Annotated in this window: 54 protein-coding genes and 1 pseudogene (1 of these 55 running past the window's edge); 3 read left to right on the plus strand and 52 right to left on the minus strand. The window is 43.4% G+C overall.

Going from position 1 to position 57,671, the window contains the following annotated elements:
* Window positions 1-196: 196 nt before the first annotated feature.
* From L1D21_RS09115 to rfaH, 14 genes and pseudogenes are all read right to left on the minus strand, one after another.
* Window positions 197-753: pseudogene (locus L1D21_RS09115) on the minus strand (ISAs1 family transposase); the annotation flags it as partial.
* A gap of 141 nt (window positions 754-894) precedes the next feature.
* The gene (locus tag L1D21_RS09120) at window positions 895-2,109 is read right to left on the minus strand and encodes an O-antigen polymerase (RefSeq protein ID WP_239844947.1); all 1,215 of its coding nucleotides are present in this window, start codon (window positions 2,107-2,109) and stop codon (window positions 895-897) included.
* A gap of 151 nt (window positions 2,110-2,260) precedes the next feature.
* Window positions 2,261-3,481: a hypothetical protein gene (locus L1D21_RS09125; RefSeq protein WP_239844948.1), complete on the minus strand. Its 1,221-nt coding sequence runs from the start codon at window positions 3,479-3,481 to the stop codon at window positions 2,261-2,263.
* Entirely contained in the window at window positions 3,481-4,584 is a 1,104-nt protein-coding gene (locus tag L1D21_RS09130; protein WP_239844949.1) for a DegT/DnrJ/EryC1/StrS family aminotransferase, read from the minus strand. Before L1D21_RS09130 ends, L1D21_RS09125 begins: the two co-directional genes overlap by 1 nt.
* A 6-nt stretch (window positions 4,585-4,590) precedes the next feature.
* Window positions 4,591-5,052, minus strand: a complete 462-nt coding sequence (locus L1D21_RS09135) for an acyltransferase (RefSeq protein ID WP_239844950.1) — start codon at window positions 5,050-5,052, stop codon at window positions 4,591-4,593.
* Window positions 5,052-5,450 (minus strand): FdtA/QdtA family cupin domain-containing protein, encoded by a 399-nt coding sequence (locus tag L1D21_RS09140; protein ID WP_239844951.1) that lies wholly within the window; start codon window positions 5,448-5,450, stop codon window positions 5,052-5,054. The genes L1D21_RS09135 and L1D21_RS09140 overlap by 1 nt, the downstream gene beginning before the upstream one ends.
* Entirely contained in the window at window positions 5,447-6,319 is an 873-nt protein-coding gene (gene rfbA / locus L1D21_RS09145; RefSeq protein ID WP_239844952.1) for a glucose-1-phosphate thymidylyltransferase RfbA, read from the minus strand. The genes L1D21_RS09140 and rfbA overlap by 4 nt, the downstream gene beginning before the upstream one ends.
* Window positions 6,319-7,407 carry a dTDP-glucose 4,6-dehydratase gene (gene rfbB / locus L1D21_RS09150; protein ID WP_239844953.1) on the minus strand — a complete coding sequence of 363 codons (1,089 nt, stop codon included), beginning with the start codon at window positions 7,405-7,407 and terminating at the stop codon, window positions 6,319-6,321. The genes rfbA and rfbB overlap by 1 nt, the downstream gene beginning before the upstream one ends.
* Window positions 7,408-7,416: 9 nt before the next feature.
* Window positions 7,417-8,661 carry an O-antigen translocase gene (locus tag L1D21_RS09155; RefSeq protein ID WP_239844954.1) on the minus strand — a complete coding sequence of 415 codons (1,245 nt, stop codon included), beginning with the start codon at window positions 8,659-8,661 and terminating at the stop codon, window positions 7,417-7,419.
* 98 nt (window positions 8,662-8,759) lie between these two features.
* Window positions 8,760-10,025, minus strand: coding sequence for a UDP-N-acetyl-D-mannosamine dehydrogenase (wecC, locus tag L1D21_RS09160; RefSeq protein WP_239844955.1), 1,266 nt, complete (start codon window positions 10,023-10,025; stop codon window positions 8,760-8,762).
* A gap of 16 nt (window positions 10,026-10,041) precedes the next feature.
* Window positions 10,042-11,166 carry a UDP-N-acetylglucosamine 2-epimerase (non-hydrolyzing) gene (gene wecB / locus L1D21_RS09165; protein ID WP_239844956.1) on the minus strand — a complete coding sequence of 375 codons (1,125 nt, stop codon included), beginning with the start codon at window positions 11,164-11,166 and terminating at the stop codon, window positions 10,042-10,044.
* A 220-nt stretch (window positions 11,167-11,386) separates the two neighbouring features.
* The gene (locus L1D21_RS09170) at window positions 11,387-12,349 is read right to left on the minus strand and encodes a Wzz/FepE/Etk N-terminal domain-containing protein (protein ID WP_239844957.1); all 963 of its coding nucleotides are present in this window, start codon (window positions 12,347-12,349) and stop codon (window positions 11,387-11,389) included.
* Window positions 12,350-12,425: 76 nt separating this feature from the next.
* The gene (locus tag L1D21_RS09175) at window positions 12,426-15,185 is read right to left on the minus strand and encodes an SLBB domain-containing protein (RefSeq protein WP_239844958.1); all 2,760 of its coding nucleotides are present in this window, start codon (window positions 15,183-15,185) and stop codon (window positions 12,426-12,428) included.
* Between the two features lie 818 nt (window positions 15,186-16,003).
* Complete coding sequence (gene rfaH, locus L1D21_RS09180; RefSeq protein ID WP_239844959.1) at window positions 16,004-16,534, minus strand: transcription/translation regulatory transformer protein RfaH; 531 nt, start codon at window positions 16,532-16,534, stop codon at window positions 16,004-16,006.
* A gap of 568 nt (window positions 16,535-17,102) precedes the next feature.
* On the opposite strand from rfaH, the gene L1D21_RS09185 reads away from it, so the two are divergent.
* The gene (locus tag L1D21_RS09185; RefSeq protein WP_239844960.1) at window positions 17,103-18,572 is read left to right on the plus strand and encodes a peptide MFS transporter; all 1,470 of its coding nucleotides are present in this window, start codon (window positions 17,103-17,105) and stop codon (window positions 18,570-18,572) included.
* 168 nt (window positions 18,573-18,740) lie between these two features.
* Here the strand turns inward: L1D21_RS09185 and L1D21_RS09190 are convergent, their stop codons facing one another.
* A complete protein-coding gene (locus tag L1D21_RS09190; protein ID WP_239844961.1) occupies window positions 18,741-19,844 on the minus strand; it encodes a response regulator in 1,104 nt (367 codons plus the stop codon).
* Window positions 19,845-19,971: 127 nt separating this feature from the next.
* Window positions 19,972-20,769: a VacJ family lipoprotein gene (locus tag L1D21_RS09195; RefSeq protein WP_239844962.1), complete on the minus strand. Its 798-nt coding sequence runs from the start codon at window positions 20,767-20,769 to the stop codon at window positions 19,972-19,974.
* 281 nt (window positions 20,770-21,050) lie between these two features.
* Between L1D21_RS09195 and L1D21_RS09200 the strand changes: the two genes are divergently transcribed.
* Together L1D21_RS09200 and L1D21_RS09205 are read left to right on the plus strand one after the other, a co-directional pair.
* Window positions 21,051-22,958, plus strand: coding sequence for a hypothetical protein (locus tag L1D21_RS09200; protein WP_239844963.1), 1,908 nt, complete (start codon window positions 21,051-21,053; stop codon window positions 22,956-22,958).
* A 13-nt stretch (window positions 22,959-22,971) separates the two neighbouring features.
* A complete protein-coding gene (locus L1D21_RS09205; RefSeq protein WP_239844964.1) occupies window positions 22,972-23,370 on the plus strand; it encodes an EscU/YscU/HrcU family type III secretion system export apparatus switch protein in 399 nt (132 codons plus the stop codon).
* 52 nt (window positions 23,371-23,422) lie between these two features.
* Here the strand turns inward: L1D21_RS09205 and L1D21_RS09210 are convergent, their stop codons facing one another.
* The 36 genes from L1D21_RS09210 to L1D21_RS09385 form a co-directional block, all read right to left on the minus strand.
* On the minus strand, window positions 23,423-23,824 hold the full coding sequence (locus tag L1D21_RS09210; protein WP_239845283.1) for a DUF2802 domain-containing protein: 402 nt from the start codon (window positions 23,822-23,824) through the stop codon (window positions 23,423-23,425).
* A gap of 137 nt (window positions 23,825-23,961) precedes the next feature.
* A complete protein-coding gene (locus L1D21_RS09215; RefSeq protein ID WP_239844965.1) occupies window positions 23,962-24,453 on the minus strand; it encodes a chemotaxis protein CheW in 492 nt (163 codons plus the stop codon).
* 7 nt (window positions 24,454-24,460) lie between these two features.
* Window positions 24,461-25,426, minus strand: a complete 966-nt coding sequence (locus tag L1D21_RS09220) for a chemotaxis protein CheW (protein WP_239844966.1) — start codon at window positions 25,424-25,426, stop codon at window positions 24,461-24,463.
* A complete protein-coding gene (locus L1D21_RS09225) occupies window positions 25,410-26,201 on the minus strand; it encodes a ParA family protein (RefSeq protein WP_239844967.1) in 792 nt (263 codons plus the stop codon). The genes L1D21_RS09220 and L1D21_RS09225 overlap by 17 nt, the downstream gene beginning before the upstream one ends.
* Before the next feature lie 29 nt (window positions 26,202-26,230).
* Entirely contained in the window at window positions 26,231-26,743 is a 513-nt protein-coding gene (locus L1D21_RS09230; protein WP_239844968.1) for a membrane anchored protein in chemotaxis locus, read from the minus strand.
* Complete coding sequence (locus L1D21_RS09235) at window positions 26,736-27,827, minus strand: chemotaxis response regulator protein-glutamate methylesterase (RefSeq protein WP_239844969.1); 1,092 nt, start codon at window positions 27,825-27,827, stop codon at window positions 26,736-26,738. The genes L1D21_RS09230 and L1D21_RS09235 overlap by 8 nt, the downstream gene beginning before the upstream one ends.
* Before the next feature lie 84 nt (window positions 27,828-27,911).
* The gene (locus L1D21_RS09240; protein WP_239844970.1) at window positions 27,912-30,170 is read right to left on the minus strand and encodes a chemotaxis protein CheA; all 2,259 of its coding nucleotides are present in this window, start codon (window positions 30,168-30,170) and stop codon (window positions 27,912-27,914) included.
* Between the two features lie 15 nt (window positions 30,171-30,185).
* Window positions 30,186-30,923 (minus strand): protein phosphatase CheZ, encoded by a 738-nt coding sequence (locus L1D21_RS09245; protein WP_239844971.1) that lies wholly within the window; start codon window positions 30,921-30,923, stop codon window positions 30,186-30,188.
* A gap of 15 nt (window positions 30,924-30,938) precedes the next feature.
* The gene (gene cheY, locus L1D21_RS09250; protein ID WP_239844972.1) at window positions 30,939-31,322 is read right to left on the minus strand and encodes a chemotaxis response regulator CheY; all 384 of its coding nucleotides are present in this window, start codon (window positions 31,320-31,322) and stop codon (window positions 30,939-30,941) included.
* Window positions 31,323-31,364: 42 nt separating this feature from the next.
* On the minus strand, window positions 31,365-32,084 hold the full coding sequence (locus L1D21_RS09255) for an RNA polymerase sigma factor FliA (RefSeq protein WP_239844973.1): 720 nt from the start codon (window positions 32,082-32,084) through the stop codon (window positions 31,365-31,367).
* Window positions 32,077-32,958: a MinD/ParA family protein gene (locus L1D21_RS09260; RefSeq protein WP_275658973.1), complete on the minus strand. Its 882-nt coding sequence runs from the start codon at window positions 32,956-32,958 to the stop codon at window positions 32,077-32,079. The genes L1D21_RS09255 and L1D21_RS09260 overlap by 8 nt, the downstream gene beginning before the upstream one ends.
* 4 nt (window positions 32,959-32,962) lie before the next feature.
* The gene (gene flhF, locus L1D21_RS09265; protein ID WP_239844974.1) at window positions 32,963-34,342 is read right to left on the minus strand and encodes a flagellar biosynthesis protein FlhF; all 1,380 of its coding nucleotides are present in this window, start codon (window positions 34,340-34,342) and stop codon (window positions 32,963-32,965) included.
* A gap of 11 nt (window positions 34,343-34,353) precedes the next feature.
* Window positions 34,354-36,459, minus strand: a complete 2,106-nt coding sequence (flhA, locus tag L1D21_RS09270) for a flagellar biosynthesis protein FlhA (protein ID WP_239844975.1) — start codon at window positions 36,457-36,459, stop codon at window positions 34,354-34,356.
* A 94-nt stretch (window positions 36,460-36,553) separates the two neighbouring features.
* Window positions 36,554-37,687 (minus strand): flagellar biosynthesis protein FlhB, encoded by a 1,134-nt coding sequence (gene flhB / locus L1D21_RS09275; protein ID WP_239844976.1) that lies wholly within the window; start codon window positions 37,685-37,687, stop codon window positions 36,554-36,556.
* Window positions 37,687-38,484 (minus strand): flagellar biosynthetic protein FliR, encoded by a 798-nt coding sequence (fliR, locus tag L1D21_RS09280; RefSeq protein WP_239844977.1) that lies wholly within the window; start codon window positions 38,482-38,484, stop codon window positions 37,687-37,689. The genes flhB and fliR overlap by 1 nt, the downstream gene beginning before the upstream one ends.
* Window positions 38,485-38,569: 85 nt before the next feature.
* Complete coding sequence (gene fliQ / locus L1D21_RS09285; protein WP_239844978.1) at window positions 38,570-38,839, minus strand: flagellar biosynthesis protein FliQ; 270 nt, start codon at window positions 38,837-38,839, stop codon at window positions 38,570-38,572.
* A gap of 5 nt (window positions 38,840-38,844) precedes the next feature.
* Window positions 38,845-39,591 carry a flagellar type III secretion system pore protein FliP gene (gene fliP / locus L1D21_RS09290; RefSeq protein WP_239844979.1) on the minus strand — a complete coding sequence of 249 codons (747 nt, stop codon included), beginning with the start codon at window positions 39,589-39,591 and terminating at the stop codon, window positions 38,845-38,847.
* Window positions 39,588-39,989: a flagellar biosynthetic protein FliO gene (gene fliO / locus L1D21_RS09295; protein WP_239845285.1), complete on the minus strand. Its 402-nt coding sequence runs from the start codon at window positions 39,987-39,989 to the stop codon at window positions 39,588-39,590. Before fliO ends, fliP begins: the two co-directional genes overlap by 4 nt.
* Before the next feature lie 37 nt (window positions 39,990-40,026).
* On the minus strand, window positions 40,027-40,410 hold the full coding sequence (gene fliN, locus L1D21_RS09300) for a flagellar motor switch protein FliN (protein WP_239844980.1): 384 nt from the start codon (window positions 40,408-40,410) through the stop codon (window positions 40,027-40,029).
* A gap of 26 nt (window positions 40,411-40,436) precedes the next feature.
* Window positions 40,437-41,465, minus strand: a complete 1,029-nt coding sequence (gene fliM, locus L1D21_RS09305) for a flagellar motor switch protein FliM (protein ID WP_239844981.1) — start codon at window positions 41,463-41,465, stop codon at window positions 40,437-40,439.
* Window positions 41,466-41,504: 39 nt separating this feature from the next.
* Complete coding sequence (fliL, locus tag L1D21_RS09310) at window positions 41,505-42,029, minus strand: flagellar basal body-associated protein FliL (RefSeq protein ID WP_239844982.1); 525 nt, start codon at window positions 42,027-42,029, stop codon at window positions 41,505-41,507.
* A gap of 127 nt (window positions 42,030-42,156) precedes the next feature.
* On the minus strand, window positions 42,157-43,941 hold the full coding sequence (locus L1D21_RS09315) for a flagellar hook-length control protein FliK (RefSeq protein WP_239844983.1): 1,785 nt from the start codon (window positions 43,939-43,941) through the stop codon (window positions 42,157-42,159).
* Between the two features lie 249 nt (window positions 43,942-44,190).
* Entirely contained in the window at window positions 44,191-44,631 is a 441-nt protein-coding gene (gene fliJ, locus L1D21_RS09320; RefSeq protein WP_239844984.1) for a flagellar export protein FliJ, read from the minus strand.
* A gap of 80 nt (window positions 44,632-44,711) precedes the next feature.
* A complete protein-coding gene (gene fliI / locus L1D21_RS09325) occupies window positions 44,712-46,052 on the minus strand; it encodes a flagellar protein export ATPase FliI (RefSeq protein WP_239844985.1) in 1,341 nt (446 codons plus the stop codon).
* Entirely contained in the window at window positions 46,021-47,043 is a 1,023-nt protein-coding gene (fliH, locus tag L1D21_RS09330) for a flagellar assembly protein FliH (protein WP_239844986.1), read from the minus strand. The genes fliI and fliH overlap by 32 nt, the downstream gene beginning before the upstream one ends.
* Window positions 47,043-48,092 (minus strand): flagellar motor switch protein FliG, encoded by a 1,050-nt coding sequence (gene fliG / locus L1D21_RS09335; RefSeq protein ID WP_239844987.1) that lies wholly within the window; start codon window positions 48,090-48,092, stop codon window positions 47,043-47,045. The genes fliH and fliG overlap by 1 nt, the downstream gene beginning before the upstream one ends.
* Window positions 48,085-49,779 carry a flagellar basal-body MS-ring/collar protein FliF gene (gene fliF / locus L1D21_RS09340; RefSeq protein ID WP_239845286.1) on the minus strand — a complete coding sequence of 565 codons (1,695 nt, stop codon included), beginning with the start codon at window positions 49,777-49,779 and terminating at the stop codon, window positions 48,085-48,087. The genes fliG and fliF overlap by 8 nt, the downstream gene beginning before the upstream one ends.
* A gap of 61 nt (window positions 49,780-49,840) precedes the next feature.
* Window positions 49,841-50,173 carry a flagellar hook-basal body complex protein FliE gene (gene fliE, locus L1D21_RS09345; protein WP_239844988.1) on the minus strand — a complete coding sequence of 111 codons (333 nt, stop codon included), beginning with the start codon at window positions 50,171-50,173 and terminating at the stop codon, window positions 49,841-49,843.
* Window positions 50,174-50,404: 231 nt separating this feature from the next.
* A complete protein-coding gene (locus L1D21_RS09350) occupies window positions 50,405-51,748 on the minus strand; it encodes a sigma-54 dependent transcriptional regulator (protein ID WP_239844989.1) in 1,344 nt (447 codons plus the stop codon).
* A complete protein-coding gene (locus L1D21_RS09355) occupies window positions 51,741-52,817 on the minus strand; it encodes an ATP-binding protein (protein WP_239844990.1) in 1,077 nt (358 codons plus the stop codon). Before L1D21_RS09355 ends, L1D21_RS09350 begins: the two co-directional genes overlap by 8 nt.
* 240 nt (window positions 52,818-53,057) lie before the next feature.
* Window positions 53,058-54,491, minus strand: a complete 1,434-nt coding sequence (locus L1D21_RS09360) for a sigma-54-dependent Fis family transcriptional regulator (protein WP_275658974.1) — start codon at window positions 54,489-54,491, stop codon at window positions 53,058-53,060.
* Between the two features lie 269 nt (window positions 54,492-54,760).
* Window positions 54,761-55,171: a flagellar export chaperone FliS gene (gene fliS / locus L1D21_RS09365; RefSeq protein WP_239844991.1), complete on the minus strand. Its 411-nt coding sequence runs from the start codon at window positions 55,169-55,171 to the stop codon at window positions 54,761-54,763.
* Between the two features lie 8 nt (window positions 55,172-55,179).
* Complete coding sequence (locus L1D21_RS09370; protein ID WP_239844992.1) at window positions 55,180-55,512, minus strand: flagella biosynthesis chaperone for FliD, FliT; 333 nt, start codon at window positions 55,510-55,512, stop codon at window positions 55,180-55,182.
* 76 nt (window positions 55,513-55,588) lie between these two features.
* A complete protein-coding gene (gene fliD, locus L1D21_RS09375) occupies window positions 55,589-56,953 on the minus strand; it encodes a flagellar filament capping protein FliD (RefSeq protein ID WP_239844993.1) in 1,365 nt (454 codons plus the stop codon).
* Between the two features lie 52 nt (window positions 56,954-57,005).
* The gene (locus L1D21_RS09380) at window positions 57,006-57,401 is read right to left on the minus strand and encodes a flagellar protein FlaG (RefSeq protein WP_239844994.1); all 396 of its coding nucleotides are present in this window, start codon (window positions 57,399-57,401) and stop codon (window positions 57,006-57,008) included.
* Between the two features lie 213 nt (window positions 57,402-57,614).
* On the minus strand, window positions 57,615-57,671 hold the final stretch of the coding sequence (locus tag L1D21_RS09385) for a flagellin (protein WP_239844995.1). It continues 1,107 nt past the right edge of the window; 57 of the gene's 1,164 nt are visible here — the last part of the coding sequence; the start codon falls outside the window, past its right edge — the gene reads right to left on this strand; it ends in the stop codon at window positions 57,615-57,617.

Raw genomic sequence — 57,671 nt, forward strand, 5'->3', positions numbered from 1 at the left:
ATCAGTGATTTTATAACCACGTTCCGTGACTTGTTTGACATCAGTGATTTTATAACCACGTTCCGTGACTTGTTTGACAGCTTCAATTTTGAACTCATCTGGATAACGTTTTCCGCGCATGTAACACCTCATATTTTTGGTTCATTATAACTCTATGAAGTGTCTACTGTTCTAGGGGCTTACCAATACTCATATCGAAATAGTTATCGAAGGCTTGTTCCAATCGACCTTGATTTCCTTTGACAGCAAGCAAGTAACCAGCATTCTTATCTAGTATTTTTTGAGCAATTTTCTTCTAACAACCCATCGCATCAATAGTGACTAAACAACCCGATATTTCAAGTAGTTCCAGTAACCCAGGAATAGCAGTGACCCCATTAGACTTCTCATACACTTTACGCTGGCCGAGACTCAAGCCGTCGCAAAAGCATTTACCATATGAATGGCACCTAACCCTCGAGAGTCATCATACGAGCCTCTAACGGTTTTACCATCAATAGCAATAACCTCACCTTGCGTAAGCTCACAGCAATCTTTCATCCATTCAATAAAGCATTTTTACAGCCGCCGAGTCGGTTTAAGAAATCCAACCGAGCTTCACCGTACAAATGGATCGCTTTCCAATCATCTTGACCAGAAAGCACTGCACAAATCGTTAACAAAATGATATCAGTTAGCTTGTGCTCAACTTTACCTTTGTTGTAGGTAATCTGGGATGATATCGAGATGCATAAATGGGAGCTGGTTACTCATTGTTTGAACTCCAACTTATCTATGGAGGTATTTAAAAACACTGAAAATAATCTACAAATTGATAATCCGATTAATGATTATTCTGCGACTGGGCTATCTAATTACAGTCAAAGATTAAGAACCCGCTACACCAAAACCCTCTTAAATCCGGGCATGCTTATGAGTTTTTCCTGCTATGGTTTTGTTAAAAAATACTTTTCTATCTATTTTCAACTTAAGCATAGAAAAACCCACAGATAGGAAAATCCAAAAAGTAGGTTCTATTAAAAAAGTACTGCTAAATGATAATTTGGTAAAAGAAAAAGAGAAAAAACATAAAAACAATAACTTTTTGTATTTATTTTTACAGAAAGTTATAAATGTAAAAAACATGATTGAAATTAAAAATATAATCCCTACCCCAAAAATACCGAACATTAATAAAATGTCAAGAAAAATATTATGAGAATAAAAAAACTCACCTTTTGATACCGTATAAACATAGTCAATACCATATAGTTTTATTCCGCCATTTAATATATCATTATATATCATATTATAAATAACATCTCTCCCAGATGAAGATGACGATATAGTCTCATCACCTAAAATAACATTTGTTATTTTTATTATACTATATGAGTAATATCCTAAGTCGGTCATCAAAGACTTTATTAGCAAAGCGATCTCTTCAATGTGAAAATAAAAAATGACAAAAATAGACATAAGAAAGAGCAGGCTTAAATATTTTTTAAAAGTAAAAGCATCATTAAACAACAAACAAATAATAAACATCGAAAAAACAACCAAAAGGCTTCCTCTATTCCCGAAAATCAATATTAAGACAAAGGCCACAACCAATAACGTAAGGTTGAATATTATATTCCTTCCTAGAAAGATGTATATAGTAAAGAACAAAGAGGAAAGAGCCATATAATTCCCAAAGGTCATATAATTAAACTCACCCTGCTCCCTCCCAACACCAAAAAAACAAAGAGAAAATAGGATAGCTAAAAAAGCAATCAAAGAAAGTTTGTACCCATAATTAATTATTTTTTCATCGTCAGAATCTAAATATAAAAAATAGGATAAAAGGCCAAATCGAATATAGTCAATCAATATACTAAGAGAAAAATCTTGATATGAAGATAAAACAGATAGAAATAATAGATAGCAGCTAAAAAGGATTGGAATAACTACACTGAATGTATTTACTTTTCTAGTTGATAAAATACTAAAAATAACAACGACATTTATTATCTGTACCGGGAGTCCGTTACCAAAGTATAACTTATAAGGAAGAAATATAGCACCAGAAAAAAGTAGCAATACAAATAAAAAACTTTTGTTCAATATTACTCTTTCATGAACAATCACACGTACCTCCGCCAAAGTACGACAAAAATAAAATTAATGGAATATTTCTTCCAATACAACATTACTACTATATCCAAATAATAGTTAAGCAAAGGCATGAGTCTTATAATTCTCTACTGTTAATGGCTTATATATTAATCCTTCAGTACTTTCAAAAAAAGGACTTATTTTTGAACATCCAATCTTTTAAATTCAACAACTTGATAGAAGTTAAACCTTCCAAAAATTGAAAATAATGTTGTGAGTTTAATGACGTGTGATTTGAATAATAAATCAATGAATCAACTATAGAATCTACTGAATGATGTTTTTCTGCATATTTTTTGGACATATATATGATCTTACTTCTAGTTACGGTATCCACTGAATCCTTATACACTTCACTGATTTTTTTTCCCTTGTCCCTATAAATAAAGTCATTCGTATAATTCAAAGTTTGGCATATACTACCCTCAATACCACATTCAAAAAGATAACGATACTGATAATCACTAGGAAACTTATCTAAAGAGCAATCTAAATTTACAGTAAAAAAGCCTTGGAATGCAAACTCAATAGCAACACTAGCCATACCAAAATGTATTAAATCATTTTTTGAAAGCTCATATATATCTTCCATAATATAATTCTCATAATATCTTATATTATTCTTATAATGCTGATATAGACGTTCGTCCAGAAGTTTTTTCAAACCTGACTCAAAAGCGATTCGGTCGTCTGTATAAATATTAAATGATAATAGAACATCATTGTAATACATGTCTTCCATTACTTTTGCTATCGGTGTGACTTTCCAAAATGTAGCTCTGCCCACATAAGTAACCGCATTTCTAATTATGGAATCATCAAGATTTATAGGATTTGGTTTTGTGATCGGCAACGGGATAAGTGGAATACTTTCATTACAATTATTTCTTATCCACTTCTTCCCTTCAGTATCTAACGTGATTAGTGCATTAGATTCGCAAAGCCTTTTGAATAAGGTAGCACGATCTTTATGCGATATATAAGGGATATCTCCTAATCTAGTAGAAAACAATCCTCGCATACTTGAATGCAATAAATCCCAAAAAAGTAACTTGCAATTAATACCATTATAATACCTTATTTTCTCATACATTGTATTAAATACGATTAATGTATCGTTAATAGATAATTTATGTAGTAATTTCTTAAGTTCAGCTTCTGTTGAATAGTTTAAAAATTCTACATTCTCAAGATCACTAATAAATGAACTACAATATCCAGTACGGTGGTCTATTATTTTTATATCAATATTTCTATCATTAAAACACTTTGCCAAGGTTATTATTAACCTTTGAGCTCCTCCTAGCTTTTTATTTATAGTTGGATAAAAGAATACAATAGCCATCAGTCACTCCATAAATTAAGCATATCGATGACCGACTGAACATCATAATTTAATAAGTTAGGGCTCATAGGTATACTCAAAACTTGTTGATGGATTATTTCACTAATTGGATAAGAATGAATACACCACTCGTTATAAGCTTCTTGCATATGCGGTGGCGTTGGATAATGAATTAAAGTTTGAATATCATTATCCTTAAGGTATTGTTGTAAATCTTTTCTATGTTCAGTTCTAACTACAAATAAATGCCAAACATGTTCTTCTTCATTTCCTACGCTTGGTAATTGAATTTTTCTATTGCTTATCCCCGAAAGATAAGCATTTGCTACTTTCCGACGCGCTTCAATTTCCTTATCTAAATAACTTAGTTTAACACGCAGCATTGCTGCCTGGATCTCATCAAGACGGCTATTTATCCCTTTATACTTATTTTTATATTTCTCATGAGAACCGTAATTTCTAAGGGCTAAAATAACGTCTTTCAATTTATCATCATTAGTAGTAACAGCTCCAGCATCACCCAATGCACCTAAGTTTTTACCTGGATAAAAACTAAATGCACCAGCATCCCCCCAAGACCCCGATTTTTTTCCATCGATAGATGCGCCATGAGCTTGAGCGCAATCTTCTAAAACTAGTAAGTCATATTTTTTTGCCAAAATCATAATATCTTTCATTGGACAAATTTTACCATACAAATGAACTGGTAAAATAACTCTAGTTTTATCATTTAATTTTGATTCTATTGAGTTAGCTGTTAAATTAAATGTATCAATATCGGGCTCAACAAGAACAGGAGTTAAGTTATTTTCAGAAATACAAAGAATTGATGCTATATAAGTGTTAGAGGGGACAATTACTTCATCTCCGTCTTTCAACTTACCCATTTCTTTCCAAGCTCTTAATACAAGTGATAATGCATCTAGACCGTTTGCCACGCCTATAGAGTGGTTAGAGCCGCAATATTCAGCAAATTCTCGTTCAAAAGCTTCAACTTCGCTACCTAAAATATACCACCCAGAATCAATAACTCGGGCGCAAGCACTTTTCAGTTCTTTTGCATATTGTTGATTAATTTCTCTTAAATCTAAAAATGGGATCATTAGTACTTACTCAATATATCTGATAATTCGGGCAGGGTTGCCAAACACTACAGCATTAGCAGGAACATCTTTGGTTACAACCGCTCCGGCACCGACCATGCAGTGCTCACCTAATATAATGCCTGGCAAAATGGTTGCATTGGCCCCAATAGATGCGCCTGACTTTATAACTGTTCTTAAAAATTGCTCAGGGTATACTTTAGAGCGCGGCATTTTATCATTAGTAAACGCGACGCACGGACCAATAAATACATTATCCTCAATGGTTATTCCGTCCCATAGATAGACACCTGATTTAATGGTCACATTACTCCCTATCACAACATCATTTTCGACCAATGTATGTGCACAGATATTACAGCCATCACCGATCACTGCGCCTTTAAGAACGACAGAAAATTGCCAAACCCGCGAACCTTTGCCAATGGTTAGGCTTTGAACATCACTAAGAGGGTGAATAAAAGGCATTATTTTACACTCTCTAAAAAAGTAGAATAATCTCGAATATAATCTGCTTCGTCGTACACGTCATTGGCTAAGACTAGTAGCACACAGTCATGGCTAAAGTCATACATTTCATGCCATTGCATAACATCGATTAGCAAGCCTTGCGAAGGATTATCAAGAATGACTTCTTGTTTCTCTCTGCCATTATCCATCACCATTTTGCAACTCCCAGATATGCATACTGCGACTTGCTTCAGTGCTTTATGCGCATGAAATCCACGAGCGACACCTTCTTTCGTACCAAATATGTAATATACACGCTTAATATCAAATGGGACCTGATTTTTTCCCTCTAATGCGACGAGTGAACCACGAGAGTCTCCCAATTGCGGAAAATCTATTAACTTAATCAAGCTCACTTTTCATTCCTCAGCAACGTTTTTAAATACTGACCATAGCTATTTTTAGACAGTTGTTCGGCAACATTTAATACTTGTTCATTGCTCATCCAGTCATTACGCCAAGAGATCTCTTCCAAACACGCAATTTTATACCCCTGCCGCTTTTCAATTGTCTCGACAAACATAGCAGCTTCAAGCAAACTCTCATGAGTTCCCGTATCTAGCCACGCAAAACCCCGGCCAAGCAACTCAACATTCAGTTCACCCAGCTCTAAGTAGGCTTGGTTAATGCTCGTGATCTCTAACTCACCGCGTTCTGACGGCTCGACTTTTTTAGCGATTTCTACCACACGGTTATCATAAAAATAGAGTCCCGTTACCGCAAAGTTGGACTTCGGCTCAGTTGGTTTTTCTTCAATACTTACCGCTTTTTGATTCTCTTCAAATGCGACCACGCCGAAACGTTCTGGATCTTTCACTTGGTAACCAAATACGGTAGCACCTGAAGTACGCTGAGCGGCTCGTTTTAGAATGGGTGAGAATCCTTGTCCCCAGAAGATATTATCCCCTAACGCAAGGCACACGCTGCTATCACCGATAAACTCTTCAGCGATTAGGAATGCCTGCGCCAAACCATCTGGACTTTCTTGAACCGCATATTGAAGTGAAATACCAAACTCATTACCGTCACCGAGCAATCGCTGAAATGACGACTGATCTTCTGGGGTAGTTATGATTAAAATGTCTCGAATACCCGCTAGCATTAGCACAGAAATCGGGTAGTAGATCATAGGTTTGTCATACACAGGCAGAAGCTGCTTGGACACACCTTTGGTAATAGGATAAAGGCGAGTACCCGAACCACCGGCAAGAACGATCCCTTTCATTATTGGTTTCCCTCTGCTGCTTCAATCGTACCTAAACGCTCGCGTTGATATGAGCCATCTTGTACGCGCTGGCACCACGCTTGATTATCAAGATACCATTGCACTGTTTTTCGCAGGCCAGTTTCAAATGTCTCTTCTGGCTGCCAATCAAGCTCTGCACTCATTTTGGTGGCGTCAATGGCATAGCGGCGGTCGTGGCCTGGACGATCTTGCACGTAAGTGATTTGCTCAGCATAGGAGCTCGCTTTCGGCACTAACTCATCCAAAATTGAACAAATAGTTTGTACTACTTCAAGGTTTTGCTTCTCGTTGTGGCCACCAATGTTGTAGGTCTCACCCACTTTACCTTCGGTCACGACTTTGTAGAGCGCACGAGCGTGATCCTCGACAAACAACCAATCGCGAATTTGGTCGCCTTTGCCATAAATTGGCAGTGGCTTCCCTTCCAGTGCATTGAGAATAACGAGAGGAATCAGTTTTTCAGGGAAGTGGAATGTGCCGTAGTTGTTAGAGCAGTTAGTCACGATTGTTGGAAAACCATAGGTGCGTAGCCAAGCTCGCACTAAATGATCACTTGATGCTTTCGATGCAGAGTAAGGGCTACTCGGTGCATAAGGCGTAGTTTCGGTAAACAGAGGTAAATCGCCAGCTTGCTCATCAGGATGAGGTAAATCGCCATAGACTTCATCAGTTGAAATGTGGTGGAAGCGAAACGCTGATTTCTCAGCGTCTTCTAACTGATTCCAGTAATGACGTGCAGCTTCAAGGAGGGTATAAGTGCCAACAATATTAGTTTGAATAAATTCATCAGAACCGGTAATTGAACGATCAACGTGTGATTCAGCTGCTAGGTGCATAACGGCATCGGGCTGGTATTGGGCAAAAATGCGATCTAACTCTGTACGATCACAGATATCCGCCTGCTCAAAAGCATAACGCTCACTCTGATCTACAGAAGCTAAAGATTCAAGGTTACCAGCATAGGTCAACTTATCTAAATTTACCACACTATCATTGGTGTTGTTAATAATATAGCGAATAACAGCCGAACCGATAAAGCCAGCACCGCCAGTAACTAAAATTTCCATACAAATCCATTAATATAATTTCTTCTTCATGATACACATCATTACTATAAGATATATCATGTAATTAAGTGCAAAGGCATAACTCAAACCAACAAAGCCATACAGATAGACAAATACAAATGAAAATAAGACAAGAGTTGTCGCAAAAAATATCTCGGTTATAACAAAAACTTTAGTCATCGCTTTGGCTAACATTAGATAAGCTAACAACCAAGAGGAAATTTTAAGAACATCTCCAACTAACTGCCATTTAAACAATAAAAGCATTGGCTTGAACTCTTCAGTGAATAATATTATCAAAATAAAATCTTTTAAAAAAAACATTAACAATGATAACATTGATACTAAAGGTAAAATTATTCGATAACCATTTATAAGTTCTTCCCTTAGTTCATTCTTGTCATTAATTTCTGACAACCTAGGGAGATAATATGTCGATAAAGCTGTAGTTATAACCATTAAGTACATATTTGATATATATACCATCGCTTGCCAGTACCCAGCGTAATCCCAGCCCAATGATTCAGAAACAAAATTTCGTATCAATATCTGGGAGATTGGAACAACAGAGGCTGAAACCAATGCCATAAGTGAATACTTAAACAATCTCTTAGACATTTGTATGTCTAGTGAAGCTATAAACCTCTCAAAGAAAATTTCTTTGTGATTTCTCAATTTCCACAAGATAACAATAAAAATAACAGACTGATTAGTAACTAACGCAATTAATGCCCCATCGAGTTGATATAAGTATATAAGCAAAGTTGTAAATATAAGACTATAAACACTTTGAATCATTTGAGATGAGATATATGTTTTTATATCTTTCAATCCATTAAGAATAGAAAGAAGCAGTTGATTTATAGAAAACAATATAGAAGTACAACCAAAAAGAACAAAAACATACGAATACTCTTGTGTCTTGAATATATAACTAGACCAATAAGAAGCAAAAATAGTCAACCCAAGCCCAACTAACACTGAAGAAAAAGCAGTTATTTTTAACGATGTACTCCATAATCTAGTACAATATTCAGATGAATTACGGTATTCCGATGTATACTTCACCACACCAGTATTTATAGCTCCCTGAGACAATTTGCTAATTAGTGTAGTTGAATTACGAAATTGTCCAATAAGTGCTAATCCGGAAGGTCCAATGAACAATGATATTGCTTTATTAATTACCAAACCAGCAATTAGTTTAATAGCTGTTGCTAAAAAGCTAAGTAATGATGTTTTTACTAAGTTCAAGAATCACCTAATTATATTCTAAGCCACATATGTAAAAATGAGCTCCCAATATAAATAGGTTGCTCATTTTATTTAAAAAACAATGTGTCTTTTAAAAATCACCAAATACCTTTTGTGTCAATAGCGATACCTGTCAACTCTTGTTTTACTCTAAACTCTTTATGATCAACCAGCATAACATGTATATCTGCAGCTTCATTTGCCTTTGCTAACTCCACCAAGTCAACTCTATTTAGTGAGCTAGGGAGTGATATAATATTTGGTTCTACGACTAAAGTTTTTCCTACATGCATTTCAGATATATTCTTAGCAATAGCCAAAGCAGGACTTTCACGTAAGTCATCAATGTCCGGCTTAAAAGCCAAGCCATAACATGCGATAGTCACTTCACTCGCGGTCTTAGTTGGGTTTGCTTGTAAAAAGTCCGTAATGGCTAACTTAACTTTATTAATTACCCATTCAGGTTTAGAGTCATTAACCTTCCTTGCTGTATGAATAAGTCGAGCTTCTTCTGGTGTTTTCGAAACAATAAACCATGGGTCAACAGCAATACAATGACCACCAACACCAGGTCCAGGTTGCAAAATATTGATACGTGGATGACGATTAGCTAATGCAATCAGCTCCCATACGTCAATATCTAATTTATCGCAAATAACCGATAGCTCATTAGCAAATGCAATCTGTACATCACGACAACTATTTTCAGTTAGCTTAGCCATTTCTGCTGTGCGGGCATTAGTTATAACACATTCGCCCTGAACAAATGTTTTATAGAGCTCAACGGAACGCTCAGAACAACGTGCTGACATACCACCAATAACGCGATCGTTTTCAACAAGTTCACGGACCACATGACCAGGCAAAACACGTTCAGGGCAATGAGCCACATTTACATCAGCTTCAGTACCAGCTTTTTGTGGGAAAGATAAATCAGGACGAGCATTAGCCAACCACTCTGAAACTTGCTCTGTCGCACCTACTGGGGATGTAGATTCTAAAATCACTAAATCGCCTTTTTTCAATACTGGTGCAATTCCATTACAAGCAGATTGTATATAGCTTAAGTCGGGCTCAGGGATCTGGCCTTCTTCACATGGTAGAAATGGTGTAGGCACTGCAATAAGGAATGCATCCGCTGGTTCAGCAGTCGTTACGGCCTTTAAATAGCCTTCAGTTACAGCTGAATGTACAATCATATCTAAATCAGGTTCTACAATATGAATTTTACCTTGATTGATTGTATCTACCGCGTGTTGATTAACATCAACACCAATTACCTTGTTTTTGCGAGATGCAAACATTGCAGCAGTAGGTAAACCGATATAACCAAGCCCAATGACTGAAATCGTTTCAAATGACATTTTTATTCCTAATTACTTATTTAACTAATTCTTCTAAAATTCTTTGGCATGCTTTACCATCACCATAAGGGTTGTGCGCATAACTCATCTTTTGATATGCATCAGTATCACTCAGTAGGTCATTCAAGTTAAACACTATTTGTTTAACATCAGTACCAACCAACTTAACAGTCCCTGCCTCAACGGCTTCTGGACGCTCTGTAGTGTCCCGCATAACTAAAACTGGCTTACCCAAAGAAGGGGCTTCTTCCTGAATTCCGCCAGAATCCGTAAGAATAATATGCGCCCTGTCCATGAGGTAAATGAAAGGAAGATATTGCTGAGGCTCGATCAACAAAATATTGTCTATATCACCTAAGATACGATTTACTGGCTCTCTTACGTTAGGGTTCAAATGCATTGGATATAGGATTTGTACGTCAGAGTGGATTCTCGCTACAGTTGCCAACGCTTCACAAATTCGCTCAAATCCACCACCAAAACTTTCCCTGCGATGACCTGTGACCAATATCAACTTTTTGTCTTCATCTAAGAAAGGAAACTGTTCGGCTATCGTATTGTTAAGGTCTGTGTCTGAGTCAATTTTGTCTTTCACCATCAATAACGCATCGATAACAGTATTACCTGTCACTATGATGTTGCTTGGATCAAAGTTTTCTTTGAGAAGATTCTGCTTAGAGGTTTCTGTCGGGGCGAAATGATACTTTGTCAACACTCCCGTCAAGCGGCGGTTTGCTTCTTCTGGCCAAGGAGAGTAAATATTACCAGTACGCAGGCCTGCCTCTACGTGCCCTACTGCAATTTGTTCATAGTAAGCGGCAAGACTCGCTGCAAAAGTGGTTGCTGTATCACCATGCACAAGCACAACATCTGGCTTAAATTCTTGGAGGACTGGTTTTAATTTTTGAATAATACCAGCGGTGACATCATTAAGTGTCTGCCCCGCTTTCATCAAATCAAGGTCGTAATCAGGTGTTATTTCGAACAATTCGAGGACTTGATCGAGCATTTCTCTATGTTGGGCTGTTACACAACACTTTGCTTCAAAACGGTCATCGGATGCAAAAGCATGAACTAGAGGAGCCATTTTAATTGCTTCTGGACGAGTTCCAAAAACGGTAAGCACTTTCTTTTTTGTCATTACATCTGGCCTTTTTCTGACGATTTAACTATATTCAAATCGCTGTATTTCACATTTTCATCTCAGCCTTTTAAACCTAGCTGAGCCACTGTTCGTCCATGTTGAGACACTCGCTCTTGTTTCTAAGTAAGCGCTATCCCTTGTAAACCCGAGGTTTTACTGTTTTCCAGCTGTTTTTCTGAAAACGGTCCCAATAGGCCCTTACACTTTTTGCATAAGCCTAATCTTCTTTACGTACAAAGTGACGTATGAAGACAAACATAACACCTAACATACCACCAAGCATGGTGCCTAAAACACAAATTAGAGCACGCTTTGGTTTAGCTTTTTCTTCAGGTACTAATGCTGGATCAATTGTTTTAAAAACATATTCATCACGCACATTTGCAAACATGATAGTTTTAGCCTGCTCTTCAATAAGCTTGTAAAGTACCTGACGAATATCAGCAACATTGGTTTGCGCTATCTGTTTGTTTAAGAAGTCACTGCTGCGATTAGCTTCAGCAACATCACGCTCTTTCATCACCTTGTTAATATCTTCAACTAACCAAGTGACCCATTGCTGAGCAATATAAGGTGACAGATGTTCAACAGAAACCGTCACCATTCCGGTATCTTTAGCGGAATCAACACTAATGACTTTGCTGAATTTTTTATATGCTTCCTGCATCGAAGGCTCGGGCTTAAATGGCGCTTTTACTTCTCGGACCCATTTCTTCGCAGAAGCATCAAAAATCGCTTCATTATAGCTAATGGTATTATCGGCCATGTTCCATTTTTCTGCGGCCATCAATTCGGGAAGTATTTGGTGTTGTTGAATAAAATCACTAGCAAATTGACGCGATTTCATCACTTCAATCGCCATTTGGGTTTTATCTACACCACCACCGCCGCCCAGATTTATACCGGCCATTGATGCTAAACCACCAAACTGTCCAGCAAGAGCAGCCAATCCGCCACCGCCCTGCTCTTCACTTGCTGGCGCTAATAGCGCTTCAGACTTATAAATATTCGGCTGTAAAATAGCAAAAACAACTGAACCAATAGCAAATACAGCAGTAATCGCAATAATCAACAATTTACCTTGCCAAATAACGCTAAATAACTCTCGCAGGTCGATTTCATCATCCTGTGTTGTTTGAAATCCAATATCTGCTTGATATGTATTTATTTCTTTAGACATTAATTATGTGTCTCTATTCATTATCATTAAAGTAAAGGCTGTCTAACCAACTGTCCTTTACTTAAGAGTACTATATTTAAATACCGGAAATCGCGGAGATAGCAACGGCTGTGTTATAAATAATTCCTGTAACTTGTGTCCACAACGTCAGACTATCTTTATATTCGGTATCAAGTGGAACAATAATGGTATCGCCAGGGCTTAATTCTGCAGCGCTGCTAAACCACATTGAACGACTCGGCATCATTACTGAACCATTGGCTTTGATAATATAAGTTCGATCATCATCGGCACGTTTTCGAACCCCACCAGACATCGCCAAGTACTGTTCAAACGTTAGCCCTTCCTTAAATCGATGTGTGGCTGCATGCTGAACTTCACCCATCACCGAAATCGTTTCTTTAGTGGAAGGGACGTAAAGAATATCTTGATTCTCTAGTTGTAAATCCGCCTGTTCAATGCCTACTGAAATGGCGGGCAAATCGACAACTAATCGACCCACAGCTTTAATATTTTCTAAATCTTTCAACATCAATTGTGCGTCGCTGTAATTGACCACGTTGCCATCTTTTGATACACCACGGGTGGCGATATCACGACGCAATTGATCGGCCAATTTTTTAATTTCAATCTGTTCTTGTTGTCGAACTGATTCACGCACAAATACCGATGACGGCAAAAATGCGTACTGGGTAAAACCACCTGCGCGAGCTATCACGTCTGAAAGCTTTTCCCCACGGCGAATGTTATAGATCCCTGGGAACTTCACTTCCCCGCGGATCTCTACCGTTTTATTTTCTTGCCAGTCTGGCGTTGTCATAACGGTAAGAATATCGCGAGATTGAAGCGTTTCATTACTCTCTACTTGTCCTGACAATGCGGCTTTTAGATTTATGTCGGTATGTTTAACCGTTGAGTATTCACCCTCTAGCACGGTACTGGTTAGCTCAGCACGTGCAGAATACGCGCCCTCCAATAAACCTCCAGCCGCCAAGACCAAATCACTAATTTTGGCTTTTTTGGCTAATGGATAAATGCCTGGGTGACGCACTTTACCATTGATTGCAACAACCGGAGCACCTGATTTAGCATTGGCTTGAACAGTTAACTTTTCGATGATGGGGTAAAGCAGTTCGTTACGCCCCATTACATTACTTAATTTGATTAATTCTTTATCATCAAACAAGTTAGTCAGCATTTTTTTGACTTCAGATGAGACTAATTCACTCTCTTCTTGCTTTAGTACATCGGTTTCAGTCTCATCATCACTTTCTGTAACGACAATCCCTGCTATGTTATTGCGTTTTAGCAGCTTCATCTTGTCTAGTTCAGCAAACCCTGCACCAAACAGATCATTGCCAATTAAACTGTCACTTGTTAACGAGGTTATTTTCTCCAATCGCTCTTTAACTAATTTATTAAGTTCATAACGACTCACAGACTCATCGCTATAGTTAAAAAACATTAACTTATCTCTCGGCTGCAGCGTTAAGTCTTGCTCGACCAATTTATCACCAATGGCTTTAGCAGGTGCAAATTGTAAGACTTCGATGTCACCATATCGATTAAGTTCTCGAATAATTATCGCGTAGTTTAAATCGGCAGAAATGGCTAAATCGCCCCAAATAGATGGAAGCAAATCACTTATTTTTTGCCCTTCTGACCATTGATAACGACCTGGACGAACTACAGCACCGACAACTGTTATTGCATCTTCAAACCGACTCGATGCATTTTTAACTCGAATAAAATCACCAGCTTGAGCCTTAGTTGCCTTACCTGCTGCCGAGGTTAAATCAACATTAACGATCCCACGAAGGCCATTGTTGTTATAACGCTCAATACTGCTACTTTTAGGATAAGAACCAGGTTTGACTCCTGCAGCCATTTTAACAATATCATCAACCGTTTCATTGGCCTTTAATTCATAAATCGCTGGACGACGCACTTCGCCATCGATGCTAACTAAACCACCAACAGACGGAATAAACACTACGTCACCTGAACGTAAGCGAATATCCCCAGAAGCATCACCGCGCATGAGTAAGTCGTAAAGGTCCATGCTGCCAACAAGCTTACCATTTCGCTTTACCTGTATATCGCGAAGTGAGCCAATTTCATTCACACCGCCAGCGACAAATAGTGCTTGGGTAATGGTCGATAAACTGGAAACCGTATAAGAGCCTGGCTTATAAGCATCGCCGGCGATAAAGATTCGAATCGAACGCAACTCACCCATAGTGATGTTGGACTCAATGCCGATCATTTGCTTTTGAATACGTTGGCTGAGTGTTTCTCGCAGTTCAGCAAAACTCAGTCCTGCAACGACGATAGGGCCTAAATCTGGAAATTGAATCGTACCATCACGATTAATCATCAAATCGAACTCTTTGCTTTCCTTACCAAACAACTGCACTTTGATGCGATCACCTGGGCCAACCAGGTATTCACTAGGTACTGGTACATCTGAAACAGGCGCAAAGGTGGTTGGCTCGCCTTGAAAGAGTTCATAACCAAAGCGTTTCAACTCTGATTTCTGTTTATCTTGAGCAAAATTGAATTCGTTTTCGGCGTCCTTTGAGTGGTCGACAACTTCATTAGTTACCCGAGGCTGGACAAGCTGAGGATTTTCGAGATTTTGCTGTGAGTTGTTCGAGCCACCTAATACTGACGGATCAATGCCATACTGCTTGGCTAATCGCTGCTGCTCGGAAGCGGGAAGGTTTTTAAATTGCTCTATCATTTGCGGTGATGGGGTGATCGCTTGGGCTTGAGGCACCACCATAGATAGGGCTGCAACTGCCATTATTATGAATTTTGGGGTTTGTTGAAACACCGATACACTCCGTTGATTAAATCAAAGTCAGAAATGATAAGAAGGTTTTAAGTTATTAATTAAGATGTAAATTGTAAGCTATAAGCACTGAGGTTTAATTTGCTTTCGGACACGCTACCGATTATTCCTTACATCTATGTACGCCACCCTTCGGGCTTGCTGAAGCAATTTAAAATGTTCCAGACACTTTTATCGCGTGGCGGCCAGAGGCCTTATTCAGTACGTCCTGTACTTCACCTATAGGCCAGCATTCGCTGTTAATATTCGTTCCAGACGAATATTTGCGGCTTGCGCTTAACGAATACTCTTATTTAATAAGAAGTTTAATTCAATGACCTTACTCAATACGTCCTGTATTTCGCCCTAAGGATCAGCTAAAGCTGTTAGCAATTGTTCCTGACAATTTGCTTTCGGACACGCTACCGCCCATAGGTTGCGGCTCCCAACATGCCCGTTCTTTAATAGAACTCACTAATTTTATTAAAAAAATAAATTTAGATTGAATCATTAATCAATTTTCAAACTAAATTAATCTTCTGACTTACAGTGAATCTCTCGCATTCAAAACAAAATGATGATGCATTGTACTGGAATAACGTTACAAACACTGCTCAATAATACCCCAAACAAAAAAATAACTTTATTATCAACCACCTGAGAACATTAAAGAAAGACTCACATAAAACTATGCTCTAGCTGTGAAAGTCATATCTTGCACTATTTGCGATTCAAAATCACTGCTGGCTATTAAACCCCACAACATCATTTCCCCACAACAATCGTTTATATTACGCCTAATGCTATTTTTGTAACAGAATTTAGCTGTCTTTAAGCTTTATAGATGCCTTATCGACCGTGACCCTTTTTTGCTGTCCCATAATCTCAAATAAAATATGGCAGCGCTTCTCGCCGCTTTGCTCGGCAAAAATCCCCTCAAGCTCGGCAAAAGGACCATCGACAAAGACGACCTTATCGCCTTGTGCAAGTTTGGGCTGTACTGCTTGTGAAGGTTCAAAATCGCTCAACTGAAAATTATTGAGCAACTTATGCTCCTGCATACGGATCGAATGAATAATACTGTCATCGATAGGTGTCATCTGTTCTTTACAGCCAACAATACGCGAAACACCGCGAGTCGAATGAATACGACTGACACTGGTTTGTTCAGGATCAAAATGAATGAACAGATAACAGGGAAATAATGGAGAGCGTTTTACGCTAGTTTTTCCAGCCTTGGTAACCTGCTGAGCGTGCATAGGAAGATAGGTTTCTATCTGCTGTAACTTCAAATTATCTTGCGCCCTAGTTTCACCACGAGGTTTGCAATACAAAAGATACCAAGATTTCATACTTTCCTTAAGCGCCTAGTTTTAACCATCAAAAAACGATAGGAACCACTTTTGTCTTACAAATTAGAGGAAGGAATACTCGTAAGACACTGAAATATTCTTGAAATGCATTTAAAGTTCAAGAACAAACAGGTGACATCCAATTCACGCCAAAATCATAACAAAGACTTATGTTGTTTGGAAACAACTTTTGCCAGCGGTTAAACTTTTTCTGAAGGTAAATCCCATTGAGTTCAATTTACATACAGTCAGGTCGATAGCAAGCGTTATCAAACTCACACAATCACCTACAACACTGTTTATTAACTACCCACTTACCCGCTGTAAATTGACTTTTAGTAACTTTAGAGGGTATATAAGGTGAGCTTTATTATTATTAGTTAGCTATATATAAAAAATAACAAATTCTTCAGTGCACGATTGGGATTTAACCTTAGCTTCATTGTAAAAATAATTGCATGGAGACAGGTTCAACTCGTTGCCCGTAAGATATTGATAAAATTGTAATCATATATATTTTCTACATAGTTTTATGTAGGCAATCACAAGCGAAGGTGGAATACTTACAATGAGCGCAGCAAAACCTCAAGGGACAATGCTCGGGCATCCCAAGGGATTGTTCCTGTTGTTTACAACAGAATTATGGGAACGATTCAGTTATTACGCGATGCGAGCGATTTTGGTTTTATACCTAGTCGACGCGGTTAAAAATCAAGGTGGTCATGGTCTAGGTTGGACTCAGGCCGATGCGATTTCTCTTTACGGTACCTTTACCGGTCTCGTTTATTTAACGCCTCTTATCGGTGGCTGGTTAGCCGATACTTACCTTGGTCAGCGTAAAGCCATCATGATTGGTGGTGCTTTAATGGCCGCGGGTCAATTCATTTTAGGTACCCCACACGCTTGGGTTCAAGGCATGGAAACTGAGGTTTTCTATCTTGGCCTAGGTATTCTTATTTTAGGTAACGGCCTATTTAAGCCAAACATCTCAACTATGGTAGGTGACCTATATGAAGAAGGCGACCATCGCCGTGATGGTGCATTTACCATCTTCTACATGGGTATCAACGTAGGTGCGTTCCTTTCGGGGATTATTGTTGGTTCTGTAGTTGCATATTTTGATGGTAACTTCCAAGCTGGCTTTATCTGCGCCGGTATCGGTATGATTATCTCTTTGATCATTCAGTTCTTCTATGCACAAAAATTATTAGGTGATATTGGTCGTGTTCCTGCTGCTAAACTTGAAAAAGAAAATGAAGCAGCCAGAGGCGAAGTCCGTAAAGAGCCTTTAACTAAGGTTGAACGTGATCGTATCAAAGTAATCATGATCATGGGTCTATTTACCATCATCTTCTGGGCTGGTTTCGAGCAAGCCGGTGGTTTGATGAACCTATTCACTAACGAATTTACCGACCGCATGATCGGTACATGGGAAGTACCAACAACTTGGTTCCAATCATTGAACGCTATGTTCATCGTGATTTTTGCACCTGTTGTTGCTTCTATCTGGGTTCGTTTAGGAAAAAATGAGCCTAACTCACCAGTGAAGTTTGCTTTAGGTCTAATCCTACTTGGTATCGGTTTCCTATTCATGATCGGTGCGGTATTAGAAATGGGTGGCGACGCCAATGCTAAATCAAGCATGTGGTGGTTAGTGGGAGCCTACTTCTTCCATACCATGGGTGAGTTATGTCTCTCTCCAATTGGCCTTTCAATGGTCACTAAACTGGCTCCACTGCGTATTGCATCTCTAATGATGGGTGCATGGTTCCTGTTTGTTGCTGCGGCTAACAAAATCGCCGGTGTTGTCGGTTCATTTATCGGCCATGGTGGTGAAACCGAAGAGCAATTGGCTAACGCAATGTCTATCTTCTCTGGTATCGCTATTACTGCGGCTCTTTCTGGCGTTATCCTTTACTTTATGGCAGACAAGCTTGTTGATTGGATGCACGGTGCAGAAGACTCTCACCACTCTGAAGAAAAAGCGTTAGAAGAAGAAATTGCAGTAACTGCAGAGCACGAAGCAATTAAAAGATAAGCTCTAAATACTAGCTGCTAAATATTAGTCACTAAATACTAGTGACTAATATTCGTCAAAAACAAAAACGCCTCACAATCCTAGTGAGGCGTTTTTTTATGTGGGTACTTTATACGAAAAATATACAGCTTAAGACTTTAGCTTAAGACGTTAACTCACGGCTAGCGGCTAAAAACTCATCTGCACATAACCGCCTGGCGCGGTCTCTGTGTCATAAGTTAAGCCTAAGAATCTATCGTCTAATAGCATCTCTCTATGTTCGGACACGCTAGAGACAATACACAGGCTTTCACCCATCATCAGGTCGCGGAATTGTGTGCTAGGCTGACCCCATTCTAAAATACCCAATTGCAATGAGTCTGGTAGCGCTAATGGCAATAAACCTTCTTCATTACGGATATAACAGCGTAATCCTTTACCCGCCTGTGCAATGGAAGCGCGGTAATGGCTCAGCTCAACAACCGAATAGATAATATCGACATAAATGTCTAATCCCGATTTAGTCATACGCTCATTAAGGTAACTGAGCATATTAAACGGCTCTATCACGGTATCGCTGCTGCCATTTCTAAATAGCTTCAATTTTTGATTAACAAAGCTTTTAAGTAACACACTCGCAAATGCTGCTCGATTATCTTGCGGATGAAAGTGAGCCATATACATGATCAGATATTGATCACTGACATTGGTACTATCAATAAAGTAAGCACTAACGTCGTCATGCTTAAACAGGCTGTAATCAATCTTGGCTTTGGGATAATCAATTTCTGAGGGGGGAAATAACTGCTGCTGCACACTTTTAGCCGCCTCAGCATTTTGTTCTAATAGATTAAGGTGCTCTTCTAATTCTTGGTAGGACAGTTCATCGAGGTCATCGAGCTGAACATCTTGTTGGTGAGAACCACCAAGGCATTGACGAATTGCATTTTCAATCAGGCAGAGATCGTTTACAGGTTTCACTAAGTAATCGTTAGCGCCGACTCTTAACGCCTCAACAACATCTGCCATCACTTGGTTACCTGAGATAACAATCGATACCGTATTCGGCTTACGCTTAATCATCTGCTTAAGCATATCTAGGCCGCCAAGAATAGGCATGCTGAGATCGGCTAACACGATATCGAATTCCTGCTGTTCAAATCGCTCTAAAGCCTGCTGACCATCGAACGCTTCGACAACCACAGCGCCACGGCTTGCTAAAAATGCCGCGACTAAACTGCGGAAAACGGGATCATCTTCAACCAGTAATATGACTAGATTTTCTAACGCCATTTAGCTCCCCATTCACACTACACTGGCAGCGCCAATCTATCTTGTTCACTGAGCTATTGTTATTGTGGCAAACAAATAACCTGATGTTATTTCCACATTTTTACTCGTGTGACAACCGCTATAATGTCTACTCTAGCTCTTTCATATAATCATCCAGTAACTCGTCATCATCTTGAGTCACTGGCACATCACCGTCATAAACTTTGTAGTCGACGTGTTGCAAATAGGCTTCCTTCACAAAAGTGTAGGGGTCAAGTGCGTTATCAACAAGTCGCTCTTGATCGATTGCGGCAGATCGTTTGTGTAGGTTCTTCAGTCCCCACTTCACCATTGATTGCCAAAAGGTAAATTCTGATAATGGGAAATAAAGTCCATCGACCCAATCTGAAGCTATCTCTCTGGTCACATAAGGGCCTAAAAATGGTGCCATAAAATAGGGACCATTAGGCACGCCATAGTAGCCAAGCACTTCGTTAAACTCATCTTGCTTACGTTCTAGGCCCATCATATAAGCCACGTCTACGATGCCCAATAAACCAATGGTGGTGTTGATTGTAAAGCGTCCACCCGCATTGACAGCCCAACCCCACTTGCCTTGCAAGGCGTTGTTAACCATCGAACTTGGCTCATCAAAATTGAGCACAAAATTGTTCACCCCAGTCTTCACAGTCTGCGGCAAATAATCATTATAGGTGTGTGCTACGGGTCGGTATAAATATCTGTCCAAATAAAGATAATTGAAATCCCACATGGCTCGGTTAAAGCCTTCAAAAGGATCTCGCGGATCATCATATACAACTACCGTTTCGGTTGTTGTTTCGGTTGTGGTGCTTTCCTTAGCAACCTGTTCGTTTTGTTGAGCGGCATGACTCCAAAGCGGTAACCCAAAAATAAACAGACTTAACGTAATCCTTTTACACTTCATATTTGCTTTGCTTCCCAGATAGTATTCCCTTATATCTATTACAACATAAGCTAAAGTCACAGGCTTAAGTGACGATATAGATAATACTAGACTACACAGTTTGATTTTTCTTACAGACGGCTAAGGATACTCGGCAAATTGCTGAGGTCAAATTGAAATTTGTAAATGTTAGTCAACTTATTGACCTTTTCCGGAGAATATTTGTGAGCCATCGTCCTACGCTGATCCCAGAGGTAGCCACCTCTAAAAGCTATAGCGTTAACAGGAGATCGGCTGTACCTATGGAAAAGTTAATCCCTGTTAATATTCAATTTTCTACCCATAAAGACACTATAACCGTCAATAATGAAACCCTAGTCATTAATCATTTAAACAATGCTGATAGGCAAAATTTAAAACTTGCCGTTGAGCAAAGTAGTCATAACCTACTCATCATTAATAAGATAGCTCAAGATCGTCTAACAGGTTGTGTCAAAGTATTCGGCCAAAATCAAACACTGCCGTTTCCTCCAAGCTTACTCGCTTACATTAAAGGCAATGATATCTCGCTTGCACAACTGTCACAGTTAGCAATGCGCCCTCAGGGCTATCCCATAGGCGAAGTGACCATTAATGATGATTTGGTGACGGTATCTTCCTCGGCAACCTTTAAGTTGCAATCACACTACTTGCCAAATGCGAAACAAGGAACATTCTTTGCCAGGTTCGTTATGGCAGAGGCTAAGTTGCAGCTGCAAATTACCCCAAAACTGGCAGAACTCAATATTTGCTTGATTAATAAACCGGGGGAAATGCACAAGGTTCTCACCAATAACAATAATCTTGCAGCCCAATCGCCAGTAAGTGATAACCAATCTTCCCCGGTGATTAAGCAGCCGACACAGTTAGCGAGCCATTACGCCAAACTTAATCAGCAATTTGCGAGCCAATCATTATCACCGAAGCAGTTAGATGCTCTCACTATACGCAGTGAAGCTTCACCCAGAGCAATACAGCAAGCTAATCACTCAACAGCTCAACTGACATCGAGCTTGTCTAATCAACTATTATTTCAGAAGATACAATCCATTAGCACACAACTGACGTTAACTAATAAACCTTTATTAGTCATGCCTGCTGCTCAGACTAATGTGCCAATGACGGGTACGCCAAAGACGGGAGCACTAAACTCAACAGTTTTAAGCGCGGCAGTTTTAACTAGCCAAGTGACTAGTGCTAACCAGTCTGACCAACTGATGACAAGTATGAGCAAACCTTCCCCTTCGCCTGAGACGCCTAACCCCATCGCTCAGCAAAAGTCGCAATCTCAAGCAACACAGCAGCATCGCGGCCTTGGACTTGCCATGCAGCGAATGGCGATTAAACCGACCAATAATGACAGTACAAGTAAGCAGTCACTACTCAGTCTTATTCAGCGCTTACAGCCTTTGGTCTTCCCAAGGCAATTAACCGAGCTAGCCGATCCTAAGGCGCTTATTCACGAACTACGAGACAGCCTTACTGCGCTAAATTTAACTAGAGGATTAAGCCCATTTACACCTATGGATGGTAATAGCTCGGGTTCGACCACGGCCAATTCCAGCGCGATGAGTCATAGCGCGCTCACTCACAGCGGCACCATAGGTATTCTATTCCAGCTGTTACTAGGTCGGCAGCAGCAAACTCAACACTCATCGTTGCTAAACCAACATCTGCTGCAGTTACAGCAAAAATTAGCCTTCAGCGACCCCATGCTAGCTCTGCTAGACAAAGTCGGTACTAGTGAAACGCTAGCAAAACTATTTTCAGGCTTTACCCTCTACCAACAAGCCAGTAGCGAAACGGCTCAGGCTAACAATTGGTACTTTACCCTGCCCTATATGCTTGATAATCGTCATGAACAGTTCGAAGGGCATTTTGAGCAGCCCAAACAAGATGAGCAAAAAACGCAAATCTGGCGGTTACAACTTAAATTCAACCTGTCTCAAGGGGCGGTGTTGGTTAATGCTGAAGTAAACACTAACAGACTCAAATTAAAATTCAGTAGCGACAATGAAATATTGCTGAACAAAATAGCGAGTAAATCTAAAGGACTATCGAAAAAAATTGCCGCGGTTGGCTTGGTTACCGAAGAGCTAACAACACACAAGGCTAACGTACCCGCCAGTTTGCTTCCGGGTGAACATTACCTAGTAAAAGCGACCGCCTAACAAGGAATAGTTTATGTATAACCCTTTCGATAACAAGTTAGCAGACAATTTAGCCCACAACTTAAGCGACAACTCAGGCGATAACTCAGCAAGAGAAGGCGATGATGATAAACCAGCAGAGCCTAGACAAGCAGCGGCGTTAAGTTATAAAGGTAACTCGGCGCCGACCTTATCGGCTAAAGGTGAAGCATTAGTGGCCGAAGAGATCATCGCCTTAGCGAAAGAAGCGGGAGTCCATATTCATCGCGATCCCAATCTCAGTAATTTTTTTCAGAAGTTGGAGGTCGGCGAAGAGATCCCTAAGGAGTTGTACCTGCTAATAGCTGAGTTGATCGCCTTTGTTTATATGCTAGATGGCAAGTTCCCTGAGCGCTGGGATAATATGCACCAGAAAATTGTTGAAGCGGTTTAGATTATTTAATAACTTTGAGTATAAATAACAGGCGAAAAAAAGCGCACCAGCGCTAATTTTTTCGATGCAGCCTCAGCAATAACTCGGCTTCAGCTTTAGGTAACTCACATTCGGCGACTAACTCTTCAACCCCAGCCCCTAGTTCAACCATCTTCATCGCCCTAGAATACAAACGGGCTTGAGGATCTTGCTGACTGGTTTCATCGATACGCGCTTCTTGCTTAGCAAGTTGCTTTTCAAGCTCCAACATTCTACGTCCGACACCTATGGTCCCCGTGCGTAGTTCTTGTAGCTCACGTTTCAATGATTCGCGCTGACGATCATTCTCCTTAACCAAAAGCGTTAAGGCTTCAATCTTACTTCTTAGTTTGCTGGTTTGTTTCTGCTGATACAACACCAAGGCTAAACAGGCAATGACATACACTAATGCTGCGATTAATATTTCGTCACCGATCATAAAACACCCTATTTTCAATCAACTAACGCTGAGTTTATCCTGTATATCCTAAACTCAAAACCAGCAATAAGCTAGAAGACACTCAGCAGTTATTGATATTTCGGCCATTTAGCAAGAGTAGCATCTTTGCAATGCTAGATCTGTGACAGCTCCATCCACTCATCGTCGGATAATAGCTTGTCTAAGTCGACTAAGATCAGCAGTTCATCGTCACGATTACTCACGCCCTGAATAAATTTAGCACTCTCTTCGGTACCCACATTTGGCGCGTTATCAATCTCAGAACTACGCAGATAAACCACTTCGGCAACACTGTCGACCAAGATACCAATGACCTGTTTTTCCGCTTCAATAATGACGATTCGAGTGGAGTCGTTCACTTCGGAAGAACTTAAACCAAAACGAGAACGGGTATCGATAACCGTAACAACATTGCCTCGTAAGTTAATGATACCTAAAACATAATGAGGTGCACCGGGTACAGGAGCAATTTCGGTATAACGCAAAACTTCCTGAACCTGCATCACATTGATGCCGTAAGTTTCGTTATCTAAACGGAACGTCACCCACTGCAATACTTGATCATCTTTACTCGCAGCTACTGCTGCATCTTTAGCATTTGCCATAACAACCTCACTCAATAGAGTCCTGACAACCCAAGCCCAAATTTAATAGTTCGATTAATGCTTGCACATGGATTATGCCGCACATCTGTTGTTTTACCATTCCAGCCAGCCACGGACGCTTACCCGCTTTAGCACGCCAGTTAACTTCTGATTTTACAATTTTCACCGTATTCACTAAGGATTCGCAAGCCAATCCCCAATTACTGCCTTCTAGCATTACAATATATTGATAATCAATAGATTGTTTTAAATTATCATCATACTTTTCAGGCATAACCCAAGCACAGGTATCCACAATATTGAGTTGCGCATCTCTGTGAGTCTGCACCCCATGAAACCAAGCGGGTCGTCCCATGATGTGATTCACTCGTCCCACTTGAACTATGCCGCCCAAGCTAACTAAAGGCACCGCCAGCGTCAGGCCCGCCACCTTAAAAAACAGTACTTGAAACTCATCTTCAAGTTCGTCAACCAGATCACGGGTTACCGCCAATGGCGCGGGTTCGACCTGTAGAGCGGGTTCTACCGCATCAGTTATTCGAGTTAATGACTTATCACCTGAGTCTCTATCTATTGCATCGGCCGCAAAAGCAAAAGGTTGAGAGTCAAGTTCAACCATTTTTATTTCATTTACAGCATCAAGGACTTGGTCAGCATTTAGGGTTTGCTCAGTATCTGCAATAGGCTGAGCGATCTGTTTAATTACACTATCTTCAGCTTCACTCTGCTCCACCTTAGCCAGTGGCGCTAACAATTGCTCAAGGGCCCTTTTATCCAGTCGGGGCTGGCTACGCTTAAGCTCAGAGTTTCGAACCTCACCTTGCTCCTCACCCGCTTCCATAAAAGGTTTTGATTGGACGACTACCTCTGCTGGAGATGATAATTGCTGTTGCACTTGATGAGCCTCATCAGAGGCATCATTAAGCAGCTCGGCAAAATAATCATAAATCGCATCATCAACTGAGTTTGGCATGAGCAAACTCCTTGGTGAGTAGATAATCTAATAAGCGATCATAAGCCTTACCACCTCGGGTAAAACCGGCAAAATGAGTGATCGGCAGATGAGCTAAACTGGCATCTCTGAACTTGGTATCGACGGGAATCACGTCTGGCCACAATCTGTTGGCATAATCTTGTGAAAGCTGGGTTAACGCCGCAGGTGAAGCCTTAGTACGCTTATCGAACATCGTCGGCACTATGGTATAGCTGTAATTAATTTTCTTGGAGCGCCCCATCATCAGCATGGTTTTTACCATTCTATCTAGGCCTTTAATCGCCAAAAACTCAGTTTGAACTGGCACAATAATATGCTGGCTAGCAGCCAAGGAATTGACCATCAGCACGCCAAGTACAGGTGGACAATCAATTAACACCACATCATATTCAGCTTCGACAAAGGCCAGCAGCTTTTTTAAGATCAGTCCCATGCCCTCTTTATGCACCAAAGTGCGGTCGAGAGTTGCCAGCGCCATAGTGGCTGGTAGTAGATCGATTTCGCTAATTCTAGTGGGCACAATATGCGCCATCACTCGTTGGCGAGTCAGAGACTGGTGTTGCATAAACAGATCGTACAACGAGCCTGGCACCTGCTCAGAATCGATACCAAGATAATAGCCCAGCGATGCATGCGGATCGGTATCGACCATTAATACACGCTTGCCTTGTTTAGCTAAAGAACCTGCCAAGCTTACAACCGTCGTAGTTTTACCTACGCCGCCTTTTTGGTTCGCCACGGTCCAGATCTTCAACAATGTCCCCTTAGAAATGCCATCGCTGTTTAACTTTCATCCCGAGTGGTGATTCTTATTCCGCCGCCTGGCAGCTTGATCAATTTCACCCCATCCTTGTCTTCGGACACTGTCACTGGAGCAGATATTTTATCGGCCTGATTCTTTGCTAGCGCCATGTTACTGCTCGTCAGCGACGATTGCTCAGTCGCTAACGCTTGGGTATTACGTAATTGTACTTTCTGAGTCGCAGCCGTGACTTCTACCCGAGTGTGCTGTCCAGGCCGAACTTGTTCTAACATAGCTTCGGTAAAGGTGGGATTTTTCTCCATCCATTGCGCTAATGACTCTGCCTGCTCGGTGGGCACCATCAATAATACTTGGCTATTTTCAAGCTTTTCGACTTTGGCTTGCAGCAAACTATGTTTATGCCTGAGTTCTAAATAAAGCGCACCGATAGAGCTCGCTGAAATAAACGATAAAAACAACATCAACAAGAGCAATGTATTACTCCCGTTACTGCGCTTATCTATATTTAACTCAGCCCTATCCTGTTTAGCCACGTCCGCTCTCTCTAATAATCGCTTCAGCCATGTCATCTAATGGAATGGAATAACTCGATAAGCCCGCATTGGCGACGGCTTGTGGCATGCCATACACCACACAGCTGGCTTCATCTTGCGCCCAAATCGTTGCTCCAGCAGCCTTTAGCATGCGAGCCCCTTCTCGCCCATCTGCGCCCATTCCGGTTAACACCACGGCAAGGGCATCACCACCCACCAGCTTAGATGCCGAAGCAAAGGTAATATCTACGCAGGGCTTATAATTCATATCGGCATTACCCGCGAGAACCTTAATCCGTCCATGAGTACCGCCTCGCTCAAGCATCATCTGCATGCCACCCGGCGCCAGATAAGCACAGCCAGCACGTAAAGATTCTCCATTTTGTGCCTCTTTGACTTCGATAGCACACAGGCCATTCAAGCGAGTAGCAAATGCGGGAGTAAAAGCCGCAGGCATATGCTGAATCAGTACAATAGGATGGGGATAATCCGCTGGGATCTTAGTGAGGATACGTTGCAACGCCACAGGACCACCAGTAGAGGTACCAATCAAAAGCAACTTATAACGTTTACCGCTTGCACGTTTGGGCACACTGCTGCTTGCCGTCGTGCGTTCTGGCGATGCTGCAGCTTTAACTGGTGTCGTAGTAGTCGGTTTTACTCTGGGAATTGCTGCGCGGAATAAGCGGCGACGGCCTAAAGCTTTAACCCTTTGCTGCAAAAGTAAAATAGCAGCATCTTTATTGGTTGCGATATCTTCAAAACGTTTAGGCAGGAAATCTAACGCACCAGCTTCCAGAGCTTCTAGGGTCGCTCTAGCACCATCATGAGTGAGCGAGGAAAACATCAAAATAGGCGTTGGGCATTTTGCCATGATCTCACGAACAGCCGTTATCCCGTCCATCACTGGCATTTCAATATCCATAGTGATGACTTGAGGTTTTAACTCCTGTGCTAATTTGACCGCTTCGGCACCATTGTTGGCGGTACCGATCACTTCTAAATCGGCATCGCTGGCAACAATTTCACTCACCCGTCGACGAAAAAAACTCGAATCGTCGACCACTAACACTTTTATGCCCATTCAATGTCCTATCGACAGTGGCCGCTTTGGCTTGAGCCTGCTGTAAAACAGAGATGCTCACTGTCATTCGATAATGTTGATCTGCTACTTTTTATTTTTAGCGTAATGCTTTAACAGACCCGGTACGTCCAAAATCAGTGCGATTCCACCATCGGAGGTGATGGTTGCCCCAGCCATTCCTGGCGTGCCATGTAATAAGGTCCCCAAGGGTTTGATGACCACTTCCTCTTGACCAATCAAGGCATCGACAACGAAACCAATTTGCATGGTGCCCAGCTGTACGATCACCACATGGCCTTGCTGTTTATCACCATGTTTAAAGTTAACGGTGTCACGGCATAGCCACTGCTCTAGATAAAATAGCGGCACCGCTTTTTCGCGCACGATAACAGTAAGCTGACCATCAACCACGTTGGTTTTAGTCAAATCCAGATGGAAGATTTCATTAACGCTCGACAAGGGCAAGGCAAACACTTGGCTGGCAACTTCCACCATCAAGGTCGGCATAATCGCCAATGTCAGCGGGACCTTAATCTCTAAACGAGTACCATGGCCCTTGTTGGAGTCGATATGTACTGTACCGTTGAGCTGAGTAATGCGGGTTTTAACCACATCCATACCCACGCCACGGCCGGAGATATCCGAAATCTCCACCTTGGTTGAAAATCCTGGGGCGAAGATCAGGTTATATGCTTCTTCATCAGACATTCTTGCGGCAGCGTCTTCATCGAGCACACCGCGGCTGATAGCGATTTCTTTGAGTTTGTTAGGATCCATCCCTGCACCATCATCTTCGATGGTCAGTAGAATATGATCGCCCTCTTGGCTAGCGGATAAGGTAATAGTACCGCTGCGAGTTTTGCCATTCGCCTCACGCACATCAGGCATTTCAATACCATGATCGACCGAGTTACGCACCAGATGCACCAAAGGATCGGCCAAAGCTTCAACCAGGTTTTTATCCAGATCGGTTTCTTCACCTATCATACGTAGCTCAATCTCTTTATTGAGACTGCGCGCTAAATCTCGCACCACTCGAGGGAAGCGACCAAAGACCTTTTTAATAGGCTGCATGCGGGTTTTCATTACCGCACCTTGCAAGTCAGCGGTCACCAAATCTAAATTGGCCAAGGCCTTCGACATATCTTCATCGTCGCGGGTGATCCCAAGACTCAAGAGGCGGTTACGCACCAACACCAGTTCGCCAACCATATTCATGATTTGATCCAGTCTTGCCGTATCCACACGCACGGTAGTTTCAGACTGCGGCATATTGTTGGCCGGCGCTTTGGCGGTGGTTTTTTCTTTAGCTGGCAATGCCGCTTTCGTACTGGCGACGCTTGGCTTAGGCTCTATGCTGCTTTCTGAATTGGCTTTAACGCTTGACTGTTTCGCTGTTTCTGGCTTAGCTGTCGTCTCAGGCTTAGATGTTGCCTCAGGCTTAACGTGAGACTTTACCCTTGTCTGACTCGATAACGCGCCCGGCGCTGCCCCAGAACCATGAAGTTCATCGAGTAACTTTTCAAATTCATCATCGGTGATTTCATCGGCATCGACACTGGCCGCGACTGATGTTGTTACTGATGTTGCAGCGGGTGTTGAGTTAGGCTCAGCTAGAGGCTCTTCAACTTTAGCAGGGATAGAGAATGCGCCAGCACCGTGCAATTCATCGAGTAAAGACTCAAACTCATCGTCGGTAATATCATCGCTACTTGAAACAGGCGTATTACTGGATTGATGCGTGACAGAAGGTCCCTTTCCAGCGCCATGCAATGCATCTAATAAGGCTTCAAATTCCGCTTCATCAATTTCATCGATATCTGTGCTGCCAAGGGCTGCAATATCATCTACCTTAGCAGGTGCTTCTTCAACAGGGTCAACATCAAACTGGGAGACTAAGGAAACATCGATTTCTGAGGCAAAACTGTATTCACCACCTTCTGATAGAAGTGGAGCACCAGAGCTTAATAATTTGAGGTTAGCTAACAGTTCCGGCTCAGCTGAACTTTGCGCTTGGCCAGACTGAGTCTCGGCAAACATGGCATTAACCGCATCCACCGCTTGCAAGATGATATCCATCAGCTCGGCGTTAACATGGCGCTTGCCTGTACGCAGCAAGTCGAAGGTATTTTCTGCCTCATGGCAGACATCGACCATAGGGGTCAGGCTTAAAAAGCCCGCTCCGCCTTTTACGGTATGGAAACCTCGAAAAATCGCATTCAGTAGCTCGGTATCCTCTGGATTATTTTCCAGCATCACCAACTGCTCTGAAAGCAGTTCGAGAATTTCACCTGCCTCAATTAAAAAGTCCTGCAGTATCTCTTCATCAACATCAAAAGACATGAATTTGACTCCTACTTAGAAACCTAGGCTCGATAGTAGGTCATCGACCTCATCTTGCCCTGTCACCACATCATCACGTAATTCGGCGTTAATGATTGGACCTTCAGCCGCAACACTCTTATTGGCTTTCACCGGCTTTTCAATCTCCGGCTGCTCACCGAAAACCGTCAACATAGAGACTAAGTTACTCTCAACTTCACGCACTAATTCAATGACTCGACGGATCATCTGTCCGGTTAGATCTTGGAAATCTTGGGCAAGTAAGATGCTGTTAAGTAATTCTTTTAAACGGTTGGAATCGGATTCACTACGCTCGATAAATAGCTGCACGTCATGACATAAGGTTTTAAATTCATGTAACTGAATGTCACGACGCATTAAGCGATCCCACGAAGGTTTAACCGCTTGAAGATTTGTCGTCAAGGCATCGGCGAGAGGAAGTGATTCTTCGACCGCATCCATTGTCTTGTTTGCGGCCTGTTCCGTCATATCGATAACATAGTTAAGGCGTTCTTTGGCGTCTGGGATCTCGCTATTAGCCAGCTCAACCAAACGGTCATCTACCTGAAAGTCCACAATCGCACTGTGAAGTTGACGTGTTAAGCGTCCAACCTCATCAAATAGCTCTTTTTGAATGGGACTGGCGATCTCTCTTATTATCTCATCAGCTTGGGTTTGTTCATTGGCTTCAAGCAACTCAACCAGTTGCTTTGCCTGCGCCAAACTAATCAGCCCTGAAGTCTCTGCCTGCATAGTTTTACGCCTTGATTAACCGAGTCGTTCGAAAATTTTGTCTAACTTCTCTTTCAATGTTGCTGCAGTGAAAGGTTTAACCACATAACCATTAACGCCAGCTTGTGCTGCCGCAATGATCTGCTCCCTTTTCGCTTCCGCAGTCACCATCAATACCGGAATATGTTTAAGCTCTTCATCGGCACGAATCGCTTTTAATAAGTCAATGCCTTGCATACCAGGCATATTCCAGTCAGTTACCACAAAGTCAAAGTCGCCTTTTTGTAACATAGGCAAGGCTGTTGTACCGTCATCTGCTTCCTGAGTGTTGTTAAAACCCAAGTCTCTTAACAAGTTCTTGATGATACGTCTCATTGTTGAAAAATCATCAACAACAAGAATCTTCATATTCTTGTCCAAGGTTTCCTCCGCGGAGCTATTATTATTTTGCTCTAGTAATCGTTATACAGATGTCCAATGCTTGAGTTTGGCTTTAAGTCGGAGCATCGCCTGACTAAGGATCTGGCTCACCCGTGACTCACTGACCTCAAGAATCGCACCTATCTCTTTTAAATTTAACGCTTCGTCATAATACAATGACAAAACCAAACCATCCCTTTCGGGTAATAACTTAATGGCCTCAACCAAGGCACCTTGGAACTGATCTTCGGCTAACGCGTCGAACGCATCATCCTGATGATCTTCCTCTTGTCCTATTACATCGGCCGATACGCCGAGATCTTCAATACCAATTATCTTGCCAACTGAAACGTCGTTAAGAATATGGTGATATTCGTCCAGTGAAACGGCTAATCTCTCGGCAATTTCATGGTCTTTTGCGTCTCGTCCCAACTCCTGCTCAAGTTCGTCAATCACTTGCGCCACGCGCCTTTGATTACGATGAACTGAGCGAGGCACCCAGTCACCACGGCGAATTTCATCGAGCATTGAACCGCGAATACGAATCCCTGCAAAAGTTTCAAACTTGGCCCCTTTGCTTCCATCAAACTTCGACGACGCTTCAAGCAGGCCCATCATGCCTGCCTGAATAAGGTCATCGAGTTGAACAGAAGCCGGTAAACGGGCCAATAAATGGTGAGCTATCCTTTTTACCAACGGTGCATACTGTTCAACGATAGATGTTTTATTATCTAAACAAGTATACGCTGAGGCTTTACTCACTAGGACGATCCTCTTGAATATCAGGGCGTTGTACTAAACGTTCAACAAAAAATTCTAAATGGCCGCCAGGCTGTTGCGGCACAGGCCAGCTAATAATTTTATTAGCCAGTCCGTGATAGGCAATCGACGCTGGGGATTTAGGAAAAGCTTCAACAATCAGCTTTTGTTTACGAACAGATTTACGTAGGTTTTCATCAAACGGAATGGTTGCCACTAATTCGAGTGCCACATCGAGGAAACGATCGGTCACCTTACTTAATTTGGCAAATAACTCCATGCCTTCGCGAAGGCTTCTTACCATGTTAGCCACAATCTTAAAGCGAAAAACGCCATGTTCACGGCTTAAAATCTTAATCAATGCGTAAGCATCGGTTATCGACGTTGGCTCATCACACACCACAATCAACACATCTTGTGAAGCGCGTGAGAAACTCAGTACCATGTCAGAAATACCTGCGGCGGTATCGACAATCAGTACATCAAATTGTGTGCGCATTTCGCTAAAGGCACGAATTAAACCTGCATGCTGCGCCTGATTTAACTCCACCATCGCCTGTGAACCCGATGTCGCAGGAATAATACCAATGCCTTTAGGCCCGCGAATAATCACATCGTCTAAATCGGCTTCACCTGACAATACGTGGGATAGATTACGTTCAGCTCGAATACCTAACATCACGTCAACGTTGGCCAAGCCTAAATCCGCGTCTAATACCAGTACGCGCTTGCCCTTCTCTGCTAACGAGACTGCGGTGTTGATCGATACGCTAGTTTTACCTACGCCACCTTTACCACCCGATACGGCAATAACTTTGACTTTTTCGTTATTTGGTTGATTCATCATACGTAAACCGCTTGCTTGATCCCGACTCATTATTTTACTCAAATGCATAGGCCTGCTCATGAGACCTTTCAGTGTTATTTATTGCCTGCTCTTTCTTATCTAAGACTGAAAGTGCCTGATTTGCCAATGCGAGTGTATCTGCTACTTGCATATCTTCAGGGACTCGTTGTCCATCAGTGATATAGCTCAACGGTAATCCATGTTGAATCAATACGCTGAGGGCTGGAGCTAATGCCACAGACTCATCCAGTTTAGTTAGTATTGCTCCCGATAGCGGGATTCTGGAAAATTGTCGTACCGCATCTTCAAGTACCCTTCTTTGGCTCGTTGAAGACAGTACCAGATAACTACGAATAGGTAATCTGCTATTTGCGGTTAAATTGTCTAATTGCTGAAACAATCGCAGATCTCGCTGTCCCATTCCCGCCGTATCGATTAAAACTAACTTACGATTACGGAACTGGTACAAAATTTGTTCTAATTCATTGAGATCATGAGCTTGCTTCACCGGACATCCCATTATTTTGCCATAGGTTGCCAATTGCTCATAGGCACCAATACGATAATGATCCGTGGTAATTAATGCCACTTGGTCAGCGCCATGATGTGCGGCAAATCTAGCGGCTAATTTCGCCACACTGGTGGTCTTACCCACACCTGTAGGCCCAACAAATGCGACTACGCCACCTTGGCGCACAATATCGTCACCTTGATTATCGAGCATATTAGCCAAACTTCTAGGTAACGTGCGCACTAACTCTGCAGGAGGATAGTGCTGGCTGAGACTTGAAAGCTTATTAGCGATTGTCGGTGAAAACTCCGCATCTAGTAAACGTCTTTCTAGCATGGCTCCCACCGGGTCTAGACGACTTTTTTGTTCAGTAATTAATGAAGTGACTTGATGAGTTAGTAGGTCGCGCAGTGATGACAACTCTTGTCGCATCGAGTCTATTTCACTACTTACTGAGGTATTTTTATTGTTTTTATTGGCCATTACAGCAGGTTCGATGCTTGGCTTTTTCACCGGTTCGTCATTAGCTTGTAAGCCCTTGGCCCAAGCTGGCATATCTAACTCTTCATTGCTTCTGTCTATCTGTTGATTGACTCGGCTTTGCTGACGCTCAAGCAGAGCTTGTAATGAATCTGCCGCAGGCACAGCATTGCTTTTCGTTTCAGTTTTTACTTTCGGCTGACCCAGAGACACCTTCTCTTCGGTCAAATCAAGCAAGCCAGCTAAACCATTGGGCGCAGTTGCTGCAGGCTTTTTCGGCTCGTCATAATCCACTGCCGCGACGATTTCGATACCGCCGGTGACCTTTTTATTGGACATGATCACCGCATCCACACCTAAGGTTTCTTTGACTTGAGCCAGAGCTGAACGCATATCTTTTGCTAAAAACCGTTTAATTTTCACCTAACTCACCCCTACTGGCTTTGGCCTACTGCAGACACGATGCGAATTTGTTTCTCATCTGGCACCTCTTGATAAGAGATCACCCGTAAACTTGGAATGGTATGTTTAACGAATCGAGATAGCGTCGAACGTAACATACCCGATGTCAGTAATATGGCAGGTTGTCCCACCATCTCCTGACGCTGCGATGCTTCAAGTAATGACTTTTGCATCCGTTCAGCTAGGCTAGGCTCGATATTCGGCCCTTCTCCACCTGTTGCTTGCATTGATTGATGCAACATCTGTTCCAACTCTGGCGCCAAAGTAATGACAGGAATTTCAAGTTCAGGACCGCTTATCTCCTGTACTATCATGCGCTTAAGAGCAATACGTACCGCAGCCGTTAATACTTCAGTGTCGTTACTCTTAGGTCCATATTCTAATAACGTCTGTACTATGGTCTTAAGATCGCGAATAGACACCCCTTCGTTAAGCAGATTCTGCATCACTTTCACCACAGTGCCTAAGGACATCACATCAGGAATAAAGCCTGCCACCAGCTTAGGCGAATGTTTCTCTAGCATATCCATTAGCTGTTGCACCTCTTCGTAACCCAACAGCTTAGAAGCATTATTGGTGAGCAACTGACTTAAATGGGTCGCCACCACAGTTGACGCATCAACAACTGTGTAGCCCAGTGTTTGCGCATGCTCGCGCATCTCTGGGGCGATCCACACCGCTTCTAATCCAAAGGCAGGATCTGTGGTTTCAATACCATCGAGCTTGCCGTAAACCTGACCCGGATTAATTGCTAATTCACAATCATGACGGATTTCAGCTTCGCCGGATGCGACCCCCATTAACGAAATGCGATAACTGTTTGGTGACAGATCTAAATTGTCACGAATATGTACTGCAGGTACTAAGAAACCAAGTTCTTGAGAGAGTTTCTTACGCACGCCTTTGATTCGTCCGAGCAACTCACCACCTTGACCTTTATCGACCAAAGGAATCAAGCGGTAACCCACTTCCAGACCGATAGTATCCACATGCTGAACATCATCCCAGCTTAACTCTTTTGGCTTAGCATCTTCGGTAGTCACCGGAGAGTTTGCCGCGGCTTCCAAGGCTCGCTGACGACCAATCTCTTTCTTACGCTTGATATAATAGGCGCCAGCCGCGGTGATGAGCCCAAAGCTTAAAAAAGCAAAGTGAGGCATCCCAGGCACAATGCCCATGATCAACAGTACCGCAGCTGCAATCGATAATGACTTAGGACTGTCGAACATCTGCGACATCACCATCTGCCCCATGTCGCCAGATTCATTCTGGCGGGTCACCATCAAGGCGGCAGCAATAGAAAGTAGTAGGCCGGGAATTTGCGCAACTAGGCCATCCCCTATGGTCAACAAAGTGTAGATTTCAACCGCCGATGAGAAACTTAAACCATGTTGCACCATACCGATGACAAAGCCGCCTAAGATATTGATAACTAAGATCATGATACCGGCAATGGCGTCACCTTTTACAAACTTAGATGCACCATCCATCGCGCCATAAAAATCAGCTTCTTTAGTCACTTCGGCGCGGCGTAAACGCGCCTGATCTTGATTAAGCACGCCAGCATTTAAGTCAGCATCAATTGCCATCTGTTTACCCGGCATCGCATCCAAAGTAAAACGTGCACTCACCTCTGAGATACGCCCCGCACCTTTGGTGACCACGGCAAAGTTAATGATAATTAAGATAAGAAACACCACTAAACCTACGGCGTAATTACCACCGATGACCACAGAACCGAAGGCTTCAATCACCTTACCGGCGGCGTCGCCACCATTGTGACCTTCAAGCAATACAATACGAGTCGAGGCAACGTTTAGCGCCAGTCTGAGCAGTGTGGCAACCAGTAACACAGTAGGAAAAGCAGCAAAGTCCAATGGGCGATCGGAATAAATTGCCACTAAGAGTACAACTAGGGCTAATGCAATATTAAAGGAGAATAAGATATCGAGCAGGAAAGCCGGCATAGGCAACACAATCATCGCCAATGCAGCTAAAACGAGTATAGGAGTACCGACCCCTTTGAAATTGGCGGGTTTGACTTGCTTAAGTTGACCCAGTGTTGCTTTAAAATCCATCAATAATAGCGCCCAAACTTTGACATCTACCTCCATTCAGCAAGAAGCAGGCCAATATAGGGATTCAGCAGGGTTTACGGATAAAAAACCAAATTTAATGTTTTAAATCATCGGGAATAGGTTGATTTAACGGAATTGGCTTGGGACGTTTTCCGCCTTTCTTCTGATATTGACGTAATTGGAATACGTAAGCTAACACCTGAGCGACAGCGGTAAATAAACCCTCCGGCACCTCTTGTTCTATCTTAGTCGTGTGATAAATGGCGCGTGCCAACGGTGGAGCCGAGACAATAGCCACATCATGTTCTCGGGCGATTTCACGAATTTTAAAGGCAACTTCATCGACCCCTTTGGCCACAACATAAGGCGCTGCGGCCTTATCGGCATCGTATTTGACCGCCACCGCATAGTGCTCTGGGTTAACCACAATGACATCGGCATTGGGCACCTCGCTCATCATACGTCGCTGCGCCATTTCACGCTGCATCTGCCTTACACGGCCCTTAACTTCTGGCTGGCCCTCGGTGTCTTTGTACTCATCTTTAACCTCTTGCTTGGTCATTCGCAGCTGTTTGTTGTGATTCCAAATCTGAAACGGCACATCAATAACCACAATAATCACGGTCGACGAACACAAGATGATAAACATCCATACCAGCAGATCTAAGGCGTTATAAACATTACTGGGAAAATGTCCGCCCGAGAGCGATAAGATATCGCTGAAATAGAAACTGAGCAGCAGGTAAGCCATGATAGCCACCACGGAAAACTTGGCGATCCCTTTCGTCAGCTCCACAATCGCCTGCACGCCAAACATGCGCTTAAAGCCGCTCATGGGGCTCATCTTGTTAGCCTTAGGCATAAAGGCTTTAACCGAGAAGGTAATGCCGCCAATGACAATATTGCCCAGAAAGGCCACCAGTGTCAGAAAACCTATCAGGCTCAAAATGGGGAACGCTAATTCTGACAGTACCACTTGCCAGACATTGAGCATGGAATTGGTATCGAAAATCGCGGCCCTGTCCATGGTAAAAAGCTTAGTCATCACCTCAACCAAAGAAGCACCTAAATCTGGACCGATAAACACAAATCCAATAGCTGCCGACATCAATACCGCCGAAGTACCAAGCTCTTTTGAACGGGCAACCTGTCCTTTTTCGCGCGCCTGTTCGCGCCTCCTGGAGGTGGCTTCTTCGGTTTTTTCCTGGCTCGACTCATTCTCAGCCATTAGAAACTCCCGTCCGCACGGCACTGTAGCTCGACAATATTACACAAGAGTAGCTGCGCCGAGCGCCATACTTCATCAAAGTGCGCCATGATAGGCGTCAAGGTTAACCACAGGATCAGCAAGCCGCTCACCATAGTGACGGGGAAACCGATAGCAAATATGTTGAGCTGCGGCGAAGCACGAGTCATCACCCCGAAAGATAAGTTAATCAACAACAGGGCGACAATGGCCGAAATCGACATGGTCAATGCCGCGCCAAACATATACCCCCCCCACTCGGCCAACATACGATAACTGGCAATCGAGATCCCTTGGGTCGACACCGGAATCGTATCGAAACTGGCAACCAACATGCGGATAAGCACCAGATGACCATCGACGGCCAAGAAAATCATCGTAGTTAATAGTAGAAAGAAGTTACCAATCACCGGAGTTTGTTGGCCAGATGCAGGGTCAACCATAGAAGCAAAGCCCAAGCTGGTCTGCATACCTATAATTTGTCCTGTTAATACAAAGCATTGCATCAACAGCAAGGTGACAAATCCCATCGCGACACCGATTAAGATCTGCTGCGCGGTAACGAACACGGCTGAGAATGAAAATAGCTCAACGTCTGTGTTGACCGGCAGTACCGGCGCAATAGCAAAAGTGATTGCCACAGCCAGTAATAAACGTACGCGAGTGGGTGTGGTGTTAGCGCCAAATACAGCCATCACCATCAACATACTGGATACCCGATACAAGGGCCACATGTACGCCGAAAGGGTCTGCATTATGGTCGACATCAGTATTTCCATGGCAGGCTCCCAACAAACTTGCCACTGCAATATTGTTCAAAAACGCCGTAGCACTGCTTTTCAATCGTGCCAGACCGGGATTTCATTAGCCGATGACCGTGGGGATCATGTTCACCATCTGCAAGAAAAACTCCATCATGGTTTGAACCAGTAAATGGCCTAAAAACATCAATGCAAATAGTGTGGTAAGTAGACGAGGTAAGAAACTTAAGGTCTGTTCGTTGATAGACGTTGCCGCTTGAAACACCGCCACCACTAATCCCACCACGAGACCAGGAACGATGATCATCGACACTATGGTCACAATCACCGACAGGGCATCACGGAAGATATCGACTAAGGCCTCGGGAGACATGGCAGCTAACTCCCAAAACTGTTGGCCAAGGTGCCCATCACCAAGCTCCAGCCATCGACCAAGACAAATAACATAATCTTAAACGGCAAGGACACAATCATAGGCGACAGCATCATCATACCCATGGCCATCAAGATACTCGCCACCACCAGATCGATAACCAAGAAAGGCACAAACAACATAAAACCAATTTGAAAGGCGGTTTTAAGTTCGCTGGTGATGAAAGAAGGAATTAACACACTCATGGGAGCTTCTTCCGGCGATTTAATATTGTCGTAGCCGGAAATATCGATAAAAGTTTGCAGATCTGTGAGTCGGGTCTGCGCCAACATAAACTGTCTTAATGGCTCTCTACCAACATCATAAGCTTGCTCTATGCCCATGCTGTCATTGATATAGGGCTGAACCGCGGTATCGTAAATTTTGTCGAAAACCGGGGCCATAATAAAGAAGCTCATAAACAGACTTAAACCGATCAATATCTGATTCGATGGCGTCTGCTGTAAACCAATGGCTTGCCGCAATATCGACAGAACCACAATAATACGGGTAAAAGAGGTCAACATGATAACCATGGCGGGCAGGAAGCTTAGCGCCGTCATCAGCAGTAAGATCTGCATGGTTACCGAATATTGTGTCGCCCCATCAGGACCCGTAGTCACGGTTACAGCAGGTAGAACACCCTCCTGAGCCCAAGCTAGATCAGGCACCAATGCGATAGCGAGAAAAGCCAAAAAAATCCGTTTGATCATAATGACGACTTATCTTCAAAGGTGGGATCTTGTTTCACTTGAGCGCTGGGCTTGACCGCTGACTTTGCTTGTCTGAGGCGTTCGGCAAAAGAGTCTTGTCCGACCGTAACCGAGTTGGCTAACTTATCGATAAGTGTCACCTGTTGGCTAGTGACGCCGAGTAAATATTGCTGGCCTTCAAGCTCCACCAAGACTAATTTTTCTTTTTGACCTAAGGGTGTAACCGACAGCGTTTTAATGACACCATGATTAGCAGGCACCAGCTTTAAGCGCTTCACCAAATAGGCCAGCACTAAAATCACCCCAATGACCAGAATCAAGCCACCCAGCATACTCGACATGGTCGCCAACGCATCGCCACTGTTTTGTGGCGTTTGTGTCGCAGTGCTGGCACCCATGGTCACGACTGAAAAAATTCCCATCAATTTAGACTCTCTATTTGAGTTTCTTAATTCGCTCGGTTTGGCTGATCACATCGGTTAAACGGATACCAAATTTATCGTTAACCACCACCACTTCACCATGGGCGATCAAGGTTCCATTAACCATCACGTCTAAGGGCTCACCAGCCACGCGATCCAGTTCAACAACAGAGCCTTGGTTAAGCTGTAACAGATTGCGAATATTGATAAAACTGCGTCCAACTTCCATCGAAATGGTAACAGGAATATCCATAATGCTATCGAGTTTAGCCGCGTCATCTTCGCTCAACGGCTTAGATTGGTCACTTAGCTCATCCAAAGCAACGGTTTGTGCCTCTTCCAATGCTTGCTCAGCCATTGCTGCAGCCCAATCATCACCGGTATCTTCTGTACTCATCATGTTTACCTTTACCACTCAATCAATTAAATATTGCCAATTTCACGTGACTTGCCTTTCTTAGTCACCAATTGTAGTTCTGTTTTTACCGTTTCAGGACGGGGTATTTTTTCTCTGATATTTAATGCTAAGTTTTCGCCAGAACGACCTAACTTACAACGATAGGTTGGCAGATCTTCCACTCGCAATACCACATGCTCAGGCATTTCGACCGGAATGATGTCTCCTGCTTTAAATCCCATCACATCTTTTAGCGACACTTTTTTCTCGACAATCGTAGCATCTAGCCCAACTTCAACATCCATAATCTCATCACGTAATGCCTGCGACCAACGCATGTCGGTATCTTGGGTATCACTCTGCACCCCAGCATCGAGTAGCTCACGTATCGGCTCTATCATCGAATAAGGCATGGTGATATGGAAATCGCCGCCACCGCCATCGACTTCAATATGGAATGAACAGACCACTACGACTTCGGTGGGGCTGACGATATTCGCCATCGCGGGGTTCACTTCAGAGTCTAAATAATCAAACTCCACATCCATGACCGGAGACCAAGCTTCTTTATAATCTTCGAAAATGATTTTCAGCAATAACTGGACGATACGGCGCTCGGTCGGCGTAAATTCACGCCCTTCAATCTTGGCGTGAAAACGTCCATCACCACCAAAGAAGTTATCGACCAAAATAAACACTAAACGTGCTTCCATGGTGATCAATGCCGTACCTTTAAGCGGACTGAAACGCACCATATTCAAGCTGGTCGGTACAAATAGCGTATGCACATATTCGCCAAACTTAAGCATCTGTACGCCATTAATTGACACTTCCGCCGCTCGGCGCATCATGTTGAACATGCTGATCCGTAGGTGGCGGGCAAAACGTTCATTAACGATTTCCAGGGTCGGCATGCGTCCACGAACAATACGATCCTGTGACGAGAAGTCGTAAGAGCGGGCTTCAAACCCGCCATCACTGACCTCTTCCTCTTCTACGTCATCGACTCCATGCAATAACGCATCAATTTCGTCTTGGCTTAATAGATCACTCACAATATCGCCCTATCCCATTAATCATGATGGCTAATACCATCATTGCATGACAAACCCGGTAAACAACACTCTCTCAACCACTTTACGTCCTGTCACGGGTTGCAAGGTGTTTTGTACATTCAATAAAGCAAGATGACGCAACTCATCTTTACCGGCTAATGAACTCAATTTCTGTACATCACCACTACTAAAAGTGGTTAACAAAGCATCTTCAATCAAGGGAATATGCTTTTTAATTAATACATCGTCTTCGGCGCCACGAACCATTAACTGCACTTTAATCTCCACTAGACGAGAACGATCTTGTCCGGGCAGGTTAAACAGAAAAGGCCGAGGCATGCCTACATAGAAGGCTTCGCGACTATCGATAACTTGAGCCGGTTGCTCAGTGGCGGTCTCTGTGCTGGCCACTTGCTCATCTGAAGCAGTAAAAACCAACAGATACACGACTATCGCAGCGATAACTAACACCAAGACGCCGCCAATTGCGGCAAAGATAATCAATCGTTTGTTATCTTTAGGCGCGGCTTTTTCTTCTAATTTTAATGAATCTTCTACAGCCATATTTCAATCCTATCCCAGTGCGATATCACTGTGATTACCCCCTCTCGCGGTCATTGTTATTACAGGCAAAAACACTACCGACGTCTCAGGGAACTCTGTTGCGTTAAATGCCCTATAGGTTACCTGCTTATGCGTAATAATCTATACCTGAACCGTAACTTGTTGCGCTATTTGAGCTTAACAAGTTCTCTTCTGCCGATATTTCATCCATATTGATGCTTGATCCATGAATTTGCTCGCCATTGCCTTGCCCATCACTCTGTTGATTGCCATGACCACCTTGGGAGACATTACTATCGGTCAGCTGCATGCCTTGGTCGGCAAGTAGTTCTCTGAGCCGAGGAATCGCTTGCTCGACCAAATCACGGGTTTGATGTTGCGCGACCTGAAATTGTACTTGAGTTTGATCGCCCTGCACTTGAATACGTACCATCATATGTCCAAGTTCTGCGGGGTCGAGACGGATCTCCGCATGCTGCACGCCTTGGCTCACCATGGTCAGTAATTGCTGGCGCATTACTGGCGAGAATTTTTGAATCATCTGCTGCATCTGCAACGCACCATCGGCATGAGATTTGATTGACAGTTGATATTGAGCCTGAGTCTCGCTGCGCTGCAATGTCAGGCTTCCCAAAGGTTGACTCGACAATTTACTTTCGCTGCGATTGAGCTGTTCCGCTGACTCTGCGCTTGATAACTCAGCATTCGATAACCCAGCATTTGATAACATCGCAACAGATAATTTGGCCTGTTTCAGATCGCTGTGCTTAATGTCTGCACTCTGTGCCGCGGCTTTATCGCTCGCAGCCATAGTATTTTCTCGCTCACTCGCTTGAGTCTTAGTCGATGTGGCGCTGTGATTCATCTCTGTCGCGGACAGTTTAGTTCCAGCCTCTGATTTAGCCTCACCCAAAATCGCTTTGCCATCGACCTTGAACTCAGCAGGGCCAACATTTGCCGCCATCATGGCAGAATTAGCGCCAGACTGCTTTTCAGACAAAGCAGTAGAGGCTAATTCCCCCGTGTTAGCGACTCTCTGCGAAGTATTGTCTGGCGCAGAATTGATAAGTTGCGCGTCTTTGGCTGCTATCAGTTGCTGCGCTTGTTCAATCACTCGAGACAGAGAAGCTGGCATGTTTGCCGCGCTACTTTGCTGCCCCCTTAGGTTATCAATTTCATTGACCAAACGATTAAGCAGCTTGGACGGCAATTGTGACAATTGTTCACTATCTAGCCCTGACACGTCCTCGACTTGTTGTCGCTGCGCTTCAGATAATTGTCCCAACATCAGTTGATTAGCCTGAACCATTTCGGCATCTACGGGCAAAGCCATTAACGCATCTGCGGCTATTTTGTCGGCAGTATCAAAGTCGGCAATCTCGTCATCGAACGCTTCATCTTCTGGGATTAGAGTTGTATCTTCCGTAGCTAGCGTCGCTAAATTTGCATCAAGCGGCAAATTTTCACCGCTTGCGGAAACGCCTTGAGCATCTAATTGCTCAAGTTTATGTTGCCCTGATAAATTGGCGGCAAGATTAATTTGCGCTAGCACATGGCTCACATCATTATTTTCACTGTTTGCTTCTGTTGCTGATGCTTCTGCAGCTGATTGCGCTGTCGATGATTCTTTGGCTGAAGACACTGGTGATGCTTGATTTTCAGCCTTGACCGCTGATGCATTGGGATTATTCGTTTCAGCATGGCTTGCGGCAGATTGAGAGGCTGAACGTTTAGTCGATACCGATTCGTTTGCCGAGGAGAGTTGTTCTAATGCCTTTGAAAAACTAGCAGTTTCTGAGCGCCTTTCTGAACTCATAATCGATGAGTTTGTGCCTAAAGCCTTAGCGTTCGCTTTAGCTTTATCACTCGCAGCCTCAGTGGACGGCAACAACACAGCATTCATTTGTGGCATAAATCCTCCAACACTCATATCAATAAAACCAGCACTAGCTATAAACCAGCGCTATATAGACTATCTGGTGAGTGTCAATAATTCGCTATCGCAACTGACATGGTCAATTCATCTGTACTTACGAGAACTACAGCAAATTAAATGCCAACTATTCATCCCTGCAATTATCCAAATGCTCAACACTGGGATACAACAGCGTTTATGGATCAAACCGAATGAAAGTAGCGCCAGATGTGGGCGAAATAGCGATCAGGATTTTCTAAAAAACTGCTGCGAAGCAAATTCGTCAATCATTTTTTGCTCCTGTTTCAAGGCAATTAATTGACGTTTATGGGCTTTTTTCTCTAACAACAACTCCACCGCTCTGCGTTTTTGCTGTTTAGCCTGCCAATGAGTTTGGCCGATTTGACGTTGCTTATCCGATTCTGAAACCGCATACAACTGCTTCTCTATCGCGTCATCTATCTGACGAATAAACTGGTGAAATTGATGATAATTACTGGCACTGATCACTTGCCCTTGTTGCTGCTCCATCTGCTTCATGTAATCGAGCCGATATTGCTGTAATGCGCTGAGCTGATCTTGGCACTTTTGATAGGTTAACTGCGCCGACCTGAGTTGCAAAGAGGCTTGCTCTTCGGCTTCTAGCGCCAATTTAAGCACCGTATCTAAGGGATCGGTTTTAGCCATAGAAAATCCCCCTTTTCATTGCCACAAGCAGATTTAAATTCAGATTCAGCATCAACAAAATGCCAATGAGAACATGCTCACTAGTCATGGCACTGGGCACTGAGTTGACCCAACATCAATGCACTACTCTCAAAGCTGACCGCATCTTTCATGGTTTGACGTAAAAAGGCGTTCATTGCTGGCTGCAAGCGAATGGCATTGTCAATTCGAGCATCGCTACCTTGAGTATAAGCACCGATGGAGATCAGATCTTTATTTTGCTGATAAAGAGAATACATCTGTTTGACCCGTCGAGTTGCCTCAAGATGAGCTTCTGATATCACCATGGGTGCAACACGACTAATGGATGCTTCCACATCAATGGCAGGATAGTGTCCCGAATCGGCTAGGCTACGAGACAAGACAATATGGCCATCTAAGATTGCCCGTGACGCATCGGCGATCGGGTCTTGCAGGTCATCACCTTCAGTTAATACGGTATAAAATGCGGTAATGGAACCTTGCCCAGCGCCACCATTTCCGGCGCGCTCAACCAACTTGGGCAACTTGGCAAACACCGAGGGCGGATAGCCTTTAGTCGCCGGAGGCTCACCTACGGCTAATGCTATTTCACGCTGGGCCTGAGCATAACGAGTCAAACTGTCCATCAGCAGCAGCACGTTATAACCCAGATCACGGAAATACTCGGCTATCCGGGTCGAGGTTTCACAAGCACGCAGACGCATCAAGGGAGAAGTATCGGCAGGAGCAGCGACCACAACCGAACGCGCACGTCCTTCTGGCCCCAAAATCTCTTCGATAAACTCTTTAACTTCTCGGCCACGCTCACCCACTAATCCCACCACGATAATGTCGGCGGTGGTGCCTCGGGTCATCATGCCAAGCAGCACACTCTTACCCACGCCAGAACCGGCAAACAGTCCCATTCGCTGACCTTTGCCGACGGTTAACATTGAATTGATGGCACGCACGCCAACGTCTAATGGCTCTGAAATAGCGCGTCTTGCAAGGGGATTGATCATCGCCGCATGACGCGAAGCTTTTTGCTCTGTATGTAAATGGCCCAGACCGTCGAGTGGCACACCATTGCCGTCCAGCACTCGACCGAGTAAACCCAAACCGACATTGAGTCCAGCTTGTTCTCCCAAAGGAGTGACTCTGGCACCGGGCATCACACCACGCAACTCTTCTATTGGCATCAAGTACAACAGGCTATCATCGAAACCAACCACTTCGGCGATGAGCTCTCCCGCCATGGTTTCTATGCTGCAAAGACTTCCCACAGGCGCACGGCAGCCGGTGGCTTCTAATGTTAATCCGACCACTCTGACTAACTGACCACTGGCCTCGGCCACGAAGGGAGCGACTTTCTGGCTATGCTGGCGAAGCTTATTGAGCAGTTGTTGATGACGGCGCTGCATGTGGCGGCTCTTCAGATGATGCTTCGGTTAAGGAGTGTTCGGGTGAGGACGGTTCGATTGAGTCATTAGTTGTCAAACTAGATGCCTGTTGGGTTTGCGACTCATGGCTTTGCTGTTGTTCTGCCAATGCTTCGACAGCAGCTTCAGCGGCTTTGGCCTCTGCAGCAATTTCTGCTAGGGCTTTTTGTTTATCTTGCAGCTTTTGCAGCTCAAGCTGTTTTTGTTGTTCGAGATGATTTTCGCTATTCACCAGATGAGTAAATACCGCATTGATACGCTTTTCTAATCCCATATCCACAGTGCTACGACTATTAGAGACAACACACTCGCCGCGTTGCAATAGCGGATCGGCTTCCATCTCCCAGCGGTTTTTTTCTAATTGCTGACTACCATAGAGTCGTTCAACTAGACATAAATCATCTGGCTGTAGGCGAACATGAACCCCTTGTTCTTTCAGTGGTAGTGCTTCAACCCCTTGACGCAACGCCGATAAAATATGTTCTGGATGAGTTTTCAGCTCGTGACCAATCACAGCTTTTGTTAAGGTCAAAGTAAGATGCAATAGCGATTGCTCGATTTCAATATCCAATAAAGATAAAGGAGAAGCTAATTGCTGCATCAGTTTTTCGAACTGCTGCACCTGTTCTGCGGCGTCGGCTAGACCCTGGGCAATCCCCTGCTCAAGTCCTTGTGCATAACCCTCTTGATGGCCTTGCTCTAATCCCTCTAAACGTCCGCTTTCCAAACCTTGTTGATGGCCTTGCTGTTGGCCTTGATCAAAGCCTTCCGCCTCCGCTTCGGCGCGGATGGTTTCAATCTCCTCTAAGGTTGGAGGCAATATGGATAAGTCTTCTTCGACAATAGCTTGCTCAACCGTGACACGGCCGAACATATTCTCCTTCGGCACTTCGTCCACAACAGTCATGTCGGGAAGATGCCAATGGTTGAAGTCACTATCTTTGGCGCTATTGGGATTCTTGGGATCAGTCATCAGAGAAACTCTTCACCAGCGCCGCCACCAAGGATGATTTCACCAGCGTCACTTAAACGACGAGCAATCGACAGGATCTCTTTTTGTGCCAGCTCGACTTCACTGATCCGAATAGGGCCCATGGCCTCTAGATCGTCACGAAGCAATTCTGCCGCTCGCTTCGACATGTTGCCAAGAATTTTATCTTTAAGCTGTTCATCTGCGCCCTTAAGGGCTTTCATCAACACATCTTGCTGAACTTCACGCAACAAGGTTTGCATGCCAATGTCATCAACATCCACAAGGTTTTCAAATACAAACATCAAGTCTTGGATCTGCTGCGCCATCTCTTCATCGGCATCGCGCAAGGTTTCCATTAACTGACTTTCCACCCCAGTATCTAAGTAATTCATGATGTTGGCTGCCGCTTTTAAGCCTCCCATTTTGGCGGCTTGGGCACTGCCTTGGCCAGCAAACTGCTTCTCCATAATATCGTTTAGCTCTTGCAGTGCTGCCGGTTGCACCTCTTCGAGATTGGCAATACGCATCATTAAATCTAAACGAGTATTTTCTGGTGCCTGAGCGAATATCTCTGCAGCCTGATCTGGCTCAAGATAGGATAAAACGATGGTCTGGATCTGCGGATGCTCATTTTGAATAATCGTCGCGACTTGTCTAGCATCCATCCATTTGAGCGATTCAAGACCTTTTGCACCGCCGCCCATAATGATCTGTTCAATAAGGTTACCCGCCTTATCTTCACCTAACGCAGCGGTTAATGCTTTGCGGACAAACTCTTCGCTATTAAAGCCAATTGATGAGTATTTTTGCACCTCTTCGAGGAACAACTTGTGTACACCTATCACCTTGCTCTGACCGAAATCTTTCATTGCCGCCATAGCCATACCCACCTTTTGCACTTGTTTAGGCTCGAGGTGTTTTAAAATTGAGGCGGCATCGGCTTCGCTCAAACTAAGCAGTAAAATAGCGGTTTTCTCAATCCCGGTAAGACCATCTACCTTAAACTCGTTGGCTACGCCTGCGGCTACAACATCTTTATCATTACTCATTTTCTTGTAACCAACCTTTGACAACTTGGGTAGACAACTCTGGCTCATTGGCGACCAGCGCACGAATGGCTTTGATCATATCATCATCTTTATGTAAATCTGGGATCAAAATAGAGCCGTCATCATTATAACTGTATTCAGAATCTGGGCGATTAAGCATGCCTAATGTATCGGCTGCAAACTGATCTTCAATTTCTGCTAGCTCACCACCTAATGAAGGTTCATCTGGCATGGAATGCGCATCAGGGTATATCAGGCGTTTGAGCATTGGCCGAACGACGAACAGAATTAATGCCAAGATAATCACGCCGCCCATCACTAACTTAATTGCCCGCCAGAACCAAGGTTCTTGCCACATCTCCAGTGCTGGAGCGTCTTCGACTAGTTGATCCATGAAAGGCACTGTCACCACTTCAATCATGTCACCGCGCTGGCTATTAAAACCCACAGCGCCTTCGAGTAAGCGGCGAATATTGGCCAACTCTTGCTCGGTACGAGCGACGCGAGACACTTGACCATCTGCGGCCGCCGCACCCGACTTAAAGTCGACAGCAACCGAGACACTGACACGACGCACCACTCCAATTTGCTGGCGAGTATGGCTGATGGTGGTATCGAGTTCGTAATTGCGGGTCGCTTCTTTATGGCTTGAACCTGGCGACACCGATGCGGTTTTCTCATCAATCGCATTTTGTGGAATATTTGACTCCATCGGCGGCTGATTGCTCAGTGCTCCAGGGATCCCGCCAGTTGAGCTACCTGTCGAATTATTTTCAACGGTCATTTCACTACGAACCGCGGGTAAATCTGGGTTATAACGCTTTGCTGTTTGCTCTACTGCAGTAAAGTCCATGTTGACATCGACCTGAGCGGTAAAGTTTTCAGGCCCAAGAATGGGCATCAAGATAGATTCAACCTTATTGCGGTATTCAGCTTCTTTCTGTTGCACTAATTCCAGCTCACGGCGGGCACGTGCTGAGGTGCCATCTTGGCTACCCGAGTTCAACAAACGGCCGTTGGAGTCTGTGACTGTCACACGGGTCGGCTCTAATCCATGTACCGCCGAAGCAACAATATCAACAATTGAATCAATTTCTTCCTGACCTAAACCAATACGACGAGTGCTAACGACCACAGTAGCACTCGGCTTAGAGCGGTCACGGGCAAACACGTTTTCTTTTGGAATGGCTAAAATCACTTTAGCGCGACTGACACTTTTTAACTCTTCGATAGTGCGAGCAAGATTTTGCTCTTGGCTATGTTTAAGGCGCGCCTGTTCCATCCGCTGACTAACGCCAAAACCACTGTCTTTTGATAGATAATCATTGCGCGCAGCACTATGATCTAACCCGGCACGACTCAGCATCATTTTAACTTGCTGATATTGATCTTCTGGTACCTTGAGCACATCAACATCGATTTGATATTGGATTTTATTTTTATCAAGTACGTCGAGCACTTGCACCATCTCTTGCGTATCCATTTTACCCAATGGACGATATTCTGGCTCTTGTGCCCATAGCATCACAAAAACCGCTAAGGCGAGACAGATGGCCAAAGCTAATATCATAGTGACCTGACGTAACATTTCGACGTTACCAAAACCGCCACCGCTAGGCTTACGCTCTTCTTGGATACCACCGGAAAGTGCATCACCCGCTGTCGCCGAGTTACTTCCCACAACCATATCTGTGCTCACTTTAGATACCTACTACTCAATAGTTTATTCAATAATCTAAGCTCGCCGTTTATACCGGCATACTCATGATCTCTTTGTATGCTTCAACCAGCTTATTACGCACTTGAACGCTAGCTTCAAATGCGACGCTGGCTTTTTCCCTAGCGATAACGGTATCGGAAAGTGACACCCGAGTGTCGCCCATATCTAGGCGAGTTTGTAAATCAGAAGAGTTCGCTTGCAGAGCGTTCACACTGCCTACTGCTTGAGACAAGAGTTGCCCAAAATCACTGCCACTGGTGTTGGCAACTTGCTGAGTAATATTAGGTGAGATCGCGCCTAACTTGGCTTCGCCCGATAGCGATTGCATCTCTTGAAGTAATGAATTGGCACCTATCTGCATACTAACCTCTTGCTCGTCGTTAAATTGACGAATAATTTGCGTTAGTCTGCTTGTTGCAAAATATTTGCCAAACTAGCAAATAATTTTGCAAATTCGTTTGCCAATATTAAATTTTTCCACTATCGAACAATAAACCAACAAGCATAGCCAAGCTAAAGCTGTATAAACACGTAAAAAAGGCGAGATGCTTAGCATTTCGCCTTTTTTTATATCAAATAACAAACCACAAGCTTAAGCTGGGATTTCTATTCCAGCTTCACGCATACGCGCCATTTTATATCTCAATGTTCTGGCGCTGATCCCCAATTTCTCGGCCACCAATTTACGGCTACCATTACACAGGGATAAAGTTTCTAAGATGATTACATGCTCTTGAGCCTTTAACTCATCCCCCAAACCTTCCAATTCATTGGCTTTATTGACACTAGGCTCGGCTTCCATCACCACGTCGTGATTATCGATAATGATATCTGACGCGCTGATCTGCTCGCCAGCATGTAAAATCAACGCCCGCTGAACCACATTATCCAGTTCACGTACGTTACCTGGCCAGCGGTGGGTCAATAAACGTCGACAGGCAGACTCGTCAAATTCAGGCACTAAAGTACTGCCAGATTGACTGCTATGACGTTGCACTAAATGTCTGGCCAAAGGCAAAATATCTGCAGGACGCTGAGCCAGCGCAGGCCAAGTCAGTGGAAAGACGTTAATTCGATAATAGAGATCTTCCCGAAACTCACCTTTTTCAGCAATGGCTTTCAAGTCACGATTTGAGGTTGCCAACACTCTGACATCTAATTTAATGGTTTTACGGCCACCTAGCCTTTCAACTTCGCGCTCTTGCAATACTCGCAATAATTTCGCCTGAAGGGCTAAATCCATTTCGGAGATCTCATCGAGCAATAAGGTGCCGCCCTGAGCCTGCTCAAACTTACCAGGACAAGCCTGATAGGCGCCGGTAAAGGCCCCTTTCTCATAACCAAATAGCGTCGCTTCCAACATGTTTTCAGGAATTGCCGCGCAGTTAATGGCAACAAAAGGTTGTTCACAACGAGGACTATGCTGGTGAATATAACGTGCTAATACCTCTTTCCCCGAACCACTGGGTCCCATGATCATCACTGAGGCATCTGAATTCGCCACTTTCTGAGCTAAATTTAGCAACGCTAAACTCTTTTCATCGGCAACCACAGGTTGGTTTTCAATCAATTTAGGTTTGAGATAACGTGAAACTTGATTCAGTAACACCTCTGGGGCAAAGGGTTTGGCCAGATAATCAACCGCGCCTAATTTAATCGCGCTAACGGCATTGTCTATGGTGGCAAACGCCGTCATCAACAAGATAGGTAGTTGGCTGTAATGTTGCTGCAAGTAGTTAAGTAGTCCAAGGCCACCTATCCCTTCCATCTGTACATCACTGATCACCATGTCAAAATGATGAGACTTCAACGCCAAAATAGCCTCTTCGGCAGAGCCCACATCGACACAGTCATATTGGCCTAAAAGTAAGGTATCGACTAGTGCTTCACGTAGACAGATATCATCTTCGACCAATAAAATTTTTGCTTCAGCCATGAGCTAATGCCTCCGAAGGAACTACATTTAAGGCAGGTAACGCAAATGACGCGCGGCAACCTTCACCTTTAATACAATCGAGTTTCAAACGCCCACTGTGATTGTTTACCACAGTTTGCACCACAGCCAAGCCCAAACCTGTACCTTGCGCCTTAGTGGTAAAAAAGGGTTCAAAGACTTGCGCTTGCATTGATTTATCCAGCCCTTTGCCGTTATCAATGACCTCGAAATGGATCGCTTGCGATTGATCGTAAGCGCGAATCAGTACTTGAGTTGCGCCTGCTTCGACACTGTTAATCACCAGATTATTGATTGCCGAACTCAAGGCCGATTTATTGGCTTGAAAAGACAAGTTAGAGCTGACATCCAGCTGTAACTGACAACCTTTACGCTGAGCAATGGGCTCACAATTGGCCACCACAGCATCAACAACCTCAGTCATCTGAGCCACATCGGTAAGCTCTTGCTGTTTGCCTTTGGCCATTAGCAACATATCGTCCACTTGCTGCGACAACTCATTGAGCCTGTCGATCAACTTAGATTGGAATCTGACTCTATGTTCTTGAGTCAACTTAGGACTTGCCAAATTAGACGCATAAAGTAAGGCCGCAGACAAAGGCGTTCGCACCTGGTGAGCCAAACTAGCAACCATTTTTCCTAGGGCTGATAGACGTTGAAGATGAGAAATATTCTTTTGCAGCAAGCGAGTTTCGGTCAGATCGGTTAATACAATCAATTGCCCCGGTTCTGGCGTAAGCGGTGTTATGGCCAATTTCACTCGGCGGCCATTTTTCAGCGAAACTTCATGACCATCATCATCTTGAGGCGAAAATGCGCGATTGATTATCTGCAGCCACTTCATTCCCATCAAAGGCTGACCTAAAAGCTGTAACGCCACAGGGTTAGCCTGAGTCACAATGCCATCCCCATTAATAATCACCACACCAGAAGGCATAGCTTGCAAAATATGCTCCATGGTATTTGACATAGCATCGTTAGCCACTACACAGGAGTTCAATTCTGGTGTCGAAGTTAACTGCTCATAAGGTATTTGGGGGTTAGCGGACATTGCCACTCCGTCAATAAATTGCTGCTAACCGAGTGAATGCAGATTCTATGCCAAAAAATGCACAGCAATAACCTATTGAAACTATAAAATTTAAAGCCTTTTTATGATTTAAACGATAAACCTAACCCTAAGAACAAACAGTAAAACTAACACTCAATTTTAGACATAAAAAAGACCCAATTAAGGGCCTTTAGTTCAGTGCGGGTTTAATAGCAATCAATATAGATACAAAGCCCGATATTACTCTTTGCTCATGCCATATTTACGCATTTTTTCCACCAAGGTGGTACGGCGAATACCTAGCATTTCAGCCGCCCTGGCAACCACGTTATCTTGTTGATCCAATGCTTGGCGGATCATATCGATTTCAAGCTCGGCAAGCAGATCTTTAAGGTTAACCCCTTCTGGTGGCAACTCGCTGGGGAAGCGCCCCTCAGGAATATCGACTTCAATATCATCACTGAAAATAGATGCTAGGGCATCACGCTCCAGCTCCTCTTCACTGACTTGAATTTGATATTCAGGCACATCGATATGACGATACTTCATCGGCAGATCGTTTACATCTACTAACCCACCGGGATAAAGAATGGTTAAACGCTCAACTAAGTTGGATAACTCACGTACGTTACCTGACCAGCAATGCTCTTTTAACGACTCTATCGCTCTTTGAGTGAAGCGCACCTTACCGCGGCCTTCGTTGAACACCCGGCTCACCAACTCTTGTAGTAGCAGCGGAATATCATCACAACGCTCTTGTAGAGACGGCATTTCTACGGGGAACACATTAAGGCGATAGAACAAATCTTCCCTGAATTCACCTTCGGCAATCATGGTTTCCAAATTTCTATGGGTTGCGGCAACCACACGCACATTAGTACTAATAGGTTTGCTACCACCTACTCGCTCAAATACGCGCTCTTGCAAAACTCGCAGCAATTTGACTTGCATCTGCAATGGCATATCACCAATTTCATCGAGGAAAAGGGTTCCACCTTCGGCAAGTTCAAAACGTCCTTTACGAGCACTGATCGCACCGGTAAACGAGCCTTTTTCATGACCAAATAGCTCACTTTCCAGCAATTCGGCAGGAATAGCACCACAGTTAACAGGAATAAAAGGACCACTACGGCGCTCAGACATGTAATGAATATTACGTGCAACCACCTCTTTACCGGTTCCCGATTGACCGAGAATCAATACTGTCGCATCTGAAGGTGACACCTGGTTAATCAAATGACGAACATGGGCGATCCCTTCACTGCGTCCGACCAGACTTCTGAATAGTTTGGTTTGATTACCACTGGTAGGAACTTCAGGACGCTTAGCATGCACAAAAACTTGGCAAAAATGCAGTAGCTCAGTTAACTGAGGATAATTAAGCGGCTCTTCAATGCAACCTAGAATATTAGACGCAGAAACTTCACCAGTTTGACCCAGTAACAGAATCGGTTGCCAAGGTAACGACGTAGCAATAGATTGCAATAGCTCTTTTGATTGAGACTCTTGGGCAATAACGAGTGCCCTAAATCGTGTTTTCGATACGCGTGACTCAAGTTTATCAACGGCAAGCAGTTCAACTTGTTCACCTAGAAACTCAAAAACACACGATAAGCGATTGACTCGTTCGGATTGGTTACCGACGATCAGAATTCGTTGATCTGTATGCATCATTTAAGAAAGCCGTAAAGCAAAGCGCTCAGTGTTAATTAGCATTAATTATTAGTGTTAGTTGCTCGAGAAAGCGAGGCAATCAAGCCATAACAGCGGCAAAATAATTACCAGTGAAGAATAGTGTATTATCGGCAACACATTAGCAAGTGGCAGATTCACTTTCTGACGAACTCATTTAACTTTAGCCTAAATATTCAACACATCACAGGTCAAACGCCAATCGCTTGACGTCTGACAAAAATCACTGCGTGAAATTTAATCAAAAACGATTAACCCACTGCAACAGGTGACGCAATATGGTGTTGCTCTTGAGGTATTGAGTCCCAACCTTCCTTGATAGTTTTTAGAATAGCAGTAACGTCATCAATAGCTTGGGCGTCATTATTAGCATTGGCTTCAGACATGCGTACTAACATATAGTCATATAGATGAGTCAGGTTGTTGGCGACCTCTGCTTCCGCTTCCATGTTGAGGCTGCTGTTTAATCCATTAACAATGCCTATCGCCTTACCCATTAATTCACCACGCAGTGCAATATTACCCTGCTCAATGGCACACTTGGCCTGAGCTAAACGCTCAATCGCTCCGGCAAGTAGCATTTGAATCACACGATGTGGCGAAGCTACGGCCAAATCGCTTTCTACTGAGACTTTACGATATGATTGCATTGAACCACGCATATATATTCCTACCTATTTGATTCTATTGCTTTATAAGCACTTATTTGGCGATTAGTGTTTTTATTGCCTTGTATTCGTGTTTGGCACTCGGCCATCACTTTACTTGCCTGCGTCATGATTTGCTGTGTGAGATGCTGCTGCTTCAAAAGAAAATCGGCATCGGTAAACTCATCATCAATGACTAAGGCTTGCAAACACGTTTCACGCTGGTCAATAAAAGTCTGCAATTCTGATACCAATAAAGCTGACTCTTCGTCATCTGGTATCAATTTATCAATTTTTTCCAAAACTAACAGAATGTTATTATTCACATCAGCTAGTTGTTCAATGATATTTTGCAAAACACCCTCTCTTATTACCGACCCACAACAACAAGGACTGCCAATATTTCGACTTTAAGTGCTAACAGATCGATTATTATTCTTTAACCATACCGGGTAATGAATCTAAGCGACTGAGCAACATACTCGATTGTGTATTCAAACTACCGATGATCGAATCCATGGCATTAAACTGTTTATATAGGCGATCACTCAGGGCCTGCATTCTTTCATTGAGCTTAACCCGGCTATCATCGAGGCGCGATAATTGCTCATCCAAAGTTGCATCGCGACTATCTAAAATGCCACCGGTTTGAGTGTATGTGTCCACCATGCTGCTCATCTTAGCTGCAAGCCCGGTATCTTCAGCAGAAAATAGCTCTGAGATGGCAGTTTGATTATTTTCAATCGCCTCGGATAACTTATCAGAATCCACTTCAAGCAAGCCTTCACGAGTTGTTGTCACGCCGAAATTTGCCAACATCTGACTGCCTTCGGAAGTATCGAAACTGTTTGAAACCATGCTTCTCAGTTGGTTTTGGATACTACGCGGTAAACTATCACCCTGCAAAACACCAGCAGCTTTAGTATCGGCATCATAGCTGGTGAGGTTTTGTATGGTGCCCATCAAGCTATTGTATGACTCGACAAACTCTTCGATAGCCGTTTTTGTGGTATCACTATCTTGGCTAACCGTTACAGTGGTGGTTTGATTGATATCGGCATCTTTAAGAGTAAGAGATACGCCTGTGATCACTTCATTCATGTCATTGGACTGAGACACGACTTTGACACCATCAATATAAGCAATGGCATTTTTAGCCGGCGTCAGCTCTGTCATAGTAAAGGTGTCACTAAGACCAGTACCAGCGCCAGTATCGGTTGCGGTAACCGAGATGAGATTATCTTCACCGGTATTTTTTGAGCCTAATACCAATTGTGGACCCGCCTCCCCATTGACTATAGTGGCGGTCACATCGGTGTTATCTTCAGCATCATTGATTTTTTGCATAATGTCGGTAAGCGAATCGGTAGCCGACACATCAATATCAAAAGCAGTACCAGAGCCTACGGCGATAGACAAACTGCCCTCACCAATAGCAGATGTGACATCGGCAGCAATAGCCGACCCCACTTTCTGGCTTTGAGCTAATTGTTCCACTTTGACCTGATAGCTACCCGAAACTGCTGTCTTATCGACTGTCGCGCTAAGGTAGTCTTTAGTGGACGTCGAGACTTTCTGGCTACCAAAAGTGTCAGCTTTACCCAAGGTTTCGAGTTTGCTATAAAACTCGTCCATCGCGCTTTTTAAGGCACCAATACCCGAAATTTTGGCATTAATTGCACCTTCGTTAACATCAAAGCGGGCAATTTTTGCCGCACTTTCAGCATCGACCATAGCGGTCACAATACCGCCAATATCGATACCCGACGAAATACCTACAGATGTAATTGTGCCCATAACAACCTCAATTTACTTAATTCACTCACGGGTTCACGGCTAAAAACTGTCTTTAAACTTGGGTTTTCATTAACAGGCCCGTGACTTCATTTAATTTTTTTGCAATTTCTAAGGCTTCTTCATTAGGGATCTGGCGAATCAAATCTCCGGTTAAAACATCAATCACTTTAACCACTTGCTCACCGGATTCTTCATCCACTTTAAAAGCTAGCCCTTTTTGAATCAGGTTCATGCTCGATGCAATATCATCTACAGCATGCAGCAATTCATCACTATCGACTTGGCTTGCCTGATTCACTTTTTCATCGCTACGGTCGGTATCAGAACTATTCTGAACCGCCTTAACTGCCACCGCTGAATTGGCAATGGCTAACTGTTTATCAGCTAACCTTGCTCCCCCATCCCTACTCAACGCGGTCACCGAACCATTTGCAATATTTACGTCCATGACTTACCTCTGCAAATCTTCATAAAAAAACAAAGCAAATTACATACCAAAAAATAAAACAACGCGGTTAATTGCTAGCTGTATCATCACTTGGGTTATTTATTGCTCACTCATCACTCAAACTTAGAACTCAACTCAACCAAACTAGAAACAATAAAGGGAGAATCGTTACCGACTCTCCCTATCATTGCCACTCTTGTTCGCTTATGCCACTTATAGAAGAGACAACGCAGTTTGTGGGATTTGGTTAGCTTGTGCCAACATTGCAGA

It is taken from the genome of Shewanella sp. Isolate11 (assembly GCF_022398315.1).
Lineage (GTDB): Bacteria > Pseudomonadota > Gammaproteobacteria > Enterobacterales > Shewanellaceae > Shewanella.

Bases quoted from the DNA above. Each gene is read 5' to 3' on its own strand.
- L1D21_RS09125 (WP_239844948.1), bottom strand. From the start codon at position 3,481: ATGGCTATTGTATTCTTTTATCCAACTATAAATAAAAAGCTAGGAGGA.
- L1D21_RS09130 (WP_239844949.1), bottom strand. From the start codon at position 4,584: ATGATCCCATTTTTAGATTTAAGAGAAATTAATCAACAATATGCAAAA.
- L1D21_RS09135 (WP_239844950.1), bottom strand. From the start codon at position 5,052: ATGCCTTTTATTCACCCTCTTAGTGATGTTCAAAGCCTAACCATTGGC.
- rfbA (WP_239844952.1), bottom strand. From the start codon at position 6,319: ATGAAAGGGATCGTTCTTGCCGGTGGTTCGGGTACTCGCCTTTATCCT.
- rfbB (WP_239844953.1), bottom strand. From the start codon at position 7,407: ATGGAAATTTTAGTTACTGGCGGTGCTGGCTTTATCGGTTCGGCTGTT.
- wecC (WP_239844955.1), bottom strand. From the start codon at position 10,025: ATGTCATTTGAAACGATTTCAGTCATTGGGCTTGGTTATATCGGTTTA.
- wecB (WP_239844956.1), bottom strand. From the start codon at position 11,166: ATGACAAAAAAGAAAGTGCTTACCGTTTTTGGAACTCGTCCAGAAGCA.
- L1D21_RS09170 (WP_239844957.1), bottom strand. From the start codon at position 12,349: ATGTCTAAAGAAATAAATACATATCAAGCAGATATTGGATTTCAAACA.
- rfaH (WP_239844959.1), bottom strand. From the start codon at position 16,534: ATGAAATCTTGGTATCTTTTGTATTGCAAACCTCGTGGTGAAACTAGG.
- L1D21_RS09185 (WP_239844960.1), top strand. From the start codon at position 17,103: ATGAGCGCAGCAAAACCTCAAGGGACAATGCTCGGGCATCCCAAGGGA.
- L1D21_RS09190 (WP_239844961.1), bottom strand. From the start codon at position 19,844: ATGGCGTTAGAAAATCTAGTCATATTACTGGTTGAAGATGATCCCGTT.
- L1D21_RS09195 (WP_239844962.1), bottom strand. From the start codon at position 20,769: ATGAAGTGTAAAAGGATTACGTTAAGTCTGTTTATTTTTGGGTTACCG.
- L1D21_RS09200 (WP_239844963.1), top strand. From the start codon at position 21,051: ATGGAAAAGTTAATCCCTGTTAATATTCAATTTTCTACCCATAAAGAC.
- L1D21_RS09205 (WP_239844964.1), top strand. From the start codon at position 22,972: ATGTATAACCCTTTCGATAACAAGTTAGCAGACAATTTAGCCCACAAC.
- L1D21_RS09215 (WP_239844965.1), bottom strand. From the start codon at position 24,453: ATGGCAAATGCTAAAGATGCAGCAGTAGCTGCGAGTAAAGATGATCAA.
- L1D21_RS09220 (WP_239844966.1), bottom strand. From the start codon at position 25,426: ATGCCAAACTCAGTTGATGATGCGATTTATGATTATTTTGCCGAGCTG.
- L1D21_RS09235 (WP_239844969.1), bottom strand. From the start codon at position 27,827: ATGGGCATAAAAGTGTTAGTGGTCGACGATTCGAGTTTTTTTCGTCGA.
- L1D21_RS09240 (WP_239844970.1), bottom strand. From the start codon at position 30,170: ATGTCTTTTGATGTTGATGAAGAGATACTGCAGGACTTTTTAATTGAG.
- L1D21_RS09245 (WP_239844971.1), bottom strand. From the start codon at position 30,923: ATGCAGGCAGAGACTTCAGGGCTGATTAGTTTGGCGCAGGCAAAGCAA.
- L1D21_RS09260 (WP_275658973.1), bottom strand. From the start codon at position 32,958: ATGAGTCGGGATCAAGCAAGCGGTTTACGTATGATGAATCAACCAAAT.
- flhA (WP_239844975.1), bottom strand. From the start codon at position 36,459: ATGGATTTTAAAGCAACACTGGGTCAACTTAAGCAAGTCAAACCCGCC.
- flhB (WP_239844976.1), bottom strand. From the start codon at position 37,687: ATGGCTGAGAATGAGTCGAGCCAGGAAAAAACCGAAGAAGCCACCTCC.
- fliR (WP_239844977.1), bottom strand. From the start codon at position 38,484: ATGGAAATACTGATGTCGACCATAATGCAGACCCTTTCGGCGTACATG.
- fliQ (WP_239844978.1), bottom strand. From the start codon at position 38,839: ATGTCTCCCGAGGCCTTAGTCGATATCTTCCGTGATGCCCTGTCGGTG.
- fliP (WP_239844979.1), bottom strand. From the start codon at position 39,591: ATGATCAAACGGATTTTTTTGGCTTTTCTCGCTATCGCATTGGTGCCT.
- fliO (WP_239845285.1), bottom strand. From the start codon at position 39,989: ATGGGTGCCAGCACTGCGACACAAACGCCACAAAACAGTGGCGATGCG.
- fliN (WP_239844980.1), bottom strand. From the start codon at position 40,410: ATGAGTACAGAAGATACCGGTGATGATTGGGCTGCAGCAATGGCTGAG.
- fliL (WP_239844982.1), bottom strand. From the start codon at position 42,029: ATGGCTGTAGAAGATTCATTAAAATTAGAAGAAAAAGCCGCGCCTAAA.
- L1D21_RS09315 (WP_239844983.1), bottom strand. From the start codon at position 43,941: ATGCCACAAATGAATGCTGTGTTGTTGCCGTCCACTGAGGCTGCGAGT.
- fliJ (WP_239844984.1), bottom strand. From the start codon at position 44,631: ATGGCTAAAACCGATCCCTTAGATACGGTGCTTAAATTGGCGCTAGAA.
- fliI (WP_239844985.1), bottom strand. From the start codon at position 46,052: ATGCAGCGCCGTCATCAACAACTGCTCAATAAGCTTCGCCAGCATAGC.
- fliH (WP_239844986.1), bottom strand. From the start codon at position 47,043: ATGACTGATCCCAAGAATCCCAATAGCGCCAAAGATAGTGACTTCAAC.
- fliG (WP_239844987.1), bottom strand. From the start codon at position 48,092: ATGAGTAATGATAAAGATGTTGTAGCCGCAGGCGTAGCCAACGAGTTT.
- fliF (WP_239845286.1), bottom strand. From the start codon at position 49,779: ATGGTTGTGGGAAGTAACTCGGCGACAGCGGGTGATGCACTTTCCGGT.
- fliE (WP_239844988.1), bottom strand. From the start codon at position 50,173: ATGCAGATAGGTGCCAATTCATTACTTCAAGAGATGCAATCGCTATCG.
- L1D21_RS09350 (WP_239844989.1), bottom strand. From the start codon at position 51,748: ATGGCTGAAGCAAAAATTTTATTGGTCGAAGATGATATCTGTCTACGT.
- L1D21_RS09355 (WP_239844990.1), bottom strand. From the start codon at position 52,817: ATGTCCGCTAACCCCCAAATACCTTATGAGCAGTTAACTTCGACACCA.
- L1D21_RS09360 (WP_275658974.1), bottom strand. From the start codon at position 54,491: ATGATGCATACAGATCAACGAATTCTGATCGTCGGTAACCAATCCGAA.
- fliS (WP_239844991.1), bottom strand. From the start codon at position 55,171: ATGCGTGGTTCAATGCAATCATATCGTAAAGTCTCAGTAGAAAGCGAT.
- fliD (WP_239844993.1), bottom strand. From the start codon at position 56,953: ATGGGCACAATTACATCTGTAGGTATTTCGTCGGGTATCGATATTGGC.
- L1D21_RS09380 (WP_239844994.1), bottom strand. From the start codon at position 57,401: ATGGACGTAAATATTGCAAATGGTTCGGTGACCGCGTTGAGTAGGGAT.